The following is a 45,000-nucleotide window of genomic DNA, read 5'->3' as shown; positions in this document are numbered from 1 at the left end:
ATGCCGGCAACTTGTACTCGGGAGTCAGACTGCGAGTGATAAGATCCGTAGTCGAAAGGGAAACAGCCCAGACCATCAGCTAAGGTCCCCAAGTGTATGTTAAGTGGAAAAGGATGTGGCGTTGCACAGACAACTAGGATGTTGGCTTAGAAGCAGCCATCATTCAAAGAGTGCGTAATAGCTCACTAGTCGAGTGACGCCGCGCCGAAAATGTAACGGGGCTAAACATACCACCGAAGCTATGGATCCCGTAAGGGATGGTAGGGGAGCGTTCCAAGCAGCAGTGAAGCGGTATCGTGAGGAGCCGTGGAGCGCTTGGAAGTGAGAATGCCGGTGTGAGTAGCGAAAAGAGGGGTGAGAATCCCCTCCGTCGAAAGCCCAAGGTTTCCTGAGGAAGGCTCGTCCGCTCAGGGTTAGTCTGGACCTAAGCCGAGGCCGAAAGGCGTAGGCGATGGACAACAGGTTGATATTCCTGTACCGCCGTACCACCGTTTGAACGATGGGGGGACGCAGAAGGATAAGGTAACCGTGCGACTGGAAGTGCACGGACAAGCAGCGAGGCCGTCGGGTTGGCAAATCCGCCCGACACACAAGGCTGAGCTGTGATGTGGAGCCCGTAGGGCGAAGTACCGGATTTCACGCTGCCAAGAAAAGCCTCTAGTAAGGAGGTCGGCGCCAGTACCGTAAACCGACACAGGTAGGCGAGATGAGAATTCTAAGACGCGCGGGATAACTCTCGTTAAGGAACTCGGCAAAATGGTCCCGTAACTTCGGGAGAAGGGACGCTTATGGCAACATAAGCCGCAGTGAATAGGCCCAAACGACTGTTTAGCAAAAACACAGGTCTCTGCTAAATCGCAAGATGAAGTATAGGGGCTGACGCCTGCCCGGTGCTGGAAGGTTAAGGGGATGTGTCATCGCAAGAGAAGCACTGAACCGAAGCCCCAGTAAACGGCGGCCGTAACTATAACGGTCCTAAGGTAGCGAAATTCCTTGTCGGGTAAGTTCCGACCCGCACGAAAGGCGTAACGATTTGGGCACTGTCTCAACGAGAGACCCGGTGAAATCATAGTACCTGTGAAGATGCAGGTTACCCGCGACAGGACGGAAAGACCCCATGGAGCTTTACTACAGCCTGATATTGAGGCTTTGTACGCGATGTACAGGATAGGTGGGAGTTTGTGAAGCCGGAGCGCCAGCTTCGGTGGAGACACCCTTGGGATACCACCCTTTGCGTATAGAGTCTCTAACTCGCAGCCGTGATCCGGCTGGAGGACCGTGTCAGGTGGGTAGTTTGACTGGGGCGGTCGCCTCCTAAACAGTAACGGAGGCGCCCAAAGGTTCCCTCAGAATGGTTGGAAATCATTCGAAGAGTGCAAAGGCAGAAGGGAGCTTGACTGCGAGACCTACAAGTCGAGCAGGGACGAAAGTCGGGCTTAGTGATCCGGTGGTTCCGCATGGAAGGGCCATCGCTCAACGGATAAAAGCTACCCTGGGGATAACAGGCTGATCTCCCCCAAGAGTCCACATCGACGGGGAGGTTTGGCACCTCGATGTCGGCTCATCGCATCCTGGGGCTGGAGTAGGTCCCAAGGGTTGGGCTGTTCGCCCATTAAAGCGGTACGCGAGCTGGGTTCAGAACGTCGTGAGACAGTTCGGTCCCTATCCGTCGTGGGCGCAGGAAATTTGAGGAGAGCTGTCCTTAGTACGAGAGGACCGGGATGGACGCACCGCTGGTGTACCAGTTGTTCCGCCAGGAGCATCGCTGGGTAGCTACGTGCGGACGGGATAAGTGCTGAAAGCATCTAAGCATGAAGCCCCCTCCGAGATGAGATTTCCCTTTGAGCAATCAAGAAAGACCCCTCAGAGACGATGAGGTAGATAGGTCATGGGTGGAAGCACGGCGACGTGTGGAGCTGAATGATACTAATCGGTCGAGGCTTTGATCTAGTCTAACGGTTTGAGTGAATTGATGAGTCTTCAGTTTTCAGGGAACAACCCTGAAATGGATTGACACGCCCTTGAGGCGATGTTAATATTCTTTTGTCTGGTGGCGATAGCGAAGCGGCCACACCCGTTCCCATGCCGAACACGGAAGTTAAGCGCTTCAGCGCCGAAAGTAGTTGGGGGTCTCCCCCTGTGAGGATAGGACGTTGCCAGGCCAACGCGAAAGACGATCAAGCATCCGCTTGGTCGTCTCTTTTTGTATATATATGTCGTATTTAATTCGGATGGGAAGGTGTCTAAATGACTCGAAAACCTAAACATAATCCTTTTACATTTATGGAGACGCTTGAGCAACATGTGCGAGAAGGACGGGTTTCTTTTCATGTACCTGGCCATCACAATGGAACGGTGAGAGATGAAAAGCTTCCGACGGCCTTCCAAAAAATTATGCCATATGACTTAACAGAGCTTGGTCACTTGGATGATTTACACCATGCGGAAGGTATTATTTTAGAAGGTGAAAAGGCATTAGGATCCCTTTACCAGAGTAAAAGCAAATGGTTGGTAAATGGCTCTACTGCAGGGAATTGGAGTCTATTAGCAGCAACCGTAAAGCGTGGAGAACGAGTGTATGTACAACGTAATTCCCACAAATCGGTTTGGAACGCCATTGAGTGGCTTGGTCTAGAACCGATTTTACTCACACCGGAATTAGACAGAGGAAGTAGTTTGCCTACTGTCATTTCACTAGAAACAATTCAGGATGCTGTCTTGCAGTATCCAGGAGGAAAAGCGCTTCTCCTAACGTCTCCCACTTATTACGGAGACATGGCAAACATTCAGCAAATCAGTGCTTACTTGCGTCCGTTAAATATTCCCCTATTAGTAGATGAAGCACACGGCGCTCATTTGATTCATCCTACATTTCCAAAGCGATCAGCTATCTTCGAGGGGGCTAGCGCAGTCGTACAATCAGCCCACAAAACATTGCCCGCTCTCACGATGGGGGCATGGATTCACTATAAAGAAGAAATCGATGAAAAGCGTCTCTTTCATGCGCTTTCATCTTTCCAAACATCTAGCCCATCTTACTTGATTATGGCCTCGCTTGATTACGCCCGAGAGTACCTCGAAAACTTGAGTGACCGAGATTGGACTCATATTCAAACGAGTCATTTTTCATTCATCATGGAAATGAGACGTGCTGGGTTTTCAATCAAAGTGGGCGATGACTTCACCAAGATGACTGTGTTAACATACCCTAAAAATGGTCTGATCTTTAGCCAGCATTTAGCGTCAATCGGTATTGACGTGGAACTGGCTGCAGAAGATCACGTGTTATTCTGCTTGCCGTTAAGGGAATTAAAAAGCCAAGAGATTCAACATTGGGTCAAACTGATTAAAAATGCATCGCAGCACGTCCCGCTCATTGTTGAAGATGAGACAATCTATCCTTACCCGATGACTGAACGCGTTTCGTTGTTGCGTTCTATATCGGACGACGCTGATATTGAACGTCTACCGTTTGAGCAAGCGATTGGTTCTGTTGCGGCAGAGACCGTTATTCCGTATCCGCCTGGGATTCCTTGGATTCTAAGAGGAGAAGTCATCACAGACGAGAAAATCCGAGTTTTGAATGAATGGATTTCATTAGGACGGAACCTGCAGGCAAGTAGACATGTTATGATGAAACAAATTGATGTTATCGTAGAGGAGTTTTAAGCGTGAAAGGTATGTTTATTACTGTGGAAGGACCAGATGGTTCTGGGAAAACAACACAGCTACAATTGTTAGTTCAGTCATTGACTGAACAAGGGTATGAAGTGGTCGTCACCCGAGAGCCAGGGGGAACGAAGGTCGGAAACAGTATTCGAGAAGTCTTGCTCTCGCCAGAACATGATGAGATGACGCCTCGAGTCGAAATGATGCTCTATGCCGCATCCCGAGCTCAAAACATTGATCAAGTGATTCGACCGGCTCTCCACCGTGGAGCAGTTGTCGTATGTGATCGATTTGTGGATGCCTCGATTGCGTATCAAGGCTATGGGCTCCAATATGATTTGTCACAAATTTTGTCGTTAAACGACTGGGCGACTGCTGGGATCAAACCAGATTTGACGTTTCTCTTTGACTTGACCCCGGATCAAGCGAGCCATCGCATGAAAGATAGAGGCCAATTAGATCGAATCGAGAGCCGTGATGAGTCTTTCCATCAACGCGTATACGAAGGATTTCAAATATTATTAGAGCAACATCCAGAACGAATGGTACGTATTGATGCGAACGCCTCGATTGAAACCATTCAGGATGAAGTGTTAGATATTACGTTAGAACGATTAAAAGAAAGAGGAGTGATGCAATGATGAAGATGGTAATCGCGATTGTACATGATAAGGACAGTGCCCGCTTATCAGATGCTTTGATTGAAGAGGACTTCCGTGCAACGAAATTAGCCACAACGGGAGGTTTTTTGAAAGAAGGAAACACCACGTTTATGATTGGTGTACCGAAAGAGCGGTTAGATGACCTACTTGCGTTAATCAAATCAAACTGCTCGAGCAGGGATCAAATGATTACGCCGATTTCACCGATGGGTGGACACGCTGATTCATACATTCCTTATCCTGTAGAAGTCCAAGTTGGCGGAGCGACTGTGTTTGTCTTGCCGATTGAAGGATTTCATCAGTTTTAATGGGGACGGTCACGAACATGAGTTTTCAGGAGTTATCAAAATCTCAAACGGTTATTGCGAAAGTGATTGAAAACTCGATCGTTGCTCAAAAGGTCGGTCATGCATATATCTTTTCAGGTGACTATGAACCGTACTTGATTGAAACGGCACAGTTGTTTGCGAAATCCCTTTTTTGCGAGTCGCCTGACGGGGTAGAACCCTGCGGTAACTGTCGAAACTGTAGACGAATGGATTCGGGAAACCTTGTCGACTACATGGAAGTCGAACCGGATGGAGCCAGCATTAAGAAAGAACAGGTGCAACAGTTATTGAGTGACTTGTCTTTACGTGGTGCAGAAGGTGACCGTCAAGTGTATGTGATTCACCAAGCCCATAAGATGACGCCACAAGCCGCCAACAGCCTATTGAAGTTCTTTGAAGAGCCAGGTGTAGGGAAACTAGCCATCTTGGTAACAACTCAGCCACAACTTCTCTTACCGACGATTCGTTCGCGAGCTCAGCATTTAGTATTCCGACCGATTGATCGAGAACGGCTTGTGGAAACGTTGGTCGCAGACGTGCAATGTACGAGCGATTTAGCGCGTCTTGCTTTAGAGACATATCCGAAATTCGAAGACGCGCGTGAGGCGCTTCACAACGACTGGTTTGTACAGGCGTATGGGCTAGTGGTACAATTAGTTGAAGTATTGACAAAACGCCCGCAAGAATTGCTTTTATTCGCCCAAGAAAAATGGCTCGGTCATTTTAAAGGGCGGAATGAACTGCGAGTCGGTCTCGAGCTGTTCGGAAATTGGTTGGAGCAAGCGCTCCACTTCAAAGTGCGAACAGACTATGTCCCGGAGTTGTTTACGAGAGAACAAGCGCTATATACCGCGTTTGTAAAAGATCGTCCGGTTCATAAAATCGTCCATGCTATTGAATCTGTCCATGAGGCGATTCGACGACTAGAGGCAAACGTCAATCCTCAATTAACGTTCGAACGGTTAACGTTCGATTTGCAGAAAGGATAGGAGAGCGTGCTTGAAGTAGTCGGAGTCCGTTTTAAAGAAGCGGGAAAAATCTATTACTTTTCACCAGGCGAAGCAACGCTTGAACGTGGGGACCATGTCATCGTAGAGACGGTACGAGGCATCGAGTACGGTGAAATCGTCCAAGTTGGTAAACAACTAGGTGAAGACGAAGTGGTTTTACCGCTAAAGACAATCCTTCGTGTCGCCGATCAAAAAGATGCCGAAATCGTACAAGATAATCGATTGGCCGCTTTTGACGCTCACGCCGTCTGTGAAGAAAAAATTCGTGAACATCGACTTGAGATGAAGTTAGTAGATGTTGAGTATACATTCGATCGTAATAAAGTCATCTTTTATTTCACGGCAGAAGGCCGTGTTGATTTCCGTGAGCTCGTTAAAGATTTAGCGAGTGTGTTTCGGACTCGAATCGAGCTTCGCCAAATCGGGGTTCGAGATGAAGCGAAACTGCTGAGCGGAATCGGACCTTGTGGCCGTGTGTTGTGTTGCTCCTCGTTCTTAGGGGAATTTGAACCGGTATCCATTAAGATGGCCAAGGATCAGAACCTATCCTTGAACCCGAACAAGATCTCCGGTGTATGCGGTCGTCTCATGTGCTGTCTAAAATACGAGAACGATACGTATGAAGAATTAAAGCGGGATTTGCCAGACGTCGGAAAACGAATCAAAATTCCAGAAGGTGACGGACGTGTCATCGGTCTCAACATCTTGGATCAATTGATTCAAGTCGAGTTGAATGATCGGACCCGTGTTGTGACGTATACAATCGACGAACTCGTCGAAGTCGGTGCAGTCAAACGAAAACCGTCGAAACAGTGATGGGGTGCTGAGCAGTGGAAAGAATGGATAAAAAGGAAGTCATGATGCGGGTCGATGCGATCGAGCAACAGATGCAATTGTTGACGGAGCATTTAGGGGTGCTCAAAGAGCAACTCGCCTATTTGCTCGAAGAAAACCAACACATGTATCTCGAGAACCATCATCTGCGCGAAAAAGTAGAACAACTCGCAGAAGTCGAGACACCTAACGGAGATCCTCAAATTGCCTTGTCTGGAAAAGGACAAAATAACTTGGCGGCGTTATACCAAGAAGGGTTTCATATCTGCAATTTGCACTATGGACAAGTCAGAAAAGACGGGGATTGTCTCTTCTGTATGTCAATGCTAAATAAACATTAATAAGGGGCGATAGACGGGTATATACTCGTCCGTCGCCTTTGTACGTTATGTAGGAGGGAAATGGCGTGACTGTAAAACAAGGTGAACGTCTTGATGATTTGTTAGGACGTCCCGGAAAAATCATTCAAAGTGATGATGTATTTTCGTTTTCATTGGATGCGGTGTTGCTGGCTGAATTTGTGTGGGTCCCGATTCAAAAAGGGAGACTCGTTGATTTATGCGCCGGTACGGGGGCTATTCCGCTCTTTTTATCGTATCGGACGAAAGGAACGGTGACAGGACTTGAAATCCAGCCCCGTCTCGTTGATATGGCGAATCGAAGCATTGCCGTTAACGATTTAAGTGACAGACTGCACATCCTTGAAGGCGATGTGAAACATGCGACCAGCGTACTAGGGCATGCTCGTTATGACGTTGTCACGTGCAACCCACCTTATTTTTTAGCAAACGAAACTTCGCTCCGTAATCAAAATGAACATCATACGATTGCACGTCATGAAGTGCTTTGCACGTTAGAAGACTGTATCCGCTCAGCCAGTCAACTCGTCAAACCGGGTGGGAAGGTAGCCTTCGTCCATCGACCGGAGCGATTACTCGATATTCTAACGCTCATGCGGGCGTATCGGATTGAACCGAAACGAATGCAACTCGTTTACCCGAAACAAGGCCGAGACGCAAATACACTTTTAATAGAGGGGTCGAAAGATGGAAAAGCAGGGCTCACAATCTTACCTCCGTTTGTCGTTTATGAGGAAGATGACACGTATACGAGCGACATGCGGGCCATCCTCGATGCGTAAGCACTTTGCCTATATTCTCGAGTGTAGCGATGGCACATACTATACCGGATATACGACGGATGTAGATAAGCGGATGGACGTGCACAACAGCGGTAAAGGTGCGAAATATACGCGAGCGCGTCTCCCGGTGACGTTACGATATGTCAGGTCGTTTGCGACCAAACGTGAAGCCATGCAGTACGAATGGTCCATTAAACAACTCACTCGGGCTCAAAAACAGCAATTGATGGAGGGAACGAGTAATGAACTCACAGAAAAGTTATCAGACTGATGGGCCCACGCTCTATGTTGTGCCGACGCCGATTGGAAATCTAGAAGACATGACGTATCGAGCGGTTCGAATTCTAGGAGAAGTCGATTTGATCGCGGCCGAAGACACACGCCAAACGATGAAGCTCTGTCGCCATTTCGGCATTGAGACGAAACTAGTCAGCTACCATGAGCACAATAAGCACGTGAGTGGCCCGCGCTTAATCGAAGATATCGAGGCCGGCAAATCAGTCGCCGTCGTCTCAGACGCGGGCATGCCGGGGATTTCGGACCCGGGGAGTGACCTCGTGCGGTTGGCCATTGAAGCGAAGCTCCCTGTCGTCGTGCTCCCTGGAGCGAACGCGGCGTTGACGGCTCTTGTCGCCTCTGGTCTTGCGACCGAGCGGTTTTTGTATTACGGATTCTTGCCACGTAAAAAGAAAGAGCGGCTCGATGTGTTATCTTCTTTGCAATATGAACCGGGCACCATCATTTTTTATGAAGCGCCACATCGGTTAAAAGAGATGCTGACCGGGATTCAGGACGCGTTCGGCAATCGGCAACTCGTTCTCGGACGAGAGTTGACGAAAACGTTTGAAGAGTTTTTACGCGGGACGGTAGAAGAAGCGCTTGTTTGGTGTGAAGGTGAGGTACGTGGTGAGTTCGTCGTCATGGTGGCTGGTTCGACGGAAATAGCACCGACACACGATTGGTGGGAGGCGTTATCGCCGCTCGAACACGTCGATCGTTATATCGAAGACGGATTGAAGCCGAACGCCGCTATCAAACAAGTTGCTAAAGAGCGCGGTTTATCACGTGGCGAGGTGTACGACGCCTATCATCAAGTCGACAAAAAAGAGTAAGCAAGGAATTCCTTGCTTACTCTTCGCTGTAGTAGTTTTCGAGCATGTTTTTCAACTCGACGAGAACGCGTTGTGCGCCTTCTGGTGAAAGGATCAATTTACCGTCAGCCAACTTGAAGTTGTCATCCGATACTTCGCCCGTCACTTGGCAAGTCATGTTCGGTTTGTATTTTTTCAACACGATTTGATCGTTGTCGACGTAGATTTCAAGAGCGTCTTTCTCAGCGATCCCGAGTGTGCGGCGCAATTCGATTGGAATGACGACACGACCGAGCTCATCAACTTTCCGTACGATACCTGTAGATTTCATTTTGTGTTTCCTCCTCCAATGGTGTCGAAATCTCTTGGTGACATGAGTCGTCAAAATTCGACAATGTTACTACAGCAAAAAGCATACTAAACTTTCCAATTGCAGTCAACTGCTTACTATTGGAAATCTACATTTTCGAAAATTGGCGATATGAGAACGATATATACCTAAAATTCCCCGAAAGTTAGGACATGAAACAAAGAAAGGGTTTTTTTGGAACATTTTTTATGAGGTAATAACAAAATAATTCCAAACAATTGGTTTGGAAATTCTTTTGTCGAACCGTGTATAATGGAAATTGCAAATGTCGAAAGGATGGAGAACATACAATGGCGAAGCCTACTTTTTATATTACGACTCCGATTTACTATCCGAGTGCCAAACTACACATCGGTCACGCCTATACGACGGTGGCTGGCGATGCTATCGCGCGTTATAAGCGTCTGAAAGGATTTGACGTCCGTTATTTGACGGGGACAGACGAGCACGGTCAAAAGATTCAGGAAAAAGCGAAAGAAGCTGGCGTGACGCCGCAAGCGTTTGTCGATGAAGTCGTTAAAGACATCAAGGTGTTATGGGACCGTCTTGAAATCTCGTACGATGATTATATTCGTACGACCGATGCCCGCCACAAGGCCGTCGTCGAGCACGTATTCGAGACGCTTCTGAAAAACGATGACATCTATCTCGGTGAATACGAAGGGTGGTATTCGATCCCTGATGAAACGTATTACACGGAGTCACAGCTCGTTGATGGGAAGAGCCCTGACAGCGGTCACCCGGTCGAGCTTGTACGCGAAGAGTGCTATTTCTTCCGTCTCAGCAAGTACGCCGATCGTTTAATCGAGTACTTCGAGTCGCACCCTGACTTCATCTTGCCAGAATCGCGCAAAACCGAGATGATCAACAACTTCTTGAAGCCGGGCCTCCAAGACTTGGCCGTCTCACGGACGACGTTTGACTGGGGTGTCCAAGTACCATCGAACCCGAAACACGTCGTGTACGTATGGGTCGATGCTCTCACGAATTACATCTCTGCCCTCGGCTATGGGTCGGACAACGACGAGTTGTTCAACCGCTATTGGCCAGCCGACGTGCACTTGGTCGGAAAAGAAATCGTCCGGTTCCATACGATTATTTGGCCGGCGTTGCTCATGGCGCTTGACCTTCCATTACCGAAACAAGTTTTCGCCCATGGTTGGTTGCTCATGAAAGACGGCAAAATGTCGAAATCGAAAGGCAATGTCGTCGATCCGATTCCACTCATCGATCGCTACGGACTCGACTCACTCCGCTACTATCTTCTTCGTGAAGTTCCATTTGGAGCGGACGGCACGTTCACACCGGAGGCGTTTGTAGATCGCTTGAATTTTGACCTTGCCAATGACCTCGGTAACCTGCTCAACCGGACCGTGGCCATGATTAAGAAGTATTTCGATGGCGAGATCCCTGCCTACGCGGGCAACGTGACGGAGTTCGATGCCTCGTTGCTTCAAGTTGTCAATGAGACGACAGAGAAGACGGAAGCGGCCATGGAACACATGGAGTTTTCCGTCGCGCTCACAAGCATTTGGCAACTCGTGAGCCGTGCCAATAAATATATCGATGAGACGCAACCGTGGGTCCTTGCGAAGGACGAAGCGAAGCGTGGTGAACTCGCATCCGTGATGACGCATCTGGCCGGCGTACTTCGCCATGTGGCGGTCATGATTCAACCGTTCATGACACGGGCACCAAAAGAAATGTTCCGCCAGCTCGGTCTTGAAGGAAAAGACATGTCATGGGAAGCGCTCGATACGTTTGCGGCCTTCGATGGAGCGGTCGTCACCGACGGGACACCGATTTTCCCACGTCGTGATGTAAAAGAAGAGATCGATGCAATTCAGGAAATGATGCGTCAAGCATCGAAAGCACGTGTCGAGGAAGCCGAAGTGGAGGCGAGCGATGCTGAGGATGAGGACGTCCGTCCAGAAATCACAATCGACGTCTTTGACCAAGTCGAGTTCCGTGTCGGTCAAATCGTCGAGGCCGATAAAATCAAGAAGGCGAAGAAGCTGTTGAAGCTTCAAGTCGACCTTGGTAGCGAGACACGTCAAATCGTCTCAGGCATTGCCGAATGGTATGCGCCAGAAGACTTGGTCGGGAAGAAAGTCATCGTCGTCGCCAATTTGAAGCCGGTCAAACTACGTGGCGAGTTGTCACAAGGGATGATTTTAGCGGCTGATAAAGACGGCAAGCTTGAGCTTGCGACCGTATCTGAGAATATGCCGAACGGGGCCGTCGTCAAATAATCGTTTGGGGGAGACTTCGGTCTCCCTCTTTGTCTATATAAGGAGGAAGCACCATGTTGATTGATACGCATACCCATATCAATGCCGAGCAGTTCAATGAGGATGTCGAGGCGACGATCGAGCGGGCTCGTGCCGCGGGCGTTTCCCCGATGCTCGTCGTCGGATTCGATAACCCGACCATCACGCGGGCAATCGAGCTCGCGGAAACGTATGAGGATATCTATGCCATCGTTGGCTGGCATCCGGTTGATGCCGTCGATTGTACGGATGCTGATTTGAAGAGAATCGAGACGCTAATGGCTCATCCGAAAGTGATGGCGCTCGGGGAAATCGGTCTCGATTACCATTGGGACAAGTCGGAGAAAGATGTCCAACAACGCGTGTTCCGGCAACAGATCGCCATCGCGAAGCGGACGAACATGCCCATCGTGATTCATAATCGGGAAGCGACAGCCGACGTGCTCGATATTTTAGAGGAAGAACATGCCGAAGAGGTAGGCGGCGTGTTCCATAGTTACAGCATGTCCGTCGAACTGTTGGAGCGCTGTCTGCGCTTGAACTTCTATATCTCTCTCGGAGGACCAGTGACGTTCAAGAATGCGAAAGTACCGAAGGCGGTGGCGCAACAAGTCCCGCTCGATCGGCTCCTTGTCGAGACGGACTGCCCGTATTTAACGCCGACGCCGTTCCGTGGTAAACGGAACGAACCCGCTTACGTCACGTACGTCGCCGAAGAGATTGCATCGCTACGTGACATGTCCTACGACGCGCTCGCTGAAGCAACGACAGCCAATGCGAAGCGCCTATTCCGTCTCCCATGATGTTCAGGCGCATCATCTTGAGTATTGGTGTCGTAGCGACGGCAGTGTTCGCCTATATGGCGATGCAGCCTGAACCGATCACCATCGTCGACGACGGCGTGACAACCGTGCATGAAAGCCGCGGCGATTCGGTGCTAGAAGTGCTTAACGAGACCGGTATCGTGATCGACGAGGCGGATATTGTGACTCCCGCCTTAAGTGCCGACGTCCCGACGGATCGAGTGATTCATATCGAACGAGCTCGTACCGTGTCGCTTCAAATCGGCTATGGCCAGGTCGAGACGATCGAGACGCGTGAACGGACCGTCAAAGACGTGTTGCTTCGTTATGGAGTGAGTGTACGCGAAGGGGACGACGTGTACCCGGGCGTACGTGCACCGGTCACATCAGGGATGACGATTCGCTACCAGCCTGTCGTCGCCCTCGATGTCATCGTCGGGGACGAGGCGAAGACCTTGTATACGATGGCTCAAACTGTCGAACAGGCGTTACGGGAGGCGAATGTGACGGTTTCTGACCAAGATACGGTCGTCCCGGCTCTCACGACACCGGTACGGGATGGAATGACCATCAGCGTCAATGTGAGTCGAGACGTCGTACAATATGAGAGTCGTCTCATCCCGTTTGAAATCGTCATGGAAGAGGACGATACGCTCGAACTTGGAGAGACCGAAGTCGTGCAAGTCGGCATCCCGGGACTCGAACGGACGCGGTATGCACTGACAGTGGAAAATGGTACAATTACAAATCGGACCGAAACGAGCGTGGAAACGCTACAAAGCGTACGCCCTCAAATCATTAAACGTGGGACGAAAGTCGTGGCCGAACCGGAGATTGAACCGGCAACGAATCAAGAAACGACCGCCACGACCGAACCGTCGAGTCCGTTTCGAGACGAGGCGGAGATTAAGATTGAAGAGACACCTCGTGCCGAGGATGCGCTGGACTTCACTTCCGCGAAACAACTTCTCGTCGAAGCGACCGCGTATACGAACAATGCAGAAGACACGGTCACATTTGATGACAGGGTTCTGACCCGTAGTGGTTATGATGTGACGGATACGATTTTGTATGAAGGGATGCGAATCATTGCTGTCGACCCCGCTATTATTCCTCTTGGCACACGTGTGTACGTTGAAGGGTTTGGCATGGCGATTGCTTTAGATACAGGCAGTGCGATCAAAGGTCATAAAATTGACTTGATGATGGACACGAAAGAAGAAGCGGTAACGTTTGGGCGTCAGCCGCTCACGATTTGGGTTATCCCGAAGCAAGAAGAGAAAGAAGGAAACGATGATGCGTGAAAAAATACAAGAGGTGATTGTCGTCGAAGGTCGAGATGACACGACGCGGCTTCAAGAAGTATATGACGTCGATACGATTGAAACGAACGGATCTGCCGTCTCGAAACAGACGATCGAACGAATCAAACGCGCCCAAGAAACGCGCGGCGTTATCATTTTGACGGACCCAGACTACCCGGGTGACCGAATCCGGGCCATCGTCGAGGAGCAGGTTAAAGGATGTAAGCATGCCTATTTACCTCGGGCCGAAGCGAAAGATAAACGTGGCAAGATTGGGGTCGAGCATGCTTCACCGGCAACGATTCGCCGTGTACTCGAAGCGGTGTATGAACAGCGAGTTGAGACTGACATGCCGCTCGTCACCCGCCAGATGGTGCTCGAAGCCGATTTGATTGGCGGAGCGGACGCTGCGCGCCGTCGTAAACGGCTCGGCGTGTTACTCCGAATCGGTGAACCGAACGCCAAACAGTTTGTAAAGCGCGTGGAAGCGTTACGGGTCACGATTGAGGAATGGGAACGGGCACTGGCTCAGTTAGAGGAGGAAAATCATTGAAAGACATTGCAACAATCCAACGCACGAAATCAATTCTAGAACGTCACGGCTTCTCTTTCAAAAAGTCGCTTGGGCAGAACTTTTTAATTGATTTAAATATTTTGAACAAGATTGTGGATGCAGCTGAGTTGGGCGAAGCGAGCGGGGTTCTTGAAATCGGTCCCGGCATCGGGTCATTGACGGAACAGTCTGCCAAGCGGGCTAAAAAGGTCGTCGCCCTCGAAATCGACCAACGTCTGCTTCCGATTCTGGAAGATACGATGTCTCCTTATCCACATGTGCATGTCATCCACGGCGATGCCCTCGAGCTCGATATTCAAGACATCGTCGAGCGTGAGTTTTTCAGTCAAGGAATCGAAGACATCTCGGTTGTGGCGAACTTGCCGTATTATGTGACGACGCCGATTATCATGCGCTTACTGGAAAGCCAAATCAAGTTCCGTTCACTCGTCATGATGATTCAAAAAGAAGTTGCCGAGCGCATTGGAGCGAAGCCTGGGACGAAAGCATACGGCTCTCTCTCGATTGCGATCCAATATTACGCGGAGGCGAACGTGAGCTTTATTGTTCCAAAAAGCGTGTTCATGCCGGCCCCGAACGTCGATTCAGCGGTCATCACGTTGAAGATGCGTCCCAAACCGGCGGTCGACGTGAAAGATGAAGCCTTCTTCTTCGAGCTTGCCCGGGCCAGTTTCGCACAACGTCGAAAAACGATCTTAAATAACTTGACGAATCACCTCGGGAAAGACAAAAAAATGGAAATCGAACAGTTTTTAAGTGAAGCTGGAATCGATCCGAAACGGCGAGGCGAAACGCTTTCGCTTGAGGAGTTTGCACGGTTAGCTGACACAATTTTACCACTTAAAAACAGTTGACGACCGGATAACGAATCGATATAATATTAATCTTTATTTTTGTTTTTGAATGTGTTATACTTGTAACAGTGAGGTGAAGCGTATCCCGCGGTGTTCGTCGTCAAATTGGATGAAGACCATCATAACGTGGAACGTGTCTCATATAGCTACGCTGATGTCCTAACGGATACAGTTAAAATTGAATTCAGTAATTGAACGATAAATGAGGGGCGGATGCATTGGCAGCTGCTTCTTTTTTTGTGCGCTCGTTTACGGTACAATGGCGAACAGGAGATACATGGGAAGGGTGAACGATATGCGCACGATCAGTGTGAAAGCGCCGGCAAAAATCAACTTGACGCTCGATGTCCTTGGGAAGCGGACAGATGGCTATCATGAAGTGGAAATGATAATGACGACAGTAGACTTATCGGACCGGTTAGAATTGACTGTGCTCGATACAGATGAGATTCGGATTCAGTCCGAGCATGCCTACGTGCCGAACGACCATCGAAATTTGGCTTATCGTGCGGCTGAGCTGTTACGGAAGCGATTCAATATCAAACAGGGTGTCGAAATTGTATTAGATAAGCAAATCCCAGTGGCGGCAGGGTTAGCTGGCGGCTCGAGCGATGCGGCGGCGACACTTCGGGGTATGAACGAATTGTTCGACCTTGGCCTGTCGTTAGAAGAGTTGGCCGAACTCGGAGCCGCCGTCGGATCGGACGTATCGTTTTGTGTCATGGGAGGAACAGCCATCGCGCGCGGACGCGGCGAACAGCTGGAGACGATTCCGTCACCGCCGCCGTGCTACGTCGTATTGGCGAAGCCGAAAATCGGAGTGTCGACGGCTGACGTCTATCGTGCCGTGCAGATGGAGAAGATTGTGCATCCAAACACCGAGGCGATGGTCACGGCGATTCGGGATCGGGATTTTGATGGCATCTGTGTAAACTTAGGGAACGCCCTCGAGGCGGTCACGCTCGAACTTCATCCGGAAGTTCGCCAAATCAAAGAGACGATGCTGCACTGCGGAGCGGATGGTGTCCTCATGAGCGGCAGCGGTCCAACGGTATTCGCATTGATTGAGCACGAGCAAAAAGCACATCGTGTCTATAATGGACTGAAGGGATTTTGTCCTGAAGTGTTCGTCGTTCGGATTCTCGGCAAAAAACATTGAACAAAGACGAATGAGAATGATATATTCTGTTTAGAACATTCGTCTATTATTGAAGAAGTGAAGGGGAATCCGTATGAAAATTCGTAGAAGTGGTCGTCTTGTCGATATGACCCGTTATTTGCTGGACCATCCACACCAGCTCGTCTCATTATCGATGTTTTCGAGTCGTTATAAAGCAGCCAAATCATCCATCAGTGAAGATTTGGTCATCGTCAGTGAAATGCTTTCGCATGATGGCACGGGAAAACTCGTCACAGTGCCAGGGGCAGCCGGCGGTGTCATGTTCATTCCAGGCTGGAGCAAGGAAAAGTCGCTCTCGATGATCGACGGCCTATGTGAGCAATTGTCGAAACCGGAACGGTTGCTTCCGGGAGGCTATCTCTATTTGACAGATGTCCTCGGGAACCCGCGTCAAGTGAAGCCGATGGGGCAAGTCTTCGCCTCTGTGTTCGCCGATCGTAAAGTTGACGTCGTCATGACAATCGCGACAAAAGGGATTCCGCTCGCGTACGCTGTCGCCGAGCAACTTGGTGTCCCGTTCGTTATCGTTCGTTCTGACAGTCGTGTCACAGAAGGTTCGACGGTCAGCATCAACTACGTATCAGGCTCATCAAAGGCGATTCGCACGATGGCGCTCGCTCGTCGCAGCTTGCCGCGTGGCGCGAACGTCTTGTTGATTGACGATTTCATGAAAGCGGGCGGTACGATTCGCGGGATGATGAGTCTCTTGAATGAGTTCGAGGCGAACCTCGCGGGTGTCGGTGTCCTCATGGAAGCGGAAGGCGCCGAGAAGAAAATGGTAAGCGAATACGTCAGTTTGATGAAATTGACGAACGTCGATTCGGATGAAGGACTCGTCACCATTTCGCGAGGGAACGTCGAACAGTTCTTAAAGTGATTGGCAAAAATTTGATTTCGTTTTATGATGAAAGGGTATAAGATTCGTACGAAGTCAATCGGTTCGCTTGGAATCATCTCAACCTTTTAGAAGGTACACCACGGTCTAGACAACGATGAAAAGGGGATGCGAAACATGCAGATCACAGACGTAAAAATTCGCAAAGTCGCGACGGAAGGTAGAATGAAGGCACTGGCCTCCATTACACTCGACCATGAATTTGTGGTACACGATCTTCGAATCATTGAAGGGAGTACCGGTCTTTTCGTAGCGATGCCGAGCAAGCGGACGCCAGAAGGGATTTTCCGCGATATCGCTCACCCGATTAATGGAGATATGCGTCAAAAAGTCGAGGCGGCTGTTCTAGAGGCGTACGGCCAAGAGGACGTCGCTATTGCCGAGACGCAAGCACGATACAATGCCATGAATGAGTAATCTTTGACAGCGGATGGGGACCCTTCCGCTGCCTTTTTACGTTTCATTGGTTACGAATGGTTACAACGGTTGAAACCACGTCACGGTTTCGATATAGTAGATACGGTGTAAATAAGATTTGAATGTAGAAAAAAACCGAACAATTGAGTACATTACAGTCGATATGAGATAGGAGCGAATCAAGAATGGATCGTTTTGCAGTCATTTTGGCAGCAGGTAAAGGGACCCGTATGAAGTCGAAGCTATATAAAGTGCTTCATCCGGTCCTCGGAAAACCGATGGTCGAACACGTCGTCGATCAACTCGACAAAATCGGGGTCAGTCGTCAAATCGTCATCGTCGGCCATGGGGCTGAAGCGGTACAAGAGACGTTGGGCTCACGCGTGGAATATGCGGTCCAAGAAGAACAGCTCGGGACAGGTCATGCAGTGCAGATGGCAGAAAGCGAACTCGCGGGTAAACCGGGCGCAACGCTCGTCGTTTGCGGCGACACGCCACTGTTGACAGCGGAAACGCTCGAGGCGCTGTTGGCCCATCATGAAGCCCAGCAAGCGAAAATGACAGTACTGACAGCCATCGCTGACGATGCGACAGGATATGGTCGTGTCATCCGTGGGGAAGACGGAAACGTTACAAAAGTCGTCGAGCATAAAGATGCGTCTGACACTGAACTAGAAATCCGTGAAATCAACACAGGCACGTACGTGTTCGATAACGAGCTCTTGTTTGATGCATTGAAGCAAGTCGGGAACAACAACGCTCAAGGTGAGTACTACTTGCCGGACGTCATCTCGATTGCGAAAGAAGCAGGCGAAGTCGTGGCAGCACACACGGCGCCGACATTCGATGAAACGATCGGCGTCAACGACCGTGTCGCTCTTTCACAAGCTGAAGCGGTCATGCGCAAGCGGACGAACGAACGCCTCATGCGTGAAGGTGTCACATTCATGGATGCAGCTTCGACATACATCTCACCAGATGCCGTCATCGGTTCGGATACGATCATCTATCCAGGGACGGTCATTCTCGGGAAAACGATTATCGGTTCAGAGTGCGTGATTGGTCCGAATTCAGATATCCGCAATAGCGTCATCGAAGACGGTGCGACGGTTCGTCAATCGGTCGTGAGTGACAGCCGTGTCGGAACTGAAGCACAGGTCGGGCCGTTCGCCCACCTTCGTCAACAAGCAGTCCTCGGCGCGAATACGCGCGTCGGTAACTTCGTGGAAATCAAAAAATCAACGTTCGGAGACGGTGCGAAAGCATCACATCTCAGCTATATCGGAGATGCTTCGATCGGGGAACGCGTCAACCTCGGCTGTGGCTCGATCACGGTCAACTATGACGGCAAGAACAAGTTCGAAACGGTCGTCGAAGCCGATGCCTTCGTCGGCTGCAATGTGAACTTGATTGCTCCGGTGAAAGTCGGAAAAGGCTCAATCGTAGCAGCCGGTTCGACGATCACGGATGACGTTCCTGAAGAGGCGCTTGCGATTGCACGCGAACGCCAAACGAATAAAGAAGGTTACACGAAACGATAAGTTGCTGCCTATTATTATGGAAAACGATGGAGGAGAATCCTAAACATGTCTACTGTATATGAACGTGAAATTCGCCTATTTAGCTTAAACTCAAACCGCCCACTCGCCGAAGAGATTGCCAAGGAAATTGGCATCCCGCTCAGCGATTGCCAAGTGAAGCGGTTTAGCGACGGAGAACTTTACATCAACATCGAGGAGAGCGTGCGAGGCGATGATGTGTACATCATTCAATCGACGAGCTCACCGGTGAACGAAACGCTCATGGAGTTACTCGTCATGATCGATGCGTTGAAACGAGCATCGGTTCGGACGATTAATGTGGTCATGCCATACTATGGTTACGCTCGCCAAGACCGCAAGGCGCGCTCACGTGAGCCAATCACAGCGAAACTTGTCGCTGATTTATTGACGGTTGCAGGTGCCACGCGTTTAATCACGATGGACTTGCATGCTGCTCAAATCCAAGGTTTCTTCAATATCCCAGTAGACCAATTATTAGGTGTTCCACTCATCTCGACGTATTTTGAGACAGATGAATTTAAAGCGAAAGACATTGTCGTCGTCTCACCGGACCACGGTGGCGTCACGCGTGCCCGTAAGCTTGCCGAACGCTTGAAGGCTCCAATCGCCATCATCGACAAGCGTCGTCCTGAAGCGAACGTGGCTGAAGTCATGAACATCGTCGGCAGCGTTGAAGGCAAGACGGCCATTTTGATCGATGACATCATCGATACAGCTGGAACAATCACGCTCGCGGCCGATGCCATCGTCCAAGCTGGTGCAAAAGAAGTGTACGCCTCGTGTACACACCCAGTCTTATCTGGACCGGCGATGGAACGGATCGACAACTCGTCAATCAAAGAACTCGTCGTTTTGAACACGATCGATTTAGAAGGTCGCGAATGTTCGAGCAAAATCAAGCAGATGTCGGTTGCCCGTTTGCTTGGGGAAGCGATCATGCGTGTCCATGAGCACAAATCGGTGAGCACGCTGTTCGATTAAAAAAACGAGGCCCGAAGGCGTTCGCCTTTGGGCTTTTTTGTTCAGGAGGAATAAGATGAAATGTATCGTCGGCCTCGGGAATCCAGGCAAAAAGTATGAGATGACCCGTCACAACGTCGGTTTTTTAGCGATTGATCGCTTAGCTGACAAACATGGGATTCAACTTGATGAAGCCAAGTTTAAAGCATTGATCGGAACGGGAAGAATCAATGGAGAACGTGTCGTCCTCGTCAAACCGCTCACCTACATGAATCTATCAGGGGAGTCGGTACGTCCGATTTTAGATTATTATAAGATTGAGATTGATGACTTGCTCGTCATTTATGACGACTTGGACATGGTGCCAGGGAAACTGCGATTCCGTCCGAAAGGCAGTGCCGGTGGACATAACGGCATCAAGTCGCTGATTCAACACCTGGGAACCCAAGATTTCAAACGTCTGAAACTCGGCATCGGTCGTCCGCCGCATCCGATTAAAGTCGTCGATTGGGTGCTCATGAACTACCGGAAAGAAGATATGCCAGAATTGAATGATACGCTCGATCAAGCGGTGTCCGCCGCGACTGATTTTGTGGACACGGAATGGATCGCGCTCATGAATCGATATAACTAAAGGGTCAACGTACCCTTTTTTGTCGTATGAGGTGGAGGAAATCAAAATGAATGCTTTAGAGAAATTCATGTTGGCATTGCCTGAGACGAATGTGATTCGGGAGCGGTTGCCAAAAGTTGATCGTCAACTCGTCACCGGATTGACGACGAGTGCCAAAGCGCTCGTGTTGGCAGGTTTGGCGAAAAATTCGCCCCGACGTCTCGTGGTCGTCACACATAACATGTACCAAGCCCAAAAAATGTACGATCAGCTCGAGTCGCTCGTCGGCCCGAGTCAAACATTGCTTTATCCGATCGATGAGACGCTCGCTGGAGAACTGTCACTCACATCGAGCCCAGAACTTCTTGCCGCACGGATTGAAGCTCGAACACGTCTCCTTGACGAAACGGGAGGCGTCCTTGTCGTGCCACTCGGTGGGTTACGTCGCTTTATCCCGAGCCCGACGGACTGGCGGACAAGCCATCGAGTCATCAAACCAGGTCAAGAGCTTGATTTGAAGCCGTTTGCTGAGACGCTGATCACGCTCGGATATGAACGAACGGCTACCGTCACCGCACCGGGTGAATTCTCCGTCCGCGGCAGCATTTTAGATGTCTATCCGCTCACGGAGGCGCGTCCGTATCGCATCGATTTGTTCGACACCGAGGTCGATTCGATTTTTACGTTTGATGCTGAGACACAACGCTCACTAGGGGTCGTCGCCGAAGCGGTCATTCCCCCGGCGACCGAGTTTATCGCTTCGACAGAACAATTGAAAAAAGCTGGACAGGCACTCGAACGTCAATATGATCGGACGCTCTCGTTGATTGAGACGGAGACGATTCGTCAAGCACTTGAGGACGGGATTGCCCGGGACATCGAACAGTTCGGTCGAGGTGAGGCGCCCGAAAAAGTTGGAAAGTACACGCCGCTGCTATATAGCTCGACACTCCTCGACTATGTCGGACCGGATGCTGTCTTGATTTTAGATGAAGTGGCCCGGATTGAAGACGCCGCCGATGTGCAAGATCGCGAGGAAGCCGAATGGTTCTCGTCGCTCATCGAACGCGGGGAATCCGTCAGCAACTATACGCTTGCCGTTCCGATGCATAAAGTGTTTCGTGATTTGAAGCAAGTGGCGTTCTCGCTCCTCCCGTCGAGACGGTCGGGGATTCCGGAAACGAACACGGTCCACCTCAGTTGCCGTCCGCTCCCGGCGTTTCACGGGCAGATGCACTTGCTGAAGCAAGAAGTCGAACGTTGGCAACAAGGTGACCATCGTCTCGTCTTCTTAGCAGGGGATCAAACGCGGGCCGACAAGGTGGTAGCATTGCTTGAAGACTATGGCATCTCGTCAACGTTCACAAATGTGGACGGCGAGTTGTTGCCGCGTCACGTCCACGTCATGATTGGACAAATCGAGGGCGGATTCGAGCTCTCGACGAGTCGCCTCGTCGTCGTCTCCGAAGAAGAGCTGTTCAAACGCGTCACGAAGCGGAAACGACAGACGAAGAATTTGACGAACGCCGAACGGATTAAAAGTTATCAAGAGTTGAAGCCGAACGACCACGTCGTCCACATCCATCACGGGATCGGGAAATACCTAGGCATCAAAACGATTGAAGTCGGCGGCATTCATCAAGACTACTTACATCTCGTCTATGCCGGTGACGATGCGCTCTACGTCCCGGTCGACCAAATCGATCTCGTCCAAAAGTACGTCGGGGCCGAAGGTAAAGAGCCTAAGATTTATAAACTCGGTGGGACCGAGTGGAAGAAGGTCAAATCGAAAGTCGCCAAATCGGTCGAAGATATCGCCGACGAGCTGATCAAGTTGTATGCGGCGCGGGAAGCGTCCGTCGGTTATGCGTTCCCAGGTGATGACGAAGAGATGAGTCAGTTTGAAAGCTCGTTCCCGTATGCGGAGACAGAAGACCAGGTCCGTTCCATCGCCGAAATCAAAGCCGATATGGAACGATCACGGCCAATGGACCGTCTCCTTTGTGGCGATGTCGGTTACGGAAAGACGGAAGTGGCGATTCGAGCCGCGTTCAAAGCTGTGCTCGCTGGGAAGCAAGTCGCGTTCCTCGTGCCGACGACCGTACTCGCACAACAGCACTACGAGACGATGCTCGAACGGTTCAGTGAGTTTCCAATCAACGTCTCCGTCATGAGCCGCTTCCGCTCGAAAAGCGAGATGGCGGCGACGAAAAAAGGCTTGAAAGAAGGGACGATTGACGTCGTCGTCGGGACGCACCGCGTCTTGTCGAAAGATGTGACGTTCGCCGACCTCGGACTCGTCATCATCGATGAAGAGCAACGTTTCGGGGTTAAGCATAAAGAACGGCTCAAACAGTTGAAGACAAATATCGACGTCTTGACGCTGACGGCGACACCAATCCCGCGGACGCTCCACATGTCGATGATTGGGATTCGGGACTTGTCAGTGCTTGAGACACCGCCGGAGAACCGCTACCCGGTGCAGACGTACGTCATGGAATACGACGGTATCGTCTTGCGTGAGGCACTCGAGCGTGAACTCGCGCGAGGCGGGCAGGCGTTCTTCCTCTATAACCGGGTCGAAGGAATCGAGCGGAAGGCTGAAGAGATTCGCGCTTTGTTACCGGAAGCACGCATTGCGACGGCACACGGTCGGATGACCGAGACTGAACTCGAGAGCCAGCTTATCAGCTTCCTCGAAGGAGAGGCCGACGTGCTCGTCTCGACGACGATCATCGAGACCGGCATCGATATTCCGAACGTGAACACGCTCATCGTCCACGATGCGGACAAGATGGGGCTGTCACAGTTGTACCAGTTGCGCGGTCGTGTCGGTCGTTCCAACCGAATCGCCTACGCCTACTTCACGTATCGGAAAGATAAACGCTTAACCGAGGTCGCGGAGAGCCGGCTACAGGCCATCAAGGAGTTCACGGAGCTCGGGAGCGGGTTCAAGATTGCGATGCGCGACTTATCGATTCGCGGTGCCGGCAATCTGCTCGGGGCCCAACAGTCCGGGTTCATCGATTCGGTCGGATTCGACTTATACTCGCAAATGTTGTCCGAAGCCATCGAAGAACGGAAAGACCGGATGCGCGGCCAGGCGAAACAAGTCGTCTTCAAACCGGAGATTGCGTTCCAAGCGGACGCGTATATCCCGGACGAGTATTTGTCAGACAGCGAATTGAAAATCGAGATGTACAAACGCTTCAAATATGTCGATACACCAGAGGCGCTGTTCGCCCTCCAAGACGAGTTGATCGAACGGTTCGGGGAATTCCCGGAGCCTGTCGCCCTCCTCATCCAACTGACGCGTCTGCGCATTTATGGGGAAATGGCGAAAGTGGCCCGCATCAAACAGACGCCGGGTCGCATTGAGATGGTATTGTCGCTCGAATCGACGACAGCGCTCGACGTGCCGTCGTTCATGGAGTGGACGATGCCGCTCGGTCGGAAACTTGGCGTCGGTCAAGACAACGGTGCTCTCAAGTTGTCGCTTAGCGGCAGGATGCCGGTCATCGAACTGTTGAACGATGCCGATACGGTACTTGAGGAGCTTGTGAAGAGGTTGGCCCATGCGGTCGCCAAGTAAATTTGCGACCGGGGTCATCTTATTTGCGCTTGCGGGCTATCTTTCAAAATTCATCAGCTTCGCTTATCGGGTCCCGTACCAAAACATCGCGGGAGACTTTGGCTTATACGCCTATCAGACGGTATACCCGTTTGCTGCGATCGTCGCCTCGCTCGGCATGTATGCGATGCCGGTCGTGATTGCGAAAATTGGTGTCGGGGCCCAAGGGCCGAGACGCAAGCTCGAGGTGTTGTGGGGGAGTTTTTATGTCTTACTCGGCCTCGGCTTCGCCCTTGTCGTCGCGATGTGGATGCTCGCACCGGCGATTGCCCGTCTTCTCGGTGACATGCAGCTCGCACCGACGTTACGCGTGATCAGCCTCAGCTATTTGCTTATGCCCGCGTTGGCGGTGCTCCGCGGTTCGTTCCAATCGGTCGATGACTTAAGGCCAAGCGCCATCTCGCAAGTGCTCGAGAACCTTGTCCGTGTCACAGTTCTGCTCGTCGCTCTGTTGATTGGCGTCCGCTTTGGACAAGACGCCTATACGCTGAGCCGGTACGCGTACGCGGCGACGCTCGTCGGAGGTGTGGTTGCGATTATCATCTTATCGTTATGGGCGAAGAAGCTGCGGGTCGTCCCGGTCCAACGTGCGACGTTGCGGTCTGTCCTTCGGATTTTACTGACGACCGGCTTTGCCGTTGGCTTCGCCTCGCTCGGGATTTTATGGATGCAACTCGTCGACTCGTTCACGATTGTCAATCTAATGGGTGGGGACTACGCCGCGAAAGTCGGGAAAGGGGTATTTGACCGAGGTTATCCGCTCGTTCAATTTGCGATTCTTTTCACGACGGCTCTCGGGATGGCGAACGTGCCAAATTTGGTGCGCCATTACCGGGCTGGTCGTGTCGAGGCGACGTCATCCGGACTCAGCTCGATGATCCGTGTGACGACGACAGTCGCCGCAGCGGCGACCATCGGCTTGATGGGTGTCATGCTTCCATTAAACATTGCCTTATTCGAAAATGCCGCTGGGACAATGGCACTCGTTCTGTTGGCGACAAGTACGTTTGCTGCTTCGCTTGCCGTGGCGAGTATGACGTGCCTACAGGCGATTGACCGGGAACGGACGGCCGCTGTCGGTATGATCCTCGCGATCGGTGTCAAACTCGTCAGCAATCTGTGGCTCGTCCCTCCCTATGGCATCGAAGGGGCTGCCCTCGGGACATCCCTTGCCTTTTTAACGATGGCCGCCTTCAATTTCAATCGGCTCGATCAAATCATTCCGCTTGGCATGCTCCGATTTCGACACTATGGGCGTCTCGTCAAAACGGTGGCGCCAATGGGGGGTGTCTTGTTCGGTTTGAATGTCATCATAATGAACTGGCTGCCAAATCGTCTCGATGCTCTCGCTTGGCTCGGCTTTATGCTCGTAGTCGGGGCTGGCAGTTATGTCTGGCGGTTATGGAAAGAACAAATCTTGACGATAGACGAGTGGGAAATGATCCCGTTCGGAGGTCGTCTCATCAATCTGCTAGAGAAAAAGGAGAACTGATATGAGTTACGGAATTACGGTCGTCGGCCTCGGGTCCGGCGAACTCGAGCAATTGCCGCTCGGTGTCTATCGTCATTTGAAACAGCAACCTCTCGTTTGGTTGCGTACGAAAGAACATCCGGTCGTTCAAGAGCTGGAGACGGAAGGGGTCCACTTTGAATCGTTCGACTCGATTTACGAGTCGTGCGATACGTTTGAGGAAGTGTATGCCAAAATCGTTGAGACGTTGCTCGACAAGAGTGAGGAGTTGGCCATCACCTATGCTGTACCAGGTCATCCGTTCGTAGCGGAGCGGACCGTCGAACTGCTCGTCGAGCAAGGTGCGGACGTCACGTTTCTCGGCGGTCAGAGCTTTTTGGACGCCATGTTCCAAGCCCTGCGCATCGATCCGATTAACGGCTTCCAATTGCTTGATGCGACCGCGCTCGATGTGGAACGGATTCAAGTGACCCAACATGTGTTGATTGGCCAAGTGTATGATGGGTTCGTGGCCGGAGACGTGAAAGTCCAGTTGATGGAACGTTATCCAGATGAGCACATCGTTAAACTCGTGACGGCCGCCGGGACGAAACGCGAGCGGGTCAGTGAAATCCCGCTCTACGAGATGGACCGCGTGGCAGAAGTCGACAACTTGACGACGCTCTATGTGCCGCCGCTCATGGATGAGACGCATTTGGCGCGCGAGTTTTCGACGTTGAAGCATATTATTGCGACGCTCCGTGGACCGGACGGGTGCCCATGGGATCGGAAGCAGACGCACGAGTCGCTCCGCAAATATTTGCTTGAAGAAGCGTACGAATTGATTGAAGCGATCGACGCGGAAGACGATGATGCGATTGTAGAAGAGCTCGGTGACGTTTTGCTCCAAGTCATGCTCCACGCCCAAATCGGGGCGGACGAAGGCTATTTCGATATCCGGGACGTCATTGGCGCCGTCAGCGAGAAGATGGTCCGCCGTCACCCCCACGTGTTCGGTGACGTGACAGTAAACGATGCCGATGACGTCGTGACGAATTGGAATGCGATTAAACAAGTGGAAAAAGGGGAAAAAAGAAAATCGCAGCTAGATGGTGTCCTCATGACTCAACCCGGGTTGATGCGGGCCGAGCAGTTGCAGAAAAAAGCTGCACAAGTCGGTTTCGAATGGGACGATGTTCAAGGTGCGTTCGAGAAGTTGGAAGAAGAACTCCGCGAGTGGAGAAGTCAGCCGGAAGATGAACGAGAACTTGGCGATGTCCTGTTCTCAATCGTCAACGTGGCGCGCTATTTCAAGTTGAACGCTGAGCAGGCGCTCGAACGGACCAACCAAAAATTTAAGAGACGATTCGAATACATTGAAGCGAACGGCTCCCTCGACGAGATGACGCTCGACGAGATGGATCGGCTCTGGGATGAAGCGAAGGAGAAGGGATTATGAGATTAGACAAGTTTTTGAAAGTATCCCGTTTGATTAAACGGCGCACATTGGCGAAAGAAGTCGCCGACCAAGGCCGAATTCAGTTGAACGGACAAGTGGCGAAAGCGAGCACGGACGTCAAAGTCGGTGACGAGTTGCAAATTCGCTTCGGAAACAAGCTCGTCACGGTTGTCATCGACTCGATTGCCGAGCATGCTCGAAAAGAGGACGCGAAAGAAATGTACCGCTTGCTCAAAGAAGAAAAGGTGAACAGTGGTACGGAAGCGTAAAAAAAAGGTATACTGAACGTAACAGGACAGGAGGAAGGTGATTCGATGAATGGACGTAACCCGATGGAACGCAAACAGCGGATTCGGGCTCTTGATGAACGAAGAGAACAGCTGGAAAAAGAACAGAACCGGCAACGTATCCATCTTCGACGCCGCCTGGCTGCAGCCTCGCTTCTCTTTTTGTTGATGATTGTCTTCATCGGTCAGAGTTACTTCTCGAAAGTCGGATATGTGTCCGAGCAAGAACGGAAACAAAATGAAGCGCAAGTCGAACTTCGGGAAACGAAGGATGAACAGTCAGAACTAAAAGAGCAGGTCGAGCGTTTACAAGACGAAGAATACATCGCCAATCTAGCGCGCAACGAGTTGTTGTTCTCGAAAGATGGCGAGATTATTTTTTACTTCTCACCAGAGGAATAAGTGGGTTCGTTGACCGTTGACGAATCGACTCGTATAATTGTAGGGAATCAATCAAAAAAGGAGTACATTATTTTATGTCAATTGAAGTAGGAAGCAAGGTACAAGGTAAGGTTACAGGGATTACGCATTTCGGAGCGTTCGTAGAGCTTCCAAATGGCAAAACGGGTTTGGTGCACATCAGTGAAGTGGCAGATTCTTACGTCAAAGACATCAACGAGGTTCTAACGGTCGGTCAAGAAGTGACGGTCAAAATCTTGAACGTCGAAAACGATGGCAAAATCGGGTTGTCTATCAAAAAGGCCGTCGATCGTCCTGTCAGTGAACGCCCAGAGCGCCCAGCCGGCGAGCGTTTCTCTCGTGGCCCACGCCCAGGCGGCCCGGGTCAAGGCGGCCCACGCCCAGGTGGTCCAGGACAAGGTGGCCCACGCGGTGGCGGCGGTCCTCGCGGTGGCGGTCCACGTGGTGGCGGCGGACGTCGTGAAGTACGCCGTGAACCAGAAACGTTCGATACGTTGATGAGCAAGTTCTTGAAAGATAGCGACGAGCGCTTGACAACGTTAAAACGTCAAACCGACTCAAAACGCGGTGGACGTGGAGCCAAGCGCGGGTAACCCTTCGTAAACCATCAGCTTCTACTCGTAACAATAAAGACGACGAACCACAGACTGTCACAGTCTGTGGTTTTTTGTCGTCTATTTTTTTGTTATGAAAAATAACTAAAAAGGGTTGCATTTTTGAAAGGAAGCGAGCACAATAGGGAACATGAAAAAATAGTTATGTTTTATAAGTGAAAGGTGAGAGTTGAAATGAATGGATGGAAACTGTGGACAGCAGAATGGCGCAGTATCGGGAAAGATCGACGGGTATGGATTCCGATTCTCGCGGTCGCGCTCGTGCCGCTCATGTATGCCGGGATGTTTTTATGGGCGTTTTGGGACCCGTATGGACAAATGGAAGACTTGCCGGTGGCACTCGTGAACGAGGACCAGGGTGCAACGTTCGATGGGGAACAACTGACTATCGGTGATGAACTCGTGGAGAAATTAATGACATCTGATGCGTTCGAATTTGTCGAGACGACAAAACGAGAGGCTGAGTCAGGATTGGACGACCATGACTATTACATGGCGATTGAGATCCCGGCGGATTTCTCGGAAAAAGCGACGACCGCGCTCGATAAAGAGCCGGAGAAGCTCGAACTGAAATACATCGCCAATGAGTCGTATAACTTTTTAGCGGCTCAAATCGGAGGTTCGGCGATGGAACAAGTGAAAGGCGAACTATCGACCGAGGTCGCCAAACAGTACGTCAGCGCGATGCGTGACGGAATTCAAGATGCCGCTTCTGGGCTCGATGACGCCGCAACCGGGGCCGCGAAACTAGCAGACGGTTCGAAGACGGCCGAGAACGGCGCGACCGAGTTGGCCGACGGGACTGCGCTGCTCGCTTCGAAACAACAGGAGTTGGCCGACGGAGCGAGTCAATTGAATAAAGGTGTCGCGCAACTCGAGGCAGGGACGACCGAGTTGGCGAACGGAAGCCGACAAGTACATGATGGCAGTGCCGCCTTATCGGACGGGGCTCGTCAAGTAAATGACGGGGCGTCCGCCCTTCAAGACGGGACGAACCAACTCGTCGAAGGGACAGATACATTCGCTTCGAAGTTGGAGGAATTGCACAGCGGGACGGCTTCTCTCAATCAAGGCGTTCAACAACTCGCGGCCGGGATTCAGCGCTCGAAGGACGGCAGTGTTCAACTAAGCGCCGGTTCGAATGAGTTGGCGGCCGCGATGACAGCGGCGAAAGAAGGCAATGCTGCTCTATTGGCAGGTGAGACGGAACTCATGGCCGGAATCGGTCGGATGAAGACGGAGATGTTGGCCAGCCAAGACCAGTTGATCACCCAGCTGGCAGCACTCGCCGAGGCAGGACAACCTGCTTCACCAGAGATGCTACAGGCAATCGTAGCCCAATTGGCGGAAGGTCAAACAGCGACCGCAGCCGGGTTCGATGAACTGGCAGCGGGAGCGACGCGTGTGAAAGAAGGACAGGCCGCGCTCGGTGACGGATTGACGCAAGCAGAGGCCGGTGCCAATGAACTTGCTTCGGGACTGGTGACGTTACGTGACGGACAAGCCGAGCTCGCAAGCGGGGCACAGGCGTTGGCGGATGGGTCGACACAAGTGGAACAAGGGGCTCAAACGGCCGCTACGAGTTCGAAAGAGCTGGCTGCCGCGAGCAACCGAATAAATGCCGGGGTCGGAGAGTTGAAAGACGGGACGTCCGAACTTGCGACCGGTAGTGACCGTCTGACCGAAGCGACAGGAGCTCTTTCAGAAGGAAGTTCAAAACTCGCGGACGGAGCGAAGAGTGCGGGTGACGGAACGGACACACTTGCGGACGGCGCTGTACGTTTGGCAGAGGGCGGTAAAGACCTTCAGTCAGGTAGCGACCAGCTCGCAGACGGAGTGTCCGAACTTGCGGCTGGCAACAGCAAGTTACGGGACGCGCTCGCCGATGGGGCCGAAGCAGCCGCAATCGACATTCGAGACGATAACGTTGACATGATGGCCGGACCGGTCACAGTCGTCAACGACTCGATTCATAAGGTGCCGAACTACGGAACGGGCTTTGCACCGTATTTCATGTCACTCGGTCTATTCGTCGGGGCGCTCTTGCTCTCGATCGTCTACCCGCTGTACGATCCGGCTGGTAAGCCGAAACGGAGCCTGTCGTGGCTCGTCTCGAAATCGGGTGTCCTACTCGTGGTCGGCTTTGTTCAAGCGCTTGTCTTAGATGTGGCGATGGTCATGCTACTCGGACTTGAAGTCGAGGCACCGCTGCAGTTCTTCGGATTCAGTTGGCTCGTCAGCATCACTTTCTTGTTGATCGTACAACTGCTCGTCACGACACTCGGGAACCCAGGTCGTTTCGTGGCCATCGTCCTATTGATCCTGCAACTGACGACGTCGGCCGGAACGTTCCCGCTCGAACTCATTCCGAGCGCGTTACAACCATTCAACGCCTGGTTGCCGATGACGTATACGGTTGCTGGCTATAAAGAGATTTTGTCAGCGGACGGTTGGAGTTATTTGCAACAAGCCATCGTATATCTAGCGTTTGTATCGGCTATTTGTTTCTTCTTGCTTTGGGGTTATTTCCACATTGCCTGGAAGAAAAAATATCGGCTGACGACGTCAGAAGCGTGATGCACAACGAACTGAAAATCGTGTATAGTGGATAAGACGACACTATACACGATTTTTTTGTAAAAAAACTTTTAAAAAAGAATTGACACTGGCGTGGGTACTGGTTATTATAGAAAATGTGCTTAGGACACAACAATAACATGGCGGTGTAGCTCAGCTGGCTAGAGCGTACGGTTCATACCCGTGAGGTCGTGGGTTCGACTCCCTCCGCCGCTACCATTTTATTTAGGCCCGTTGGTCAAGCGGTTAAGACACCGCCCTTTCACGGCGGTAACACGGGTTCGAATCCCGTACGGGTCACTTACCTAAGCGAAAAGAAGCCATCTCACTCGAGATGGCTTCTTTTGTTATATCAAGGAGGGCGACGGATGACGAAAGTATTGATTGCTGTGTCAGGTGGAGTCGATTCGGTCGTCTTGTTAGACCGTGCCGTCCAGAGCGGTCTTGAGATCGGAGTGGTCCACGTCCACCACGGATTGCGTCTCGAGTCGGATGAAGAGTATGAATTTGTGCGACGTCTTGCCGACTCGTACGACGTGCCGTTTCATGGCAAACGGCTCGCTTTCCCGAACGGTGGTTCACAAGCTGCTTACCGGACAGCACGTTATGCATTCTTTGAAGAAGTCATGCGTACGTTCGGATATACACAACTGATGACGGCTCATCATGCGGACGACCAACTCGAGACGGTTCTCATTCAACTACACCGTAACGTCGTCGAAGTAACAGGAATTCCCGAGTGTCGTCCGTTCGCAGGAGGGGAGCTCGTCCGCCCGCTCCTATCGGAAACGAAACGAGAACTGATTGTCTACGCCAATCGACATCGTCTCGAATGGCGAGAAGATGCGAGCAATGCCGAAGCGGATTACTTACGAAACAAGCTGCGGCATCAGCTCGTCCCGCAACTCCTCGCCGCTCGACCGGATCTCGTTTACGTCGTGAGCGAGACGGCAAGGCGTCAGCGCGAACTATGGGACGCTCGTTACCGACGGATGGAGATGTGGATGGATACCTCAGTTCATTTTGAGATGAAAGCGTTTCATGTGAAACTAGACGACGTGCTCGGTTTAGATCGGTTTGAGCGACACGTCGTGGGGCGATTGCTCTCTACTCGATATGGGGTAGAGGTAGGAGAAGCGATGGAACGTCTTCTTGAGAATCCACGAGGGTCAGGACACTTTGATTTAGAAGGTCCGTGGCAACTTCGGAAACAAGGTGGAAACTTGTCATTGCAGACAACCGATCGACCGCTGCCTCTCCCGACTGAACTAGTGGTGACGACGTTCCCAGCATGCGTAACGTTCGGTGAGAGTCGATTTTCACTTGAAATCGTCGAAGAGGCACACGGCATCCCGCTCGAGGCGATCGAGTTGCCGTTGATCATCCGTTCTGTCGAGGCTGGAGACGCAATGAAACTGTCCGTCGGGACGAAAAAAGTCGCCCGCATCTTCATTGACGCGAAGATTCCGCGAGAAAAACGGCCTTTTGTCCCATTGGTAGTTGACGCAACGGGACGGATTATCGCTATAGTAGGGGTAAGAGTTTCCGATTTTCCGGATAAGTCGGGTGCGATGTGCCCACGATTAATGGTAAAATGATGATTGTGTCGGATAAGAAAGAGGAGGATTTTAAGATGTCATTAATGAACGATATGGAGAAAGTACTGATTTCAAGCGAAGAGATTCAAGGTAAAGTGAAAGAACTCGCTACAACACTTAGCGAAGAATATAAAGAAGAGTTCCCACTCCTCGTCTGTGTGTTAAAAGGTGCGATGCCATTCATGTCAGACCTCGTCAAAGAAATGGACATCCATTTAGAAATGGATTTCATGGACGTGTCGACGTACCATGGCGGAACGTCATCGACGGGTGAAGTTAAAATTGAGAAAGATTTAAATACATCTGTAGAAGGACGCGACATCTTGATTGTAGAAGATATCATTGATAGTGGACTCACGCTCGGCTATCTCGTCGACTTGCTCAAGTACCGCAAAGCCAAATCGGTTAAAATCGTGACGCTTCTCGATAAACCGACGGGCCGCAAGAACGGATTGTCGGCAGATTATAGCGGTTTCGTTATTCCGCACGAGTTTGTTGTCGGCTATGGTCTCGATTACGAAGAGAAATATCGTAACCTTCCGTACGTCGGTGTGCTCAAGCCGAGCATTTACGGGGGCTAACGTTTTTCTTTTGAAAATGCGTCGTGTTAAGATAAAAGAAATACCCAAAGTATACACATATACTGAATGGGCGAGAACATCGTTTCTCGGAATAGGAGGCAGAGAATGAATCGTGCAGTGAAAAACACCTTAGTTTTCGGTGTGATTTTCCTAGCCTTGATCTTGTTCCTTCAATATTTACAAAACCCGAATAGCCAGAGCGAGACGCTTACGTATTCGAAGTTCTTGGAATATGTGGAAGAAGGTCGGATTGAAACGGCAACCGTACAAGAAATTCCGGGAGCCATCTCAATTACAGGAGATCTAACAGGAGACGAAGATCAGCGTTTTGAAACGAATATCCCGGCCAACGAGGCCGAATACGCCGAAGTGCTCTCGTCACTTCGCGCGGATACCGACATCCAAATCGAAGAAGCAGAGTCGAGTGGTAGCTGGTTCAGCATCGTATTCGCGATCTTACCGTTCATCATCATCTTCATCTTATTCTTCTTCTTGCTCAACCAAGCCCAAGGTGGCGGTGGTGGCGGTCGTGTGATGAACTTCGGGAAATCGAAGGCGAAATTATACGATCAAGAGAAGCGCCGTGTGACGTTTGAAGACGTTGCCGGAGCGGATGAAGAGAAGCAAGAGCTCATCGAAGTCGTTGAATTCTTGAAAGATCCTCGCAAGTTCTCGAAACTCGGGGCACGGATTCCGAAAGGTGTCTTGCTTGTCGGTCCTCCGGGAACAGGTAAAACATTGCTCGCTCGTGCAGCTGCAGGAGAAGCCGGTGTACCGTTCTTCTCAATCTCAGGTTCTGACTTCGTCGAAATGTTCGTCGGTGTCGGGGCGTCACGTGTACGTGACTTGTTCGAGAATGCGAAAAAGAACGCACCGTGTATCATCTTTATCGATGAAATCGATGCGGTCGGACGTCAACGTGGCGCCGGCCTCGGTGGTGGCCATGACGAGCGTGAACAAACGCTTAACCAACTTCTTGTCGAGATGGATGGATTCAGTGACAACGAAGGCATCATCATGATTGCCGCGACGAACCGTCCGGATATTCTTGACCCGGCCCTTCTTCGCCCAGGCCGTTTTGACCGTCAAATCACGGTTGATCGTCCGGATGTGAAAGGCCGTGAAGCGGTACTCAAAGTTCATGCGCGCAACAAGCCACTTGATTCGACAGTCGACTTGAAGTCGATTGCGCAGCGGACACCTGGATTCTCAGGTGCTGACCTTGAAAACTTATTGAACGAAGCAGCGCTCGTCGCAGCCCGGTCTGACCGTTCAGCGGTATCAGTCGTGGATGTTGAGGAAGCGATTGACCGCGTCATCGCCGGTCCTTCTAAGAAGAGCCGTGTCATCTCGGAGAAAGAACGACAAATCGTCGCCTATCATGAAGCGGGTCATACGATTATCGGGATTGAACTTGAGAATGCAGATGAAGTGCATAAAGTGACGATCGTTCCTCGCGGTAACGCAGGCGGCTATGTCGTCATGCTTCCAAAAGAAGATCGCTACTTCATGACGAAACCTGAGCTTGAAGATAAAATTGTCGGTCTCCTCGGGGGCCGCGTGGCGGAAGACGTCATCTTCGGTGAAGTGTCAACAGGAGCAAGTAATGACTTCCAACGTGCGACTGGTATCGCCCGGAAGATGGTCATGGATTACGGGATGAGCGATAAGCTCGGGCCGCTCCAACTTGGGTCAAACCATGGTGGACAAGTCTTCCTCGGCCGTGACTTCCAAACGGAACAGAACTACTCGGATGCGATTGCACAAGACATCGACCTCGAGATTCGTGATATCATCAACCGTTGTTACGCCAAAGCGAAACAAATCTTGACGGATCGTAAAGACGATCTCGAGCTCGTCGCGAAGACGTTGCTCGAAGTCGAGACGCTCGATTCGAAACAGATTCGTCACTTGATCAAGACGCGCGAATACCTTCCGCACGAACCGGAAGAGCCGTCTGAACCATCGAAAGATGATGCAAGCGACGAAGCGAAGAAAGATGAGGCGGCCGTCAAGCACGGACAAGTCATCGATCAGCCTGGAGTCGTTCAAGAAGCGAAGCCGGACGTTGTCCCTGAAGGTGATAAGCCGGAAGCGACGCCGACGGAACGCCCGAACAACGAATCACGCTAAGTGTAAGAGACGAATGCCCTAAACAAGGCATTCGTCTTTTTTCGTGTTATAATTCGAGCGAACTGTAATTGACAACAAAGTGAGGAACGCTATCATGATTTTAGTGATTGATGTTGGGAATACAAATATTGTCCTTGGGATGTATGACGGCGAGACGCTCGTCCATCATTGGCGCATCTCGACCGACCGCACGAAAACGACCGATGAATACGGCATGCTCGTGAAATCGCTGTTCGATCATTCGAACGTTTCGTTCGATCAGATTGACGGCGTGATTCTATCTTCGGTCGTCCCACCGGTCATCTTTCCGCTCGAGCAGATGTCGCAACGTTATTTCAACGTCCGGCCAATCGTCGTCGGTCCCGGCGTGAAAACCGGTCTCGACATTCATGTCGACAATCCGCGCGAAGTCGGAGCGGACCGCATCGTTAACGCGGTCGCTGGAATCGCCAAGTATGATGGGCCGCTCATCATCGTCGATTTCGGTACGGCGACGACATACTGCTATATCGATGAGAACCGCCGCTATCACGGAGGAATTATCTCGCCGGGCATCATGATCTCGGTCGAGGCGCTCTACCAACGGGCGGCTAAATTACCTCGTATCGAGCTCGCGACGCCACCTACGGTCGTTGGGAAAAATACAATTCAAGCGATGCAGTCCGGGACGTATTACGGCTATGTCGCACAAGTCGATGGCATTGTCGGCCGCATGAAGCGTGAAGTCGGAGAAGCGACCGTGATCGCCACAGGCGGTCTCGCACGTTTGATTAGCGAGCATGCCGAGACGATTGATGTCGTCGATTCATTTTTAACGCTTGATGGGCTTCGTCTCATCTATGAGCGCAACCAGAAATAAACTTAAAGGAGTTACTCAATATGATTCAACCAGAACAACAAGCATTACTTGACCAAATGAAAGCCGATTACCTCGTCCGTGCCCTCGGGTTCAACGGGGAAGTCCGCGCGTTTGCCGTCCGGACGACGAAAACGATCTTTGAAACGCAACTCCGTCACCAGACGACACCGGTCGCTTCAGCAGCGCTCGGGCGCACGATGACGATCGGGACGATGATCGGTGCGATGCAAAAAGGCGCCGCTCGCGTGACGCTCAAAGTCGAAGGTGATGGACCAATCGGGAAAATCATCGTCGATGCTGATACGGCGGGAGACGTGCGCGGTTACGTGTCACATCCTCGTGTCGAAGGCGGCACGTTCGTGAATGATCACGGTTTGACGAAGCTGAAAGTCGGTGAAGCCGTCGGACGCGGGACGATTTCGGTGATTAAAGACCTCGGTTTAAAAGATTTTGTCGGCGGCTCGTCTGAGATTCAAACGGGTGAGATTAGTGAAGACTTCACGTACTACTTCGCGACGTCAGAACAAGTGCCGTCAGTCGTCGGTGCGGGTGTGCTCGTCCTCCCGGAAGATGAATCGATTCTTGCGGCAGGCGGCATCATCGTTCAATTGATGCCGGATGCGTCAGAAGAGACGATTCAAGCGCTTGAACAGGCACTCAAAACGTTCCCGCCAGTGTCGGTCCTCATCGGAGAAGAGAAGACACCGGAAGAGATGCTCCATATGCTCCTTGGCGACAGCCTCGAAGTGTTGGATCAAAAGCCGGTCCAATTCAATTGCACATGTGGTCGCGACCGTATGGAAAGCGCGATTATCGGGCTCGGTGCCGAAGAGATTCGTCACATGATTGAAGAGGATGGCGGCGCTGAAGCGGTTTGTCACTTCTGTGGCGAGAAATACCACTTCTCGGCGGAACAATTAGAAACGATGAAACAACAAGCACGCTGACCGCTTTGCTCCAAATTGCATATTTTGAATCTGATAGGGTATGATTACAATATCGGAATAGTCGGAATTATGGAGGAGGAAATAAAATGCGTATCGTAGATTCAGTAACAGACTTGATTGGAAAGACACCGATTGTGAAGTTGAATGGATTGACTGGCGCTGAAGATGCCACGGTTTACTTGAAATTGGAGTATATGAACCCGGGGTCTAGCGTAAAAGACCGAATTGCGCTCGCTATGATTGAAGCGGCGGAACGAGAAGGGGTCTTGAAACCAGGAGATACGATTATCGAACCGACCAGTGGGAACACGGGAATCGGTCTCGCCATGGTCAGTGCGGCCAAAGGCTATAAAGCGATTTTGGTCATGCCGGAAACGATGAGCATGGAACGTCGCAATTTGCTTCGTGGCTACGGCGCCGAACTTATTTTGACGCCGGGTCCTGAAGGGATGGGCGGAGCGATTCGCCGTGCGACGGAAGAGGCTGAACAAAACGGTTATTTCCTCCCGCAGCAGTTTAACAATGAAGCCAACCCGAACGTGCACGAGATGACGACGGGACCTGAGATCGTCGACGCATTCGATGCGTCAGGTCTTCAAGTCGATGCGTTCATCGCCGGCGTCGGGACAGGTGGAACGATTACGGGAGCGGGTAAAGTGTTGAAAGCCCACTATCCGAACGTTCAAATCCTAGCGGTTGAACCGGTCGATTCACCGGTCTTGTCGGGCGGTAAACCAGGCCCGCATAAAATCCAAGGCATCGGCGCCGGGTTCATCCCGTCGATTCTCGATACGGAGATTTATGAAGGTGTCCTTCAAATCACGACCGATCAGGCGTTCGAATACGCACGTCTTGCGGCTAAGACGAACGGCGTGCTCGGAGGCATCTCGTCAGGTGCAGCCATCGCTGCCGCTGTCGATACGGCCAAACGTCTCGGCAAAGGGAAAAACGTGCTGGCGATCATCCCGTCAAACGGAGAACGCTACCTCAGCACACCACTCTATCAATTCGATGAAGAATCAGATAGCGTTCGCTCATAAGCAAACGGCAGTTACCGGGAGACAACTTCTTTCGGTAACTGCCTTTTCTTGTGTACAATTAAAGGCATGAATCAGTGGAACGGGGGAATGTGGCGTGAGACAAACAGCGTTCAAAACCATGAGTATGACAAAAGAGAAGATGTACGACACATATATGACATTGACGGAAGGGAAGAAGCACTATGCGTGGTTAGAGAGCGGACGCGTCGGCCGCTATACGATGGCCGGGATTGAGCCGTTCGCTACGCTTCACGTGAAAGATGGGGTCGGGACGTTCATCACCTCTGATGCGACAGAAACGATGCACGGTGCCCCGCTCGACATCGTCGAAACAATTCGGACCCGGTACGCCACCGAGCGGCCAGCAGGTGCTCCCCCATTTTTCGGCGGGATGATCGGTTATGTGAGCTATGATGTAGCCCGTACCCTCGAACGTTTACCACGGCAAGCGGAAGACGATTTGGCAACACCGGACGTTTCATTCTTGTTGTTCGATGAAGTAGCGGTCTTCGATGAAGAAGAGTCGCTTTTATACGTGATGGTCACGGCCGATGAGCAAGCGGAGGCGAAGCTCGAGCGCTTTGCCGCCCTCTGGCGAACAGAATCACATTATGCGTTTCCGCCGCTTACGAGCGGAACGGTCGAGCGATCCCGTTCGCTGTCACAGGATGAATTCGTTGCGGCCGTGCAAAAGATTCAAGACTACATCGTCGAGGGCGATGTGTTCCAAGTGAATTTGAGCGTCCGGCAGTCGGAACCGCTGCTCGCACACCCGCGTCACATCTACGACACGCTCCGGAAAGTGAACCCTTCACCGTATATGGGTTATTTCGTTGACGACTCGCTCACGATGGTGTCGGCTTCACCAGAACTGTTGATTGAAAAACATGGCGCCGCCATCTCGACCCGCCCGATCGCCGGAACGAGACCGCGAGGCCGGGATGAGGCGGAAGATCTGGAACTGGCTCGGACGCTACTCGACAATGAGAAAGAGCGGGCCGAACATGTCATGCTGGTCGACCTGGAACGAAACGACTTGGGCAAAGTCGCGGCTTACGGGACAGTGCATGTCGATGAACTGATGGTCATCGAGAAGTACTCGCACGTCCAACATATCGTCTCGAACGTGCGCGGTCTGATGCGGGACGGCGTATCGGGAGCCGAAGCACTTGGCGCGATGTTCCCGGGCGGCACCATCACCGGGGCGCCGAAAATCCGGACGATGGAAATCATCGAGGAACTCGAACCGGTCCGGCGTGGGATTTACACCGGCTCATACGGCTGGCTTAGTTGGGATGATGACCTCGTGTTCAACATCACGATTCGGACGATGATCGTGAAGGACGGAATCGCCCATGTTCAGGCTGGTGCCGGGATTGTGATCGATTCGGATCCTGAAGCGGAGTACGCCGAATCACTTTCCAAGGCGAAAGCGCTATGGACAGCGAAAGAAATGACGGAGGCGACGGTATGATTTTACTCATCGATAACTATGACTCGTTCACATACAATTTAGTTCAATACTTTGGGGAGCTCGGTGAACAACTCGTCGTCCGTCGTAACGATGACATCACGATCGAGGAAATTGAAGCGCTCGCCCCAAGTTATCTCGTCATTTCGCCTGGTCCGTGTACACCTAACGAGGCAGGTATCAGTATCGACGCGATTCAGGCGTTTGCCGGTCGCATCCCAATTCTTGGCGTCTGTCTTGGACATCAAGCGATTGCTCAAGCGTTCGGCGGAAAAGTCGTTCATGCCGAGCGGCTCATGCATGGCAAGACGTCAGCGATTCAACATGACGGAAACACGCTGTTTAACGGCATCCCGCAACAGACAATCGTGACACGCTACCATTCGCTCGCAGTCGAACGAGACTCGCTGCCATCGTGCTTGCAAGTCACGGCGGAAACGAGCCTTGGAGAGGTCATGGCGCTTCGACATGAAACGTTACCAATTGAAGGGGTCCAGTTTCATCCGGAAGCGATTTTGACAGAACACGGCAAAGACATGATTCGTAATTTCGTCGAGGTGTATCGTCATGTGGCTTTGGCATAACGGCGAACTGCGGGGCAGCTCTGAAGTAACGATTCCGGTGGAAGATCACGGATTTTTATATGGGATGGGCCTGTTCGAGACGTTTCGAACGTTCAATGGCATCCCGTTCTTGTTTGATCTTCACTGGGAACGTCTCGAAAAGAGCTTAGCGGAACTATGGATTGATTTACCGTATACGAAACAAGAGATGGAGCAGGCGATTCAAGACGTCGTTCGTCAAAACGGGACCCCGAACCTGTATGTGCGCTTGAACGTGTCCGCGGGGGTGGCGCCACTTGGACTCTACGACGGACGCTACACTCGTCCAAACGTGACACTGCTCGTCAAGCCGTTACCGGAATCGTTCCAGCCCACGGAAAAACGGCTGGAAGCCATCCCGTTTCCAAGAAGTCGGCCCGAAGCGGCATTCCGCTTAAAATCCCATCATTATATGAACAATATATTAGGGAAGCGCATGCTTGTTGATCGGGAGGCGGAAGGACTGTTCGCCGATGACTCAGGACATGTCGTAGAAGGGCTTGTCTCGAATATCTTCTGGGTCGAAGCTGACCAACTTTGGACGACGCCGCTCGCGACGGGACCTCTGGCTGGGGTCACGCGACGTTGGGTGATGGATACGTTTGATGTGAAGGAACGTGATGTGACGTTTGCGGAACTTACACAGGCAGACGAGATTTGGTTGACCAATTCGGTTCAACAGATTGCTCCGGTCACAGACTATGCCGGGAACAGCTATCCAGGAAAAGACGGGGCAAAATTTAAAGCATGTTGGTCTGTCTTGTTGCATGCGATTGAGAGGGAAGAAACGCGATGACAAAAATCATGGGAATTTTAAATGTGACACCGGATTCGTTTTCGGACGGAGGACGGTATACGGCGCTCGAACAGGCGGTCGCTCACGCCAAGCAACTCGTTCAAGACGGAGCGGACGCGATTGATATCGGCGGGGAATCGACACGGCCGGGAGCCCGGTTCGTCTCGGCGGAAGAAGAAATCGAGCGGGTCGTCCCTGTCATTCGTCAACTGAAGCAAGAGCTCGACGTGCTCATCTCGATCGATACGTACAAACCGGTGGTGGCAAAGGCGGCATTAGAAGCCGGGGCCGATATCATCAATGACGTCTGGGGCTCGAAGTGGGGCGATCAATCGATGGCACAAGTGGCACGGGCGTTTAACGTTCCCATCATCTTGATGCACAATCGCGACAATCGAAATTATGGCCATTTCATTGAGGAGGTCGTCGGTGACTTGTACGAATCGATTGAAATCGCCCAAGCGGCCGGTGTGCCGGATGAGATGATTTGGTTAGACCCGGGAATCGGCTTTGCGAAAGACTATGCGCAAAACATGGAGTTGATGAATCGACTCGACGTGATCACGAACCTCGGTTATCCGGTGTTACTCGGAACGTCGCGGAAATCATTTATCGGGCAAGCGCTTGATTTACCGACCGAAGAACGACTGGAAGGGACACTGGCGACGACGTGTCTAGGCATCATGAAAGGCTGTGCGTGGATTCGGGTCCATGACGTAAGAGAGAATAAACGAGCGTCACTCATGATGGACGCGATGCTGGGAGGCGGACAAATTGGATAAGATGTTTGTGAATGGGATGCGTTTCTATGGCTATCACGGTGTGTTTGAAGAAGAGAATCGACTCGGTCAACGGTTTAACATCGATTTAATGTGTGAGTTGGATTTGGCGCCGGCGGGACAATCGGATGATTTATCAGACGGGGTCAGCTACGCCGGTCTCTATCAATTGACGGAAGACATCGTCACCGGGGAGCCAGTCAATCTACTTGAGGCGCTAGGCGAGCGCATCACGACGGCTGTTTTGGCCCACAGCGACAAGATTCAAAGCGTCACCGTCAAAGTGATCAAGCCGGACCCGCCCATCCCGGGTCATTATGACTCAGTCGCAATTGAGATGACACGGAGACGGAACGTATGATGTACGTAGCGCTGGGCTCGAACATTGGGGAGCGTGCCAACTATCTGGCAGAAGCGATTCAAGCGATGGCGGTAAACGGTCTTCAGGTGACGAAAGAGTCATCCGTATATGAGACGGCACCGGTCGGATACACAGATCAGCCATCTTTCTATAATATGGTCGTCGAAGTCGAGCCGGTTCTTTCGGCGGAGGCGGCCTTGCTTCGACTCCAACAGATTGAACGGGACCTAGGGAGAGAGCGGTTATTTAAAAACGGACCGCGTACAATCGACCTTGACATCTTGGTCTATAACAGCGAAGATATACAATCGAAGCAGTTAACTGTTCCGCATCCACGGATGCATGAACGCGCTTTTGTCCTTGCCCCGTTCGCGGAGATTGCTCCGGTGGTCGAGGTAAAGGGAATGACGGTGCGAGCATTACTTGAAGCCCTCCCTGAGTCGGAACGGCAAGATGTCGTCCGTCTCGGACCGTTACAATCATTGGTCAACTCGGTTTAACGTTAGCAAAGGAAGTGGAGAAGTGTCAGGGTTCAAAATTGGTAATATCGATATAAAGAACCGCGCCGTCCTTGCCCCGATGGCCGGAGTGACAAACCCTGCGTTTCGTTTGATCGCTAAAGAATTTGGCGCGGGACTCGTCTGTGCTGAAATGGTCAGCGATAAAGGGATTTTATTGGAGAACGCAAGAACGCTCCGGATGCTCTACGTCGATGAACGGGAAAAGCCGCTCAGCCTTCAGATTTTTGGTGGTTCGAAAGACACACTCGTCAGAGCGGCCCAGTACGTGGATCAAAACACGAATGCGGACATCATTGATATCAATATGGGTTGCCCAGTCCCGAAAGTCACGAAGTGTGAGGCGGGTGCCAAATGGTTGCTTGACCCGGATAAAGTTTATGAGATGGTGAACGCCGTGTCGCAAGCGGTCGATAAGCCGGTCACGGTCAAAATGCGCCTCGGTTGGGACGAAGACCATATTTATATTCTCGACAATGTTCGGGCGGCTCAATCTGGAGGAGCGGCGGCGATTGCGATTCATGGTCGTACGCGGTCTCAACAATATGAAGGAACTGCAAACTGGGATTGGATTGGCGAAGCCAAGAAGATTGCGACGGTTCCGATTATCGGTAACGGCGATATCTCGACACCTCAAGAAGCAAAACATGCGATTGATCACTACGGTGTCGATGCCGTCATGATCGGGCGGGCAGCACTTGGTAACCCATGGATGCTGTATCAAACGGTGCAGTATTTAGAAACGGGTGAACTTCCACCAGAACCAGCGGCGCGTGAAAAAATCGACATCTGTATGTTGCACCTCGATCGCTTGATTGCCATCAAAGGAGAAGTGACGGCCGTTCGCGAGATGCGTCAACATGCAGCTTGGTACTTTAAAGGGTTGAAAGGCAGCGGCCCGGTTCGGAAGCAAATCAACGAAACGGAATCGCGAGATGCTTTTGGCATCGTGTTGTATCATTTTGTGGAACAGCTCGAGCGACAAATGCAAGAAGTGTGAACTAGTGAAAAAAATTGATTTGTGGTAAGCTTGTTTGGCGAAAAAGTGAACCACAAAGAGCGAGCGGCTTAGGCTGTGCTGTTGGCCGTCAGGCTGACAGTTTTTTGTTAGGAACAACCCCCAAAACGTATAGAGGAGTGAATGGAGTAGTGAGTCACGAGTTGGAAATGAATGACCAAATGCAGGTTCGATTTGAAAAAATGACCGAGATGCGTGAGCAAGGGCTTGACCCGTTTGGACGTCGGTTCGAACGTTCTGCCCACGCCGGTGAATTACATGAACAATATGAGGCGATTGAAAAAGAAGCCTTGGCTGAACAAGACGTCGAAGTGACGCTTGCCGGACGAATCATGACGAAACGCGGAAAAGGGAAAGTCTTTTTTGCCCACATCCAAGACGTCACAGGACAAATCCAAATTTACGTTCGTAAAAATGACGTAGGTGACGAACCGTTTGATTTATTCAAATCATCTGACCTTGGAGATATCGTCGGTGTGAAAGGGAAGTTGTTCAAGACGAACGTCGGCGAATTGTCGATTCATGTTGAAGAGTTCGAACTCTTAACAAAAGCACTTCGTCCGCTTCCTGATAAATATCATGGCTTAAAAGATGTGGAGCAACGCTATCGCCAGCGCTACTTGGATTTGATTACGAATAACGATTCGCGTCAAACGTTTATTCTGCGTAGCCGCATCATCTCGGAAATTCGGAATTTCTTGAACCATCGCGGTTACTTGGAAGTCGAAACGCCGATGTTGCATACAATCGCAGGTGGAGCGGCGGCCCGTCCGTTCTTGACGCACCATAATGCACTTGATATGGAACTATATATGCGGATCGCCATCGAGCTTCATTTGAAGCGCTTGATTGTCGGTGGTCTCGAGCGCGTGTATGAGATTGGCCGTGTCTTCCGTAATGAGGGGATTTCAACACGTCATAACCCAGAGTTCACGATGATTGAATTGTATGAAGCGTATGCGGACTATAATGACATCATGGATTTGACGGAAGAACTCGTAGCTCACGTAGCCCAAGAAGTGCTTGGCACGACGGACGTTCAATATGGAGAAGATACGATTCATTTGGCTGTCGGTTGGAAACGTGCGCACATGGTCGATTTGGTTAAAGAAGAAACAGGCGTCGATTTCTGGCAACAGATGTCTGATGAAGATGCACGTGCGCTTGCAAAAGAGCACGGTGTCGAGATTCAAGACCATATGACGTTCGGTCACATCGTCAATGAATTCTTTGAGCAGAAAGTCGAAGAAACATTGTTACAACCGACGTTTGTCACAGGTCACCCTGTCGAAGTATCGCCATTGGCGAAAAAGAACGATAC

The 45,000-nt window shown here is 51.3% G+C and carries 42 protein-coding genes, 2 tRNA genes, 2 rRNA genes and 1 pseudogene (2 of these 47 cut by a window edge); 46 read left to right on the top strand and 1 reads right to left on the bottom strand.

What is annotated here, in order from left to right:
• From AC13H5_RS15145 to rsmI, 11 genes are all read left to right on the top strand, one after another.
• Positions 1–1,950: ribosomal RNA gene (locus tag AC13H5_RS15145) — 23S ribosomal RNA — on the top strand (it extends 964 nt beyond the left edge of the window).
• Between the two features lie 96 nt (positions 1,951–2,046).
• A 5S ribosomal RNA gene (rrf, locus tag AC13H5_RS15140) occupies positions 2,047–2,162 on the top strand.
• An 85-nt stretch (positions 2,163–2,247) separates the two neighbouring features.
• Complete coding sequence (locus AC13H5_RS15135) at positions 2,248–3,669, top strand: aminotransferase class I/II-fold pyridoxal phosphate-dependent enzyme (protein WP_233005511.1); 1,422 nt, start codon at positions 2,248–2,250, stop codon at positions 3,667–3,669.
• A gap of 2 nt (positions 3,670–3,671) precedes the next feature.
• A complete protein-coding gene (gene tmk / locus AC13H5_RS15130) occupies positions 3,672–4,310 on the top strand; it encodes a dTMP kinase (protein WP_034781763.1) in 639 nt (212 codons plus the stop codon).
• Positions 4,310–4,639: a cyclic-di-AMP receptor gene (locus tag AC13H5_RS15125; RefSeq protein ID WP_029594397.1), complete on the top strand. Its 330-nt coding sequence runs from the start codon at positions 4,310–4,312 to the stop codon at positions 4,637–4,639. The genes tmk and AC13H5_RS15125 overlap by 1 nt, the downstream gene beginning before the upstream one ends.
• Positions 4,639–5,649, top strand: coding sequence for a DNA polymerase III subunit delta' (locus AC13H5_RS15120; RefSeq protein ID WP_371816472.1), 1,011 nt, complete (start codon positions 4,639–4,641; stop codon positions 5,647–5,649). The genes AC13H5_RS15125 and AC13H5_RS15120 overlap by 1 nt, the downstream gene beginning before the upstream one ends.
• Before the next feature lie 6 nt (positions 5,650–5,655).
• Positions 5,656–6,486 carry a PSP1 domain-containing protein gene (locus AC13H5_RS15115; RefSeq protein ID WP_034781766.1) on the top strand — a complete coding sequence of 277 codons (831 nt, stop codon included), beginning with the start codon at positions 5,656–5,658 and terminating at the stop codon, positions 6,484–6,486.
• A 23-nt stretch (positions 6,487–6,509) separates the two neighbouring features.
• Positions 6,510–6,845: a DNA replication initiation control protein YabA gene (yabA, locus tag AC13H5_RS15110; RefSeq protein ID WP_034781768.1), complete on the top strand. Its 336-nt coding sequence runs from the start codon at positions 6,510–6,512 to the stop codon at positions 6,843–6,845.
• Positions 6,846–6,910: 65 nt separating this feature from the next.
• Positions 6,911–7,645: a tRNA1(Val) (adenine(37)-N6)-methyltransferase gene (locus AC13H5_RS15105; protein ID WP_034781771.1), complete on the top strand. Its 735-nt coding sequence runs from the start codon at positions 6,911–6,913 to the stop codon at positions 7,643–7,645.
• Complete coding sequence (locus AC13H5_RS15100) at positions 7,638–7,916, top strand: GIY-YIG nuclease family protein (RefSeq protein WP_034781773.1); 279 nt, start codon at positions 7,638–7,640, stop codon at positions 7,914–7,916. Before AC13H5_RS15105 ends, AC13H5_RS15100 begins: the two co-directional genes overlap by 8 nt.
• Positions 7,888–8,757: a 16S rRNA (cytidine(1402)-2'-O)-methyltransferase gene (rsmI, locus tag AC13H5_RS15095; RefSeq protein ID WP_214709874.1), complete on the top strand. Its 870-nt coding sequence runs from the start codon at positions 7,888–7,890 to the stop codon at positions 8,755–8,757. The genes AC13H5_RS15100 and rsmI overlap by 29 nt, the downstream gene beginning before the upstream one ends.
• Positions 8,758–8,773: 16 nt before the next feature.
• On the opposite strand, the gene AC13H5_RS15090 is transcribed toward rsmI, so the two are convergent.
• Positions 8,774–9,067 carry an AbrB/MazE/SpoVT family DNA-binding domain-containing protein gene (locus AC13H5_RS15090; protein WP_012727742.1) on the bottom strand — a complete coding sequence of 98 codons (294 nt, stop codon included), beginning with the start codon at positions 9,065–9,067 and terminating at the stop codon, positions 8,774–8,776.
• 329 nt (positions 9,068–9,396) lie between these two features.
• Here AC13H5_RS15090 and metG point away from each other — a divergent pair, with 329 nt between their 5' ends.
• The 35 genes and pseudogenes from metG to lysS form a co-directional block, all read left to right on the top strand.
• On the top strand, positions 9,397–11,358 hold the full coding sequence (metG, locus tag AC13H5_RS15085; protein ID WP_034781779.1) for a methionine--tRNA ligase: 1,962 nt from the start codon (positions 9,397–9,399) through the stop codon (positions 11,356–11,358).
• Between the two features lie 53 nt (positions 11,359–11,411).
• Positions 11,412–12,179 carry a TatD family hydrolase gene (locus AC13H5_RS15080; protein ID WP_034781781.1) on the top strand — a complete coding sequence of 256 codons (768 nt, stop codon included), beginning with the start codon at positions 11,412–11,414 and terminating at the stop codon, positions 12,177–12,179.
• 17 nt (positions 12,180–12,196) lie between these two features.
• Positions 12,197–13,483 (top strand): ubiquitin-like domain-containing protein, encoded by a 1,287-nt coding sequence (locus tag AC13H5_RS15075; RefSeq protein WP_483546106.1) that lies wholly within the window; start codon positions 12,197–12,199, stop codon positions 13,481–13,483.
• Positions 13,476–14,036 carry a ribonuclease M5 gene (gene rnmV, locus AC13H5_RS15070; RefSeq protein WP_034781784.1) on the top strand — a complete coding sequence of 187 codons (561 nt, stop codon included), beginning with the start codon at positions 13,476–13,478 and terminating at the stop codon, positions 14,034–14,036. The genes AC13H5_RS15075 and rnmV overlap by 8 nt, the downstream gene beginning before the upstream one ends.
• Positions 14,033–14,911, top strand: coding sequence for a 16S rRNA (adenine(1518)-N(6)/adenine(1519)-N(6))-dimethyltransferase RsmA (gene rsmA / locus AC13H5_RS15065; RefSeq protein WP_214755102.1), 879 nt, complete (start codon positions 14,033–14,035; stop codon positions 14,909–14,911). Before rnmV ends, rsmA begins: the two co-directional genes overlap by 4 nt.
• A 75-nt stretch (positions 14,912–14,986) precedes the next feature.
• A pseudogene (locus AC13H5_RS15060) lies at positions 14,987–15,106 on the top strand (Veg family protein); the annotation flags it as partial.
• 100 nt (positions 15,107–15,206) lie between these two features.
• Positions 15,207–16,070: a 4-(cytidine 5'-diphospho)-2-C-methyl-D-erythritol kinase gene (ispE, locus tag AC13H5_RS15055; RefSeq protein ID WP_214755100.1), complete on the top strand. Its 864-nt coding sequence runs from the start codon at positions 15,207–15,209 to the stop codon at positions 16,068–16,070.
• A gap of 73 nt (positions 16,071–16,143) precedes the next feature.
• The gene (gene purR / locus AC13H5_RS15050) at positions 16,144–16,968 is read left to right on the top strand and encodes a pur operon repressor (RefSeq protein ID WP_114165389.1); all 825 of its coding nucleotides are present in this window, start codon (positions 16,144–16,146) and stop codon (positions 16,966–16,968) included.
• Positions 16,969–17,103: 135 nt separating this feature from the next.
• The gene (spoVG, locus tag AC13H5_RS15045; protein WP_034781793.1) at positions 17,104–17,403 is read left to right on the top strand and encodes a septation regulator SpoVG; all 300 of its coding nucleotides are present in this window, start codon (positions 17,104–17,106) and stop codon (positions 17,401–17,403) included.
• A 185-nt stretch (positions 17,404–17,588) separates the two neighbouring features.
• Positions 17,589–18,944, top strand: a complete 1,356-nt coding sequence (glmU, locus tag AC13H5_RS15040; protein WP_483546105.1) for a bifunctional UDP-N-acetylglucosamine diphosphorylase/glucosamine-1-phosphate N-acetyltransferase GlmU — start codon at positions 17,589–17,591, stop codon at positions 18,942–18,944.
• A gap of 45 nt (positions 18,945–18,989) precedes the next feature.
• On the top strand, positions 18,990–19,946 hold the full coding sequence (locus AC13H5_RS15035) for a ribose-phosphate diphosphokinase (protein ID WP_021065746.1): 957 nt from the start codon (positions 18,990–18,992) through the stop codon (positions 19,944–19,946).
• A gap of 55 nt (positions 19,947–20,001) precedes the next feature.
• A complete protein-coding gene (gene pth, locus AC13H5_RS15030; protein WP_034781796.1) occupies positions 20,002–20,559 on the top strand; it encodes an aminoacyl-tRNA hydrolase in 558 nt (185 codons plus the stop codon).
• 46 nt (positions 20,560–20,605) lie between these two features.
• The gene (gene mfd, locus AC13H5_RS15025; RefSeq protein WP_483546104.1) at positions 20,606–24,130 is read left to right on the top strand and encodes a transcription-repair coupling factor; all 3,525 of its coding nucleotides are present in this window, start codon (positions 20,606–20,608) and stop codon (positions 24,128–24,130) included.
• Positions 24,114–25,661 carry a polysaccharide biosynthesis protein gene (locus AC13H5_RS15020; RefSeq protein WP_214797798.1) on the top strand — a complete coding sequence of 516 codons (1,548 nt, stop codon included), beginning with the start codon at positions 24,114–24,116 and terminating at the stop codon, positions 25,659–25,661. Before mfd ends, AC13H5_RS15020 begins: the two co-directional genes overlap by 17 nt.
• 1 nt (position 25,662) lies before the next feature.
• On the top strand, positions 25,663–27,078 hold the full coding sequence (gene yabN, locus AC13H5_RS15015) for a bifunctional methyltransferase/pyrophosphohydrolase YabN (RefSeq protein ID WP_214755094.1): 1,416 nt from the start codon (positions 25,663–25,665) through the stop codon (positions 27,076–27,078).
• Positions 27,075–27,347, top strand: coding sequence for an RNA-binding S4 domain-containing protein (locus tag AC13H5_RS15010; RefSeq protein ID WP_021065741.1), 273 nt, complete (start codon positions 27,075–27,077; stop codon positions 27,345–27,347). The genes yabN and AC13H5_RS15010 overlap by 4 nt, the downstream gene beginning before the upstream one ends.
• 45 nt (positions 27,348–27,392) lie before the next feature.
• Positions 27,393–27,767, top strand: coding sequence for an FtsB family cell division protein (locus AC13H5_RS15005; protein WP_034781803.1), 375 nt, complete (start codon positions 27,393–27,395; stop codon positions 27,765–27,767).
• Positions 27,768–27,841: 74 nt separating this feature from the next.
• On the top strand, positions 27,842–28,378 hold the full coding sequence (locus AC13H5_RS15000; protein WP_034781804.1) for a S1 domain-containing RNA-binding protein: 537 nt from the start codon (positions 27,842–27,844) through the stop codon (positions 28,376–28,378).
• 195 nt (positions 28,379–28,573) lie between these two features.
• Positions 28,574–30,976, top strand: a complete 2,403-nt coding sequence (locus AC13H5_RS14995) for a YhgE/Pip family protein (RefSeq protein WP_483546103.1) — start codon at positions 28,574–28,576, stop codon at positions 30,974–30,976.
• A 142-nt stretch (positions 30,977–31,118) separates the two neighbouring features.
• Positions 31,119–31,195: transfer RNA gene (locus tag AC13H5_RS14990), tRNA-Met, on the top strand.
• A gap of 9 nt (positions 31,196–31,204) precedes the next feature.
• Positions 31,205–31,276: transfer RNA gene (locus AC13H5_RS14985), tRNA-Glu, on the top strand.
• Positions 31,277–31,344: 68 nt separating this feature from the next.
• The gene (gene tilS, locus AC13H5_RS14980) at positions 31,345–32,574 is read left to right on the top strand and encodes a tRNA lysidine(34) synthetase TilS (RefSeq protein ID WP_483546102.1); all 1,230 of its coding nucleotides are present in this window, start codon (positions 31,345–31,347) and stop codon (positions 32,572–32,574) included.
• A gap of 35 nt (positions 32,575–32,609) precedes the next feature.
• A complete protein-coding gene (gene hpt / locus AC13H5_RS14975) occupies positions 32,610–33,155 on the top strand; it encodes a hypoxanthine phosphoribosyltransferase (RefSeq protein ID WP_021068188.1) in 546 nt (181 codons plus the stop codon).
• 105 nt (positions 33,156–33,260) lie between these two features.
• Complete coding sequence (gene ftsH, locus AC13H5_RS14970) at positions 33,261–35,288, top strand: ATP-dependent zinc metalloprotease FtsH (RefSeq protein WP_034781808.1); 2,028 nt, start codon at positions 33,261–33,263, stop codon at positions 35,286–35,288.
• 94 nt (positions 35,289–35,382) lie between these two features.
• Positions 35,383–36,147 carry a type III pantothenate kinase gene (locus AC13H5_RS14965; RefSeq protein WP_021068190.1) on the top strand — a complete coding sequence of 255 codons (765 nt, stop codon included), beginning with the start codon at positions 35,383–35,385 and terminating at the stop codon, positions 36,145–36,147.
• 20 nt (positions 36,148–36,167) lie between these two features.
• Positions 36,168–37,094, top strand: a complete 927-nt coding sequence (hslO, locus tag AC13H5_RS14960) for an Hsp33 family molecular chaperone HslO (protein WP_051627654.1) — start codon at positions 36,168–36,170, stop codon at positions 37,092–37,094.
• 86 nt (positions 37,095–37,180) lie between these two features.
• Positions 37,181–38,134, top strand: coding sequence for a cysteine synthase A (cysK, locus tag AC13H5_RS14955; RefSeq protein ID WP_021068192.1), 954 nt, complete (start codon positions 37,181–37,183; stop codon positions 38,132–38,134).
• Positions 38,135–38,228: 94 nt separating this feature from the next.
• Complete coding sequence (locus AC13H5_RS14950; protein ID WP_214797801.1) at positions 38,229–39,608, top strand: anthranilate synthase component I family protein; 1,380 nt, start codon at positions 38,229–38,231, stop codon at positions 39,606–39,608.
• On the top strand, positions 39,605–40,189 hold the full coding sequence (pabA, locus tag AC13H5_RS14945) for an aminodeoxychorismate/anthranilate synthase component II (protein WP_215192826.1): 585 nt from the start codon (positions 39,605–39,607) through the stop codon (positions 40,187–40,189). The genes AC13H5_RS14950 and pabA overlap by 4 nt, the downstream gene beginning before the upstream one ends.
• A complete protein-coding gene (locus AC13H5_RS14940; RefSeq protein WP_058765122.1) occupies positions 40,173–41,003 on the top strand; it encodes an aminotransferase class IV in 831 nt (276 codons plus the stop codon). The genes pabA and AC13H5_RS14940 overlap by 17 nt, the downstream gene beginning before the upstream one ends.
• A complete protein-coding gene (folP, locus tag AC13H5_RS14935; RefSeq protein WP_021068196.1) occupies positions 41,000–41,785 on the top strand; it encodes a dihydropteroate synthase in 786 nt (261 codons plus the stop codon). The genes AC13H5_RS14940 and folP overlap by 4 nt, the downstream gene beginning before the upstream one ends.
• Positions 41,778–42,143: a dihydroneopterin aldolase gene (gene folB, locus AC13H5_RS14930; protein WP_034781816.1), complete on the top strand. Its 366-nt coding sequence runs from the start codon at positions 41,778–41,780 to the stop codon at positions 42,141–42,143. The genes folP and folB overlap by 8 nt, the downstream gene beginning before the upstream one ends.
• Positions 42,140–42,643: a 2-amino-4-hydroxy-6-hydroxymethyldihydropteridine diphosphokinase gene (gene folK, locus AC13H5_RS14925; protein WP_215190758.1), complete on the top strand. Its 504-nt coding sequence runs from the start codon at positions 42,140–42,142 to the stop codon at positions 42,641–42,643. The genes folB and folK overlap by 4 nt, the downstream gene beginning before the upstream one ends.
• A gap of 79 nt (positions 42,644–42,722) precedes the next feature.
• Positions 42,723–43,661, top strand: a complete 939-nt coding sequence (gene dusB, locus AC13H5_RS14920) for a tRNA dihydrouridine synthase DusB (protein WP_483546566.1) — start codon at positions 42,723–42,725, stop codon at positions 43,659–43,661.
• Positions 43,662–43,810: 149 nt separating this feature from the next.
• Positions 43,811–45,000, top strand: the 5' portion of a protein-coding gene (lysS, locus tag AC13H5_RS14915) for a lysine--tRNA ligase (RefSeq protein ID WP_021068200.1). 301 nt of this gene lie beyond the right edge of the window; only the first 1,190 of its 1,491 coding nucleotides appear in the window; its start codon is at positions 43,811–43,813; the stop codon falls past the right edge of the window.

The organism is Exiguobacterium sp. FD-YE-25-4 (assembly GCF_057004685.1).
Note: the sequence above shows the minus strand (reverse complement) of the source record. Positions and strands in the feature narration are given on the sequence as shown.

What these genes read in the sequence shown, in the direction of transcription:
- AC13H5_RS15135 (WP_233005511.1), top strand. Translation starts at nt 2,248, where the DNA reads ATGACTCGAAAACCTAAACATAATCCTTTTACATTTATGGAGACGCTT.
- AC13H5_RS15125 (WP_029594397.1), top strand. Translation starts at nt 4,310, where the DNA reads ATGAAGATGGTAATCGCGATTGTACATGATAAGGACAGTGCCCGCTTA.
- AC13H5_RS15120 (WP_371816472.1), top strand. Translation starts at nt 4,639, where the DNA reads ATGGGGACGGTCACGAACATGAGTTTTCAGGAGTTATCAAAATCTCAA.
- yabA (WP_034781768.1), top strand. Translation starts at nt 6,510, where the DNA reads ATGGATAAAAAGGAAGTCATGATGCGGGTCGATGCGATCGAGCAACAG.
- AC13H5_RS15100 (WP_034781773.1), top strand. Translation starts at nt 7,638, where the DNA reads ATGCGTAAGCACTTTGCCTATATTCTCGAGTGTAGCGATGGCACATAC.
- rsmI (WP_214709874.1), top strand. Translation starts at nt 7,888, where the DNA reads ATGAACTCACAGAAAAGTTATCAGACTGATGGGCCCACGCTCTATGTT.
- AC13H5_RS15090 (WP_012727742.1), bottom strand. Translation starts at nt 9,067, where the DNA reads ATGAAATCTACAGGTATCGTACGGAAAGTTGATGAGCTCGGTCGTGTC.
- metG (WP_034781779.1), top strand. Translation starts at nt 9,397, where the DNA reads ATGGCGAAGCCTACTTTTTATATTACGACTCCGATTTACTATCCGAGT.
- AC13H5_RS15080 (WP_034781781.1), top strand. Translation starts at nt 11,412, where the DNA reads ATGTTGATTGATACGCATACCCATATCAATGCCGAGCAGTTCAATGAG.
- rnmV (WP_034781784.1), top strand. Translation starts at nt 13,476, where the DNA reads ATGCGTGAAAAAATACAAGAGGTGATTGTCGTCGAAGGTCGAGATGAC.
- ispE (WP_214755100.1), top strand. Translation starts at nt 15,207, where the DNA reads ATGCGCACGATCAGTGTGAAAGCGCCGGCAAAAATCAACTTGACGCTC.
- purR (WP_114165389.1), top strand. Translation starts at nt 16,144, where the DNA reads ATGAAAATTCGTAGAAGTGGTCGTCTTGTCGATATGACCCGTTATTTG.
- spoVG (WP_034781793.1), top strand. Translation starts at nt 17,104, where the DNA reads ATGCAGATCACAGACGTAAAAATTCGCAAAGTCGCGACGGAAGGTAGA.
- glmU (WP_483546105.1), top strand. Translation starts at nt 17,589, where the DNA reads ATGGATCGTTTTGCAGTCATTTTGGCAGCAGGTAAAGGGACCCGTATG.
- AC13H5_RS15035 (WP_021065746.1), top strand. Translation starts at nt 18,990, where the DNA reads ATGTCTACTGTATATGAACGTGAAATTCGCCTATTTAGCTTAAACTCA.
- pth (WP_034781796.1), top strand. Translation starts at nt 20,002, where the DNA reads ATGAAATGTATCGTCGGCCTCGGGAATCCAGGCAAAAAGTATGAGATG.
- mfd (WP_483546104.1), top strand. Translation starts at nt 20,606, where the DNA reads ATGAATGCTTTAGAGAAATTCATGTTGGCATTGCCTGAGACGAATGTG.
- AC13H5_RS15020 (WP_214797798.1), top strand. Translation starts at nt 24,114, where the DNA reads ATGCGGTCGCCAAGTAAATTTGCGACCGGGGTCATCTTATTTGCGCTT.
- yabN (WP_214755094.1), top strand. Translation starts at nt 25,663, where the DNA reads ATGAGTTACGGAATTACGGTCGTCGGCCTCGGGTCCGGCGAACTCGAG.
- AC13H5_RS15010 (WP_021065741.1), top strand. Translation starts at nt 27,075, where the DNA reads ATGAGATTAGACAAGTTTTTGAAAGTATCCCGTTTGATTAAACGGCGC.
- AC13H5_RS15005 (WP_034781803.1), top strand. Translation starts at nt 27,393, where the DNA reads ATGAATGGACGTAACCCGATGGAACGCAAACAGCGGATTCGGGCTCTT.
- AC13H5_RS15000 (WP_034781804.1), top strand. Translation starts at nt 27,842, where the DNA reads ATGTCAATTGAAGTAGGAAGCAAGGTACAAGGTAAGGTTACAGGGATT.
- AC13H5_RS14995 (WP_483546103.1), top strand. Translation starts at nt 28,574, where the DNA reads ATGAATGGATGGAAACTGTGGACAGCAGAATGGCGCAGTATCGGGAAA.
- tilS (WP_483546102.1), top strand. Translation starts at nt 31,345, where the DNA reads ATGACGAAAGTATTGATTGCTGTGTCAGGTGGAGTCGATTCGGTCGTC.
- hpt (WP_021068188.1), top strand. Translation starts at nt 32,610, where the DNA reads ATGTCATTAATGAACGATATGGAGAAAGTACTGATTTCAAGCGAAGAG.
- ftsH (WP_034781808.1), top strand. Translation starts at nt 33,261, where the DNA reads ATGAATCGTGCAGTGAAAAACACCTTAGTTTTCGGTGTGATTTTCCTA.
- AC13H5_RS14965 (WP_021068190.1), top strand. Translation starts at nt 35,383, where the DNA reads ATGATTTTAGTGATTGATGTTGGGAATACAAATATTGTCCTTGGGATG.
- hslO (WP_051627654.1), top strand. Translation starts at nt 36,168, where the DNA reads ATGATTCAACCAGAACAACAAGCATTACTTGACCAAATGAAAGCCGAT.
- cysK (WP_021068192.1), top strand. Translation starts at nt 37,181, where the DNA reads ATGCGTATCGTAGATTCAGTAACAGACTTGATTGGAAAGACACCGATT.
- pabA (WP_215192826.1), top strand. Translation starts at nt 39,605, where the DNA reads ATGATTTTACTCATCGATAACTATGACTCGTTCACATACAATTTAGTT.
- AC13H5_RS14940 (WP_058765122.1), top strand. Translation starts at nt 40,173, where the DNA reads ATGTGGCTTTGGCATAACGGCGAACTGCGGGGCAGCTCTGAAGTAACG.
- folP (WP_021068196.1), top strand. Translation starts at nt 41,000, where the DNA reads ATGACAAAAATCATGGGAATTTTAAATGTGACACCGGATTCGTTTTCG.
- folK (WP_215190758.1), top strand. Translation starts at nt 42,140, where the DNA reads ATGATGTACGTAGCGCTGGGCTCGAACATTGGGGAGCGTGCCAACTAT.
- dusB (WP_483546566.1), top strand. Translation starts at nt 42,723, where the DNA reads ATGGCCGGAGTGACAAACCCTGCGTTTCGTTTGATCGCTAAAGAATTT.